Origin of the sequence: Variovorax sp. Root318D1 (assembly GCF_001424835.1) — a bacterium.
Classification (GTDB): Bacteria; Pseudomonadota; Gammaproteobacteria; order Burkholderiales; family Burkholderiaceae_C; genus Variovorax.
On the sequence record NZ_LMCQ01000025.1, the window covers coordinates 216,532 to 271,198 of the forward strand.

Consider the following 54,667-nt stretch of genomic DNA (forward strand, 5'->3'; position numbering starts at 1 on the left):
GCAGCGTGAAGGCGGCGAGATGAACTTCTTCTTCATGGAGATGAACACGCGCCTGCAGGTGGAGCATCCCGTGACCGAGGCCATCACCGGCCTCGATCTCGTCGAATGGCAACTTCGCGTGGCCTCGGGTGAGACGCTTCCGGCGAAGCAGCAAGAGCTGCAAATTCACGGCCACGCGATCGAAGCGCGAATCTGCGCCGAGAACCCCGACAACAACTTTTTACCGGCCACCGGCACCTTGCGCGTGTACCGGAAGCCGCAAGCCACGGCGTTCCAACGCAGCCGCGTGCGCATTGACGACGGCGTGCGCGAGGGCGGCGAGATCTCGCCGTTCTACGACTCGATGATCGCCAAGCTGATCGTGCACGGCTCCACGCGTGCCGAGGCACTGGCCCGGCTCGATGCCGCGCTGGCGCAGGTGCAGATCGTGGGCGTGTCGACCAACGTGCAATTCCTGCGCGGCATTCTCGCGACGGAGTCGTTCTCGAAGGCGAATCTCGATACGGCGCTGATCGAGCGCGAGCGCGACGTGCTGTTCGACCGCGAGGCGCTGGGCCTCCCGCTGGCTGCCGCCGCCGCCATCACGCGCACGCTGATCACCGAACGGCCGACCGGCGCACCCGACCCGTTCGAACGGCGCGACGGCTGGCGTTCGCATGGCGAATACCGGCGCCACTTCGACTTCGAGTTTCGCGGTGCCGAGCAGACCGCCTTGCTGACCTACAGGCGCGACGGCAGCCTGTGGCTCGAGGCGGGCGGCGTCCAAGGCCCGCTGGCGGTTGGCCAATTTCCGTCGGGCGAGTTCGAGGTCGAATTTGCCGGCACGCGTCAGACGCTGGACGTGCACCTCGATGGCGCCACGGCCCATGTGTTCGCTTCGAAAGGCGCCACGAAGATCATCGCCATCGATCGCCTGGCCCACGCGGGCGACACCCATGCCGAAGGCGGCCGGCTCACGGCGCCGATGCCCGGCAAGGTCGTGTCCTTTGCGGTCAAGGCCGGCGACAAGGTCAGCCGCGGCCAGCCCTTGGCGGTGATGGAGGCCATGAAAATGGAGCACACCATTGCAGCGCCGGCCGACGGCACGGTGGAAGAACTGATGTTCTCGCCCGGCGAGCAGGTGACCGAAGGTGACGAGCTGTTGCGGATGGCCGCGGCGGCTTGACCGTATTGCAGGTCAGCCCACCACCACTTCGCTGATCTGCATCACGGGTGCGATGTCGGTGTAGTTCTTGATGTCCCCCAGGATCTCCTTGGCATGCGGGCCGAACGCGGTTTGAAACGCCTCGGCCGAGTCGCAGAACACGTGGCACATGCCGACATAGGTCGGCGGGGTTCCGGGTGCGCCGCCCGCCAGCCCCTTGTCGATGGTGTACGACTTGCAAGCATCGCCCATGCGCGCCTTCAACAGCGGCATGTGCTTGTCGCGGTAGTAGGCGTGGTCGAACCTTGCGCCGTCGGTGTAGGGGTACATCACGCTGACTTTGATCATGCTTCGGTCTCCTGGTGTGTCCGGTCTTGGATGCTGGCGCACGAGCATAGAAGAAGGAACACAGGGCGACAAGCTGCGGACAGGCCAAGGCCCTAATAAGATTCGATTCATGAAAATCATCGTCTCTCTTACCGACAACCGCCCCGAACCCTGGATCGAAGGCCTCAGGGCCGAACTGCCCGATGCACAGGTCGAGGTTTGGCAGCCGGGCGCGGCCCAGGCCGACCATGCAGTCGTGTGGGTGCCGCCCCAGCAACTGCTCGACGAGCAGCCGGGCCTGCGCGGCCTGTTCAACATCGGTGCCGGCGTCGACGCGCTACTCAAGCTCAAGGTGCCGGCGCACACGCGCATCGTGAGGCTCGACGATGCGGGCATGTCGGTGCAAATGGCGGAGTACGTCTGCCACACGCTGATCCGCCACTTTCGCGAATTCGACGTCTACGAGGCCGATGCGCGCGAAGGCCGGTGGAGCTATCGCAAGCCGAAGCTCCGGCGCGACTTTCCGGTCGGCATCATGGGGCTGGGCGTGCTCGGCGAACGGGTCGCGAAAGCCGTGGCGCAGTTCGAGTTTCCGGTGCTGGGTTGGAGCCGCTCGCCCAAGGCGATCGACGGCGTGAAGGTGTTCAGCGGCGAGGCGCAGTTCGACGAATTCCTGTCGTCCACGCGCGTGCTCGTCAACCTGCTGCCGCTGACCGACGCCACGCGCGGCATCCTCAACCGCCACACGCTCGGCAAGCTCAAGCCGGGCGGTTACCTCATCAGCATCGCGCGTGGCGCGCACATGGTCGAAGACGACCTGATTCCGATGCTCGACGCAGGTCAGCTCGCTGGCGCCACACTCGACGTGTTCCAGGTCGAGCCGCTGCCGGCCGAACATCCGTTCTGGCGCCATCCAAAAATTGTCGTTACGCCGCACGCCTCGGCGCGCACGCTGCGGGAAGAATCCATCAGCCAAATCGCCGGAAAGATTCGCGCGATGGAGCAGGGCCTTCCCGTCAGCGGCGTGGTCGATCCGGTCCGGGGCTACTGAAGGCGCGCTTGAACCGCCCACCTCGTACCGATGTTGCCATTGCCATGAATCCATCCGCCGTCACCCGCCACCTCGTCGTCCGCGGCCTCGTGCAGGGCGTGGGCTATCGCTGGTCGATGGTGCAGGCCGCACGGCGCCTGGGCGTGCGCGGCTGGGTGCGCAATCGGCGCGACGGCAGCGTGGAGGCTTTGGCCTGCGGCCCGACTGCGGCGGTCGAGTCGCTGATGGCGTGGGCCCGCAGCGGTCCGGACGACGCGCAGGTGAGTGCACTGGAGGTGACTGAGGTCCCCGCGCCCGCCGAGCCGCCATCGGATTTCGTGCAGCGCGAAACGGCATGAACCGCGCTGCCGAGCACGCCGCGCGCAGACGGCCGACAATTGAAAGACGGCTTTTTTCTTTTCAGTGCAAACCCAGAGACATGCCATGAAGCTCCCCACCAAAGTCAAGATCGTCGACGTCGGCCCGCGCGACGGGCTGCAGAACGAAAAGCAGCCGGTTTCGGCTGAAGTGAAGATCGGCCTCGTGCACCGCCTGCAGGGCGCCGGCCTGAAGGAGATCGAGGTCACCAGCTTCGTGTCGCCCAAGTGGGTGCCGCAGATGGCCGACAACGCCGAGGTGATGCACGGCATTCAACGCAAGGCCGGCGTGCGCTACTCGGTGCTCACGCCCAACATGAAGGGCTTCGAGGCCGCCATTGCCGCGCCGCGCGAAGAGTGGCCCGACGAGATCGTGGTGTTCGGCGCCGCGAGCGAGGCTTTCAGCCAGAAGAACATCAACTGCTCGATCGCCGAGAGCATCGAGCGCTTCGCGCCCGTGGTGGCCGCGGCGCGCGAAAAAGGCATCGACGTGCGCGGCGCCATGTCGTGCACGGTGGGCTGTCCGTACGAAGGCGAGATCGCACCCGAACGTGTGGGCATGCTGGCGAAGCTGATGAAGGACATCGGCGTGCAGCGCGTTGACGTGGCCGACACCATCGGCGTGGGCTCGCCGCGCAAGGTTCAGGCCGCCATCGAGGCCACGCTGGCGCACTTCGGGGTGGACCACATTTCGGGCCACTTCCACGACACCTACGGCCAGGCGCTGGTCAACACGCTGGCCTCGCTGGAGCTGGGGGTCTGGAACTTCCAGTCGTCCTCCGCCGGCCTCGGCGGCTGCCCCTACGCCAAGGGCGCGACGGGCAATGTGGCGACCGAGGACGTGGTCTACATGCTGCACGGCATGGGCATCGAGACCGGCATCGACCTGGACAAGCTGATCGACGCGGGCGTGTACATCAGCGAGGCGCTGGGGCGCGAGCCGAATTCGCGGGCGTCGAAGGCGATCCGCACGAAGAGGGCCGGTTGATGGGCGCCCCGGAAACCATGGGACCCTGTGATGTGCGGCGCTGAACTTCATTCGCTGCCCGAAGGCGTGCAGCGTGTCTCCCGCATGCTGCAGGACGCGGGCCATCCCCATTTGCCGCGCATGCTCGACGACGCCTGCCGCACGGCCCAGCAGGCGGCGGATGCGCTCGGCATCCTGGTCGGGCAGATCGCCAAGAGCATCATCTTCCGGCGCAAGAGCGACGACGTGGCGGTGCTGGTCATCACCTCGGGCGACAAGCGGGTCGACGAGAAAAAGGTCGATGCGCTGGTTGGCAAGACCGGCCGCGCCGATGCCGAATTCGTGAAGGCGCGCACCGGCTTCACCATCGGCGGGGTGTCGCCGGTGGCGCATGCCACGCCGCCCGTGGTGCTGATCGACCGCGAGCTGTTCCGCTTCGAAGAGATCTGGGCGGCCGCGGGCCATCCGCACGCGGTGTTCCAGCTGCGCCCGCAAGACCTCGAAAAACTCACCGGCGCGCCGGTGGCGGACGTGGTGTGAATTTCGATGCCGCGCAAACGCTGGCCGAACGCGCCGTTGCAGTGCAGTGCTCGGGCGGCGAGGTGCCATCGCCCTGCACCTCGGTCTGCCGCATGGACCGCCTGAGCGGTTTCTGCGAAGGGTGCCTGCGCACCATTCCGGAGATCGCGGGCTGGAGCAAGATGGAAGACGCGGCGCGGCGCGGCGTGTGGCACGCGATAGAGTTGCGGGCACGCGCCGGCATCTGGCGCGTTACCGAGGAATCAGGAGACACGCACGCATGAAGCAGATCGACTTCTACCTGGACTTCATCTCGCCCTACGCGCACCTTGCCTTCGAGCATCTGCCCGAGGCGCTCGAAGGCCTGAGCTACAGCGTGGCCTACAAGCCGGTGTTGCTCGGCGCGATCCTCAAGCACCACGGGCAGCTCGGCCCGGCCGAGATTCCAGCCAAGCGCAGTTGGACCTACCGCCACGTGCTCTGGCTCGGCCATGCCAACGGCGTGCAGATCGAGATGCCTGCTTCGCACCCGTACAACCCGCTTCCGCACCTGCGGCTTGCGCTCTCGACTTCGGACGACGGCAGCATCAGCCGCCATGTCGCCGAGACCGTCTTCCGCCACGTGTGGCGCGGTGGTGAAGAAGCAGGCGACGCCGCCCGCCTGGCTGCATTGGCGGCGCAGCTGACGCCCAAGCGCGACATGAATGGCGACGAGAACAAGGCGCTGCTCAAGCGCAACACCGACGAAGCCCTGCAGCTGGGCGTGTTCGGCACCCCAACCTGCGTGGTCGACGGCCGGCTGTTCTGGGGCTTCGACGGGTTGGCGATGATGCGTGCCTACCTGCACGGCGACACGTGGTTCGATAGTCCGCAGTGGACCGGCGCCGACCAGCGGCCGTCCTTGCTGCGAAGCAGCAAAAACTGAGCAACCCGCCGATTTCTTACAAGCTGAAACGAGCCCCGCGGGTTTCACCTTAATTCGTAAGCGTCGGTTCAGTTTCGCGAAAGGCTCGGGTCAGTCGCGGCTCCAAGAATGCGTCACGGTCCCGAATGCCGGGGCCGAACCGAACGCATACACAGGAGACGACGCAAATGGCAGCAACACTGGATTCGAGGGGGATGCCGCATCCGGCCCCCCGGCCCATGTCCGCGGAGGAAAAGAAGGTCATCTTCGCTTCTTCGCTTGGCACGGTGTTCGAGTGGTACGACTTCTACCTTTACGGTTCGCTGGCCGCGATCATCGCGAAGCAGTTCTTCAGCGGCCTCGATGCGGGCGCGGCCTTCATCTTTGCACTGTTGGCGTTTGCCGCAGGCTTCCTGGTGCGGCCGTTCGGCGCCATCGTGTTCGGCCGGCTCGGCGACATGATCGGGCGCAAGTACACCTTCCTGGTCACGATCCTGATCATGGGCTTGTCGACATTCATCGTCGGCCTGTTGCCCAGCTACGCGACCATCGGCGTCGCGGCGCCCGTGATCCTGATCGCGCTGCGCATGCTGCAGGGCCTCGCGCTCGGCGGTGAGTACGGCGGTGCCGCCACGTATGTGGCCGAGCACTCGCCGCACGGCAAGCGCGGCGCCTACACCTCGTGGATCCAGACCACTGCCACGCTCGGCCTGTTCCTGAGCCTGCTGGTCATCCTGGGCGTGCGTACCTGGCTCGGCGAACAGGCGTTCGGCGAGTGGGGCTGGCGCATTCCCTTCCTGGTGTCGATCGCGCTGCTCGGCATTTCGGTGTGGATTCGCCTCTCACTGTCCGAATCTCCCGCCTTCCAGAAGATGAAGGCCGAGGGCAAGACCTCGAAGGCACCGCTGTCCGAATCCTTCGGCCAATGGAAGAACCTGAAGATCGTGATCCTGGCGCTGATCGGTCTCACCGCCGGCCAGGCTGTCGTCTGGTACACGGGCCAGTTCTACGCGCTGTTCTTCCTGACGCAGCAGCTCAAGGTCGATCCCACCACCGCCAACCTGATGATCGCCGCCTCGCTGTTGCTTGGCACGCCCTTCTTCGTGGTCTTCGGCACGCTGTCCGACAAGATCGGCCGCAAGCCAATCATCATGGCCGGCTGCCTCTTGGCCGTGGTGACGTACTTCCCGGTCTTCAAGATGATCACGGCCTACGCCAACCCCGACCTCGCCAAGGCGCAAGCCACGGCCGGCGTCACGGTGACGGCGGATCCCAAGTCGTGCTCGTTCCAGGGCAACCCGGTGGCGCGCGAGATCGATTTCCGCAGCTCGTGCGACATTGCCAAGCGCTATCTGGTGCAGAACTCGGTGAGCTATGACAACGTCGAAGGCGCGCCCGGCTCCAAGGCCATCGTCAAGATCGGCGAAAAGACCATCGTGGCGCCAGTGGGCAACGTGGTCAACCTGAAGTTCGACGAAGGCTCCGCCAAGGAGATCGCCGCCTTCAAGAAGACCGTGGCCGATGACCTGAAGGTGGCGGGCTACCCGGCCAAGGCCGACCCCGCGAAGATGAACAAGGTGATGGTCGTCGCGCTGCTGTTCTGGCTGGTGCTACTGGTGACCATGGTCTACGGCCCCATTGCGGCGATGCTGGTCGAGCTGTTCCCAACGCGCATCCGCTACACCTCGATGAGCCTGCCGTACCACATCGGCAATGGCTGGTTCGGGGGCCTGCTGCCGACCACGGCCTTCGCGATCGTGGCGACCACCGGCAACATGTACAACGGCCTCTGGTACCCGATCATCATCGCCGGCATCACGCTGGTCGTGGGCACGCTGTTCATCCGCGAAACCAAGAACGTCGACATCTACGCGAACGACTGATCGCGCGTCCAGCAGGAGGGCGGCGCGAGCCGGCCCTCCGTTCAACAAAGGGGCTTCATGCCGTCGGCATGAGGCCCTTTTCTTGAACCCTCACATCCTCATCATTCAGGAGACAAACCCCATGTGGAAACTCGTTGTCGGCTTCGTCGTGTTCGCTGCTGTCGCTCTGTTCGTGATCTCCAAGGGCGGAGACAAGATCGACATGTCGGGCGAAAAGCACGGGGGCGATGCGGTGCACGAGCCTGCACCTGCGCCGGCACCCGCGCCCGCGCCCGCCGCACCCAAGTAAGCAACAGCCCAAGGCGCGGCGGGGCGTCCAGCGACGCCGGCGGTCTTAGCGCTTGAACCGGCCGTCGCTGATGATCGCCAGGTCGGCGAAATCGATGCCCGAATGATCCTGCGGCGAATAGCTCACCTCAAGGCCGCCGAGGTCGTAGGCGCGAAGGCTTTCGAGCGCCGCGAGCACCTTGGCGCGCGTCGGTTTGGGCCCGGCGCGGCGCAGCGCCTCCACCAGCACCTTGGCCGCGGCAAAGCCTTCGAGCGTGGCCGGTGAGAGTTCCGTCTGGCCCTTGGCCTGCGCCAGCGCAAGGGCTTCCTTGACCATGGGATAGCTGATGGAGCGCTCGTTCGGGAACACCTGCGTCACGATCACGCCCTTGCTTGCATCGCCCAGCTGCTTGATGAACCCCGATGCGGCGTTGTTCGACAAGGTGACCACCTGCGCGGCGGACCCCGAGGCGCGCAGCGCCTTGATGCCTTCGACCACGGCTGCGCCCGAGCCGATCCAAAGCACGGCTTGCGCATTGGCCTCCTTGATGGTCGGCACGATGGTCTTGTAGTCGGGCTTTTCGCGGTCGGCCGGCACGGTCACCACGGGTTTGGCCTGCGCCTTGGCAAAGCCGGTCATCGCCCCTTCTAGAGCGTCCTGCCCGAAAGAGTCGGTCACGTGCACCACCGCAATGCGGGCGATGCCGGTAGTGAGCAGGTGCTGGATCGCCTTCTCGGCTTCGCGCTGGTAGGTGGCGCGCACGTTGAACACATGCTTTTGCACCGGCTTGTGCAGCGCCATGGCCCCGGTGGAAGGGCCCACCAGCGCCACGTCGTACTTGTCCAGCCACGGGATGATGGCCTGCGAATGCGGCGTGCCGCGGCTCATGAAGAGCGAGACCACCTTCTTCTCTTCGATCAGGATGCGGGCGTTTTCGCTTGCGCGCTTGACGTCGAAGCCGTCGTCCATGCGCAGCACCTCGATCTTTTCGCCGTGGATGCCGCCTTGGGCGTTCACGGCATCGATCACCAGCTGGGAGCCGGCGATGGTTTCATTCACCCCCGCGGCGACCGAGCCGGTCAGGCCCGCCGTCTGGCCGATCAGGATCTGGGCGGGAGCGGCCGTTGCGGACAGTGCCAGCAGGGCGGCGCAAAGCACTTGCAGCTTCTTCATGGGCATCTTCCAAAAAATGCAGTTAGAACGTAATCAAAATGTGCTATTTGTTACTTAAAGTGTCTTGAATTGAATCCGTACAAACCCCTGCGCGGCCGCAGACCATGTGACGGAGTGCACGAATACGTCACCAAGCTCTCCCTAGAATGTTTGCCCCACCCCCCAAGGCACTCATGACACAGGGCTCCATCCGGATTCGCGGCGCACGCCAGCACAACCTCCAGAACCTCGACCTCGACATCCGCACTGGTGAGATGACCGTGGTGACCGGGCCGAGCGGCTCGGGCAAATCGAGCCTCGTGTTCGACACCCTCTATGCCGAGGGTCAGCGGCGCTATGTGGAAACCTTCTCTGCCTATGCGCGCCAGTTCCTGGACCGCATGGACAAGCCGGCGGTGGACAAGGTGGAGGGCGTACCGCCCGCCATCGCCATCGACCAGACCAACCCCGTGCGCTCCTCGCGCTCCACGGTCGGCACGATGACCGAGCTGAACGACCACCTGAAGCTGCTCTACGCGCGCGCAGCCCAGCTGTTCGACCGCGACACCGCTCTGCTGGTGCGCCACGATTCGCCCGACAGCATCTATGCGGAGATTGCCGAGCGGGCGGCTGCGGCGGGCGATCCCCGATTGGTGGTCACGTTTCCAGTCGAGCTGCCGGCGGGCACCTCGGCGGAAGAGGTGACGCAGTGGCTTTCGGCGAGCGGCTTCACGCGCGTGCAGTTGGAGCGCGAGGTGGCCACGCCCACCGGGCCGCGCAAGGTGCTCGACGTGGTGGCCGACCGCTTCCGCATTTCGAGCGCCGAGCGTTCGCGTGTGGTCGAGGCGATCGAAGTGGCACTCAAGCGAGGCAGCGGGCGCGTTACGGTGCATGCGCTGGCGGCCGATGAGGCCGCGCCGGCCGAGGTGTGGAAATTCTCCACCGGCCTGCACTGCCCCGAAAGCGACATTCGCTACACCGACCCGATCCCCTCGATGTTCTCGTTCAATTCGGCCGTCGGCGCTTGCGACACCTGCCGCGGCTTCGGCCGCGTGATCGGGGTCGACCTGGGCCTCGTGATTCCGAACGACAAGCTCACCTTGCGCGCCGGCGCGATCAAGACCATCCAGACCCCCGCCTGGAAGGAGGCGCAGGACGACCTCATGCGCCACGCCGAGGCGGCCGGCATTCCGCGCGACACCCCCTGGAACAAGCTCACCGACGAGCAGAAGCACTGGGTGATCGAGGGCACGCCCAATTACAAGGAAGGCAACTGGAACAAGCAGTGGTACGGCGTGCGCCGCTTCTTCGGCTACCTGGAGAGCAAGGCCTACAAGATGCACATCCGCGTGCTCTTGTCCAAATACCGCAGCTACACGCCGTGCCCCGTCTGCAGCGGTGCGCGGCTCAAGCTGGACAGCCTGTTGTGGCGCATCGGAAGCAAGGAAGATGCGGATGCGGTGCTGGAGCCTGCCAAGCGATTCATGCCGACGGGGGCCAAATGGACGCGGGCGCAGCTCGAGGCGTTGCCGGGGCTTTGCCTGCATGATTTGATGCTGCTGCCGATTGAGCGGCTGCGGCGCTTTTTCGACCGGCAGCAGCCCTCACCCCAGCCCTCTCCCGCAAGCGGGAGAGGGGGCAAGACGGGGCCCGATCCACTCCCTCTCCCGCTTGCGGGAGAGGGCCGGGGTGAGGGCGAAATTCAGGCCCTCAAGCTCCTTTTCGAAGAAATCACCACCCGCCTGCGCTACCTGCATGACGTCGGCATCGGCTACCTCACGCTCGACCGCCAGAGCCGCACGCTCTCGGGCGGCGAGGTGCAGCGCATCAATCTCACGACGGCGCTGGGCACCTCGTTGGTCAACACGCTGTTCGTGCTCGACGAGCCCAGCATCGGCCTGCATCCGCGCGACATGAACCGCATCACCGAGGCCATGCTGCGCCTGCGCGACGCGGGCAACACGCTGGTGGTGGTCGAGCATGACCCGGCCGTGATGCTCGCCGCCGACCGCGTGATCGACATGGGTCCCGGCCCCGGCATCCGTGGCGGGCAGATCGTGTTCGACGGCACGACGGATCAATTGCGCGACGCCGACACGCTCACCGGCCAGTACCTGGGCGGGCGCAAGAAGATCGGCATGGGTTTCAAGCGGCTGGTGAGCGAGAACACGCACCGGCTCATCCTGGAGGGCGCGCGCGAGCACAACCTCAAGAGCATCACGGTCGACTTTCCGCTCGCGCGCCTGGTGTGCGTGACGGGCGTCAGCGGCTCGGGCAAGTCGACGCTGATCCAGGACGTGCTGGCGCCCGCGCTCATGCGGCACTTCGGCAAGGCCACGGAAACGCCGGGCGCGCACGACCGCATGCTGGGCGCCGATCACCTCGGCGACGTGGTCTTCGTCGACCAGTCGCCCATCGGCAAGACGGCGCGCTCCAATCCCGCAAGCTACGTGGGTGCGTGGGACGCCATTCGCGAGATCTTCGCCACCGCGGCGCTGTCGCGCCAGCGTGGCTATACCGCGAGCAAGTTCAGCTTCAACTCGGGCGATGGCCGCTGCCCGACCTGCGGCGGCTCGGGCTTCGAGCACGTGGAGATGCAGTTTCTGTCGGACGTGTACCTGCGCTGCCCCGATTGCGACGGCAAGCGCTACCGCCCCGAGATTCTCGAAGTGAAGGTCGAGCGCAAGGGGCGCGCCTACAACGTGGCCGACGTGCTCGATCTCACCGTGGCGGAGGCGGCCGCGGTTTTCGAGGCCGACCGCGACGTGCTGCGCGTGCTGCAGCCGATCTCCGACGTGGGGCTCGACTACGTGAAGCTCGGCCAGCCGGTGCCCACGCTGAGCGGCGGCGAGGCGCAGCGCCTCAAGCTCGCGGGCTTTCTGGCGGAGGCCGCGAAGAGCGCGACGGCGAGCAAGCAGTCGGTGGCGCGCAGGGGCACGCTGTTCCTGTTCGACGAGCCGACCACCGGGCTGCATTTCGACGACATCGCGCGCCTGATGCGCGCGCTGCGCAAGCTGCTCGACGCGGGCCATTCGCTGATCGTGATCGAGCACAACCTCGACGTGATCCGGGCCAGCGACTGGTGCATCGACCTCGGCCCCGAAGGAGGCGAGGGCGGCGGCATGGTGGTGGCCGAGGGCACGCCCGAGCAGCTGCGCGAGAACCGCGCCTCGCTCACCGGCGCGGCGCTGGCCGACTACGAGCTGGCCATCGGCCCCGAGGCCTACAAGGTGGCCGAGCGCGCGGCGCGGCGCTACATTGCCAACGCCAAGACAGCGCCCGGCAGCAACGCCATCGAGATCGTCAACGCGCGCGAGCACAACCTGAAAAACCTCAGCGTGGACATTCCGCGCGGCAAGTTCAGCGTGGTGACGGGCGTCAGCGGTTCGGGCAAATCGACGCTGGCCTTCGACATCCTGTTCAACGAAGGCCAGCGGCGGTACCTCGAATCGCTCAACGCCTATGCACGCAGCATCGTGCAGCCCGCGGGTCGGCCCGAGGTCGATGCGGTCTACGGCATTCCGCCCACGGTGGCCATCGAGCAACGCCTGTCGCGCGGTGGGCGCAAGAGCACGGTGGGCACCACCACCGAGGTCTGGCACTTCCTGCGGCTCCTGTACGTGAAGCTGGGCATCCAGCATTGCACGCACGACGGCGCGGCCGTCCAGCCGCAGACGCCCGATAGCATCGCGGCGCAGCTGATGCGCAACTTCAAGGGCCAGCACATCGGCTTGCTCGCGCCGCTCGTGAGCAACCGCAAGGGCGTGTACACCGAGCTGGCGGATTGGGCGCGGCCACGCGGATTTACCCACCTGCGTGTGGACGGCGAGTTCTTGCCGACCACGGGCTTCCCGCGCATCGACCGCTTCAAGGAACACAGCATCGAATTGCCGGTAGCCAGCCTCGACGTGCTGCCATCGAAGGAGAACGAGCTGCGGGAGGCGCTGACGAAGGCGCTCGAACACGGCAAGGGCGTGGTGCATGTGCTTAGCCAGCTCGACGGCCTGAAGGCCGCGATGATGGCCGGCGTGTCGGCGCACGGCATCGGCCGCGTGAACGTGTTCTCCACGCTGCGCGCCTGCCCGGTCTGCAGCACCAGCTATGCCGAGCTCGATCCACGCCTGTTCAGCTACAACAGCAAGCACGGCTGGTGCCCCGACTGCGTGGGCACGGGCGTCAAGCTCAGCAAGGACCAGCGCAAGGTCTTCGACGATTCCATCCGCGACGACGACAGCAAGGGCCGTGAACAGACCTTTGCCGAGCCCGAGGTGGAAGACCTGGCCGACGTGGCGTGCCCGACTTGCGAAGGCACGCGGCTCAATGCCACGGCTCGCGCGGTGAGCTTCGGCGCCTCGCTGGCGGACGGCATGGGCGGCATCGGCATTACCGAACTCGCACGCATGAGCGTGACCGAGGTGCGGCAGTGGTTCGAGGGGCTGGCGTTGACCGGACGCGAAGCGGAGATTGCGCGCGACCTGGTGCCCGAGATCAAGAGCCGCCTCGAATTTCTCGAAGAGGTGGGCCTGGGCTACCTCACGCTCGACCGCGGCGCGCCGACTTTGAGCGGCGGCGAGGCGCAGCGCATCCGCCTGGCGGCGCAGCTTGGCAGCAACCTGCAGGGCGTTTGCTACGTGCTCGACGAGCCGACCATCGGCCTGCACGCGCGCGACAACCAGATATTGCTCAACGCGCTGCATAAGCTGGGCGATAAGGGCAACACGCTGGTGGTGGTGGAGCACGACGAAGACACCATCCGCCGCGCCGACCACATCATCGACATCGGCCCCAGCGCCGGCAAGCGGGGCGGCCGCCTCGTGGCGGAGGGCTCGGTGGCCGACATCCAGGCGGCGGGCGACTCGCAAACCGGCCGCTACCTGCGCGATGCGATCAAGCATCCGCTGCAGGCGCGCCGGCTGATTCCCTCGCCGGACCCCAAGGCGGAAGACAGCGGCAACTGGCTCACGGTGCACGGCGCCGACCTGCACAACCTGCAGGACGTGACTGCCACGCTGCCGCTGCACCGCCTGGTGGTTGTCACTGGCGTGAGCGGCTCGGGCAAGTCCACGCTTGCGCGCGACGTGCTGCTGGCCAGCGTGCATGCCGTGGTGGTGCAGCGCATGACCAAGGCCGGCCGCGACGCCGACGCCGCGGGCAAGCGCCCCGCATGGTCTGGCTGCGATCGCGTGGAGGGCTACGAGACCATCGACCGCGTGCTCGAGGTCGACCAGACGCCCATCGGCAAGACCCCGCGCAGCTGCCCGGCCACCTACATCGGCTTCTGGGACACCGTCCGCAAGCTGTTTGCCGACACGCTGGAAGCGAAGGCGCGCGGCTACGGCCCTGCGCGCTTCAGCTTCAACACCGGCGAAGGCCGTTGTCCCGGCTGCGACGGTGCCGGTGTGCGCACCATCGAGATGAGCTTTCTGCCCGACGTGAAGGTGCCTTGCGAGGTGTGCCACGGCGCGCGTTTCAACCCCGAGACGCTGGCCGTGAGCTGGCGCGGCAAGAGCATCGGCGATGTGCTTCAGATGGAGGTGGACGAGGCGGTCGAGTTCTTTGCCGCCATGCCCAACATCAGCCATCCGCTGCAATTGCTGAAGGACGTGGGACTGGGCTACCTCACGCTGGGCCAGCCGTCGCCCACGCTGTCGGGGGGCGAGGCGCAGCGCATCAAGCTGGTGACCGAACTCAGCAAGGTGCGCGACGACGTCACGCGGCGCGGCCAGAAGGCGCCGCACACGCTCTACGTGCTCGACGAGCCGACCGTCGGTCTGCACATGGCCGACGTCGAGAAGCTGATCCACGTGCTGCACCGGCTGGTGAATGGCGGCCACAGCGTGGTGGTGATCGAGCACGACCTCGACCTGATCGCCGAAGCCGACTGGATCATCGACCTGGGGCCGGAAGGCGGCAACGCCGGCGGGCGCATCGTTGCGGCGGCGCCGCCCGAAGAGGTGGTGCGCCTTGGGACGCATACGGGCGTGGCCTTGGCCCAGGTGCTGGCACGTTGATGCAGGCAGGCGCACAATGGCATCGACCCTTGGCGCAGGCGCATCCTGAATCAGCCATGGTGGAGTGAATGAATCGATGGAGGGATGAGCGCCGTGCCGGGCTACGCAAGGAGCCATGTCATGACCCGCTTCATCGATGTTCACAGCCTGGTTCGCCTGGTGGACGAAACCGGCGTACCTGAATTTCTCGCGGCGCTGGCCGACGCGCTGCGCGACGACTTCATGCGCTGGCGCGAGTTCGACAAGAAGGCGCGCGTCGCCAGCCACTCTCACCTTGGCGTGATCGAGCTGATGCCGGTGGCCGACGATGGCGCCTACGCCTTCAAATACGTCAACGGGCATCCGCACAACACGGCGGTCGGGCTGCCCACGGTGATGGCCTTTGGCGTGCTGGCCGAGGTCGATACCGGCTATCCGGTGCTGCTGTCGGAACTCACGCTCACCACCGCGCTGCGCACCGCCGCCACTTCGGCCATGGCGGCACAGGTGCTGGCGCGGGCCGGCTCGCGCAGCCTGGCGCTGATCGGCAACGGATCGCAAAGCGAGTTCCAGGCCCTGGCTTTCCATGCGCTGCTGGGCATCGAGGAGGTGCGCGTTTTCGACGTCGATCCGCACGCTACCGACAAGCTGGTTCGCCATCTTTCCGCCTGCACGCCGCTCGAGGTGGTGCGCGCCCATTCGGTGGCCGAGGCCGTGCGCGGCGCGGACATCGTCACCACGGTTACGGCGCACCAAGGCCACGAGATCGTGCTTGCGCCCGAGATGATCGAGCCGGGCATGCACATCAACGCGGTGGGTGGCGACTCGCCCGGCAAGACCGAGCTGCATCCTGCCGTGCTGCGCATGGCGCGCGTCTTCGTCGAATATGAACCGCAGACCCGGGCCGAGGGCGAGATTCAGCAGCTGCCGGCCGACTTTCCGGTGCACGAACTCTGGGAGGTGCTGCTCGGCAAGGTGCCCGGACGCGAGAGCGCGGACCAGGTCACCGTGTTCGACTCGGTCGGCTTCGCGCTGGAGGACTACACCGCGCTGCGCTACATCCACCAGCTGGCCATCGAGCGCGGCATCGGCCAGCAGATTGCGCTGGTGCCCGAGCTTGATGACCCGAAGGATCTGTTCGGCATGACCGCTTCCGGCCGGCGCCGGGCGGTGCTGCGGCGTGCGGCATGATGGCGGCATGCTCACCATCTACAACGATCAGCACGCATTGCATCAGGGCAAAGTCGAAATGTTCCGCGGCGAACTGGTGCCGTGTTTCGAGGTGCCCGCGCGCGTCGACCATGTGAAGCATGAGCTGGAGCGCCGCAGCCTGGGCGCGCTGCAAAGGCCTGAAGCTTTCGACGAGGCGCTGCTTGCCAAGGTGCATGCGCCGCGCTACCTGGACTTCATCGCTCATGCCTGGGACGAGTGGGTGGCCCTCGATCCGTCGAACGTGTCGCGCGATGCATTGCCTTCTTACTGGCCCACGCGCGGCATGCGCACTGATGTGCTGCCCAAGAGCTTTCCCGCGCGCATGGGGCTGTTCGCGTTCGATGCGGGCACGCCGCTCATGGCCGGCAGCTGGGCCGCCGCGCGCCACGGCGCGGCCTGCGCGTGGACCGCGGCGCAGCGCGTCATCGGCGGCCAGCGCGCCGCCTTTGCGCTCACGCGGCCTCCGGGCCACCATGCGGGCGCCGATTTCTTTGGCGGCTACTGCTTCATCAACAACGCCGCGGTGGCCGCACAGGCGCTGCGCGACGCGGGCGTGGAGCGGGTGGCGGTGCTCGACGTGGACTATCACCACGGCAATGGCACGCAGGCCATCTTCTACGAGCGCAGCGACGTTCATTTTGCGAGCCTGCACGGCGACCCGATGACCGACTATCCGTATTACCTGGGCCATGCCGACGAGCGCGGCGCCGGTGGGGGGCTCGGCTTCAACCACAACCTGCCGCTGGCGCGCGGCACCGACTTTGCCACTTGGCGCGCGGCGCTGAAGACCGCGCTCGACGGCATCGCCGCGGTGCGTGCGGGCGCGCTGGTCGTGTCGCTCGGCGTTGATACTTTCGAGGGCGACCCGGTCGCGGGCTTTCGCCTCCAGAGCGACGACTACCTGCGCATGGGCGAAGACTTGGCGCGCGCCGGCTTGCCGACGGTCTTCGTTTTCGAGGGCGGTTATGCGGTGGCGGATGTAGGTGTCAACGCGGTCAACGTGCTGGAAGGTTTCGAGCAGGCGGCGGGCTGAACGGTACCGATGAGCCGCCTGCGCGACAGCGCTCGGGTGAGCACCGATTGCCGCAGCCGAAACGGCAGGGCCCAATGCGGCCTTTTCCCCCGTTTCAGGAGCCAGCCATGTCCCGCCGATCCCTTCTCTGTGCCGCAACGCTTGCCGCGTGCGGGCTCCTTTCGCCGCTGGCGGCATTCGCGCAGGCTTTTCCCGCCAAGCCGATCAAGCTGATCATTGCTTTTCCGGCGGGCGGCCCGACCGACATCACCATGCGCCAGCTTGCCGACAACGCAAGCAAGATCATCGGCCAGCCCGTCATCATCGACAACAAGCCCGGCGCCGGCGGCACCTTGCCCGCCCAGGCGCTGCAGACCTCGCAGCCCGACGGCTACACCCTCGCGCAGATTCCGCTCGGCGTGTTCCGCCTCGGCTACACCACCAAGATCAACTGGGACCCGCTCAAGGACATCAGCTACGTCATCAACGTGACGGGCTACGCCTTCGGCATCGTGGTGCCGGCCAGCAGCCCGTTCAAGACCTGGGGCGACTTCGTCGCTTATGCCAAGGCCAATCCCGGCAAGCTCACCTACGGTTCCACCGGCACGCTGACCAGCCCGCACCTGACGACCGAACGCATCGCGCAAACGGTCGGCATCCAGCTGCAGCACGTGCCTTACAAGGGCAGCGCCGATCTGCAGCAGGCGCTGCTCGGCGGTCACCTGATGGCGGGCGCCGACAGCACCGGTTTTGCGCCTCAAGTGGAGGCCGGCAAGCTGCGCGTGCTGAACACCTGGGGCGAGAAGAGGCTTGATAAGTTCCCCGACGTGCCGACCCTGAAGGAACTGGGCATCGACATCGTGCAGAACTCGCCCTTCGGCATCGGAGCCCCCAAGGGCACGCCGCCCGAGGTCGTGAAAAAACTGCACGACGCGTTCAAGCAGGCGATGGAAGAGCCGAGCTACGTCGCCGCGCTGGGCCGCTACGACATGCTGCCGAACTACATGAGCTCGGAAACCTATACCAAGTTTGCGCAGGACACCTTCATGCGCGAGAAGGCTTTGATCGAGAAGCTGGGGCTCGCGAAGCCGAACTGAGGAGTGGAGAGGTGGGCGGTTTCGCGCCGTCCATCAACCGCCGCGCAGCCTGTGGTCAGCGAGCAGTGCGGGCCGAGAGAATGGCGCGCGCCGCTTCGGCGAACCCCGCGCCGCGCTCGCCCTCGGTCACGTAGCGCGGCAGGTGCTCCAACTGCGGCACGAAGCGCGCCACGTTGGCCACGCCGATGCTGTGCGCGAAGGTGCGAAACATAAGCTGGTCGTTCGTGGAATCGCCAACATACGCCCAGCGGTCGATCTCGTCGTCGAGCGTGCGGCCCCAGAGTTCGCGCACGATCCAGCGCGCGCCTTCGAGCTTGTCGTTGTCGCCGTACCAGCCGTTGATGTGGATGCTGCTGACCGTGGCATGCATGCCTTCGCTGCGCATCAAGGCCACGACGTGTGCGATGGTCTCTTCGCTCAGCTGCATAAACTCGCTGTGGTCGATGGCGATGTCGGTCTCTCGGCCCAGCGAATCGGTGGCGCGGCCGGCGCCAGGAATCTCGCGCTCGATGCGCACCAGCACCTGCTGCATCCGATCGAAATTGGCGGCACGGGTTGCCGCATCCTGCTGGTAGCGCTTCTGCAGCTTGCCACCTGGCAGGGGCAGCAGGGCGACGGCGCCGTTCTCCGCCACGATGGAGTCGACGGGCCATGCGGAAACGAAGGGCATGCTCCAGCCGACGGGGCGGCCGGTGATGGCCACGACGTGAAGCCCGGCCGCCTTCAGATCGGCCAGCGCCTTCAGAGCGTCGGGTGTGATGGCGCCCTCGGTCGTGAGGGTGTCGTCAATGTCGGTGAACACGCCGATCAGATTGCTGCGCGCAGTCGCCGCCCACTGCGCCAGCGGCAGCAGATGATGGGGCGAGGAGGGCAGAGAGCTCGGCTGGCGCATGCCCGGCTCAGCCTGCACTCTGCAGCGCCAACCCCGCATGCTCCCGCAGCGGATGGAAATGGATCTTCGGAAAGCGCTCTTGCGCCAACCGCACGTCGTAGGGCGAGGTGCACAGGAAGGCCAGCGTGTCGGCCGCATCCTTTGCCATGCGCTGCGGATAGGCGTGGACGAACTCGCGCAGCTCGGCCGGCGAATCGGCCGTGATCCAGCGCGCGCCGGTGTACTGGCAGCCTTCGAGGCGCACGTCGGCGTCGTACTCGGCCTTCAGGCGGTGCTGCACCACTTCGAACTGCAGCTGCCCGACGGCACCCAGCAGCATTGGTCCGCCGATCTCGGGGCGGAACACCTGGATCGCGCCTTCTTCGCCGAGCTGGGCCAGGCCCTGCTGCAACTGCTTGGTGCGCAGCGGGTTCTTCAGGATCACCGTCATGAAGAGTTCGGGCGCGAAGAAGGGCAGACCGGTGAACTGCAGGCTCGCACCGTCGGTGATGGTGTCGCCGAGTTGAACGCCGCCATGCGTGGTGAAGCCGACGATGTCGCCCGCATAGGCCTCTTCGACCGCCTCGCGCCGCTGGCTCATGAATGTGACCACGCTGGTCGGTCGCAGCTCCTTGGAGGTGCGCTGCACCTTGAGCTTCATGCCCGGCGTGTACTTGCCCGACGCCATGCGCACGAAGGCGATGCGGTCGCGGTGGTTGGCGTCCATGTTGGCCTGCACCTTGAAGACCACGCCCGCGAAGTCCTTGTCCTCGGGCTGGATCTCCTTCACCACCGGCTGGCGGTTGACCATCGTGGTGCTGGTGCGCGACTGCGGCGAAGGCGCGAGGTCGACCAGCGCATCGAGCACTTCCATCACGCCGAAGTTGTTCACGCCGGAGCCGAAGAACACGGGCGTCTGCTTGCCGGCCAGGAAGGCTTCGCGGTCCCAGGTGGGCGAGGCGCCGGTGGCCAGTTCCATGCTGTCCATGGCGGATTCGAAGTCGGCGCCGAAGCGCTTGGTGAGCGTGTCGCGCTCCGAGAGCGGAATGGTCTCGAAGTCGTGCGGCAGCCGCTCGCTGCCCGACTCGAACACCGTCATCGCCTGCGTGCGCAGGTTCATGATGCCGCGGAACGACTTGCCCTGACCCACGGGCCACGTCATTGGCACGCAGGGCATGCCCAACTCGCGCTCCACCTCGTCGAGGATGTCGAGCGGCTCGCGCACCTCACGGTCCATCTTGTTGACGAAGGTGATGATGGGCGTATCGCGCTGGCGGCAAACCTCGATCAGCCGGCGCGTCTGCGATTCCACACCGTTGGCGGCGTCGATCACCATCAGCGCCGAGTCCACGGCCGTGAGCACGCGGTAGGTGTCTTCCGAAAAGTCCTTGTGGCCGGGCGTGTCGAGCAGGTTGATCACGTGGTCGCGGTACAGCATCTGCATGACCGACGAGGCCACCGAGATGCCGCGCTGCTTCTCGATTTCCATCCAGTCGGAGGTGGCATGGCGCGAGGCCTTGCGCGCCTTCACCGAGCCGGCAATCTGGATCGCGCCCGAGAAAAGCAGCAGCTTCTCAGTCAGCGTGGTCTTGCCGGCGTCAGGGTGGGAAATGATCGCAAAGGTGCGGCGGCGGCGGGTTTCGGCAAGAAAAGACAAGGTGGGCAATCTGCAGGGGAATGCCCGATTTTAGAAGGGCGGTCCCGAGCCGCCCGCCCGAGCCGCCGAAAACGCCTTACTTGCGCTTGAGCATCTTGGTCACTTCGTCCACATTCGCCTGAATCCGCTGGCGCACCAGCTCGAATGCATCCGCCTGCGACTTGGCTGCAAGGTTGGCCAGTTCCTTGATGTCGTCAATGGCTCGCTGGAACGATTGGCGGCCGAGCTCGTCGAGCTTGGCGAAATTGGCCTTGGGGTCTTTGCCAGGCATTTCCTTGGCGGCCGTCTGCCACTCGGTGATGGCGCTCTTGATCATCTCGGTCTGCCGCTGCACCACGGTCTGCAGGCCCTGGTAGGACTTTTCGTTGGCCTGCATCAGTGCCTGAAGGTCCTTCTGGCCGCTCTCGAGCAGCTTGCTCGCGCCGCCGGTCAGGTTGAGCTCCTGCAGCCGGTCGGTCATGGCCTTGAGATTCTTCATTGGGTTGAGCATGTCGGCGGCACTGGGGGCCTCCGCCTTGGTGCTGCTGCTGTCGTTGTTGTCGCTGCTGCCGGCAGTGGTTTTCTTCGCGGCGGCTTTCTTGGCAGTGGCCATGGTGCGGTATCTCCTGTGTCGAGTGGACGGGGAATGACGAGGACCGGCCGGACGGCAAAAGTCCCTCGCCACGATACGCCGCACCGGCACGGCCGCAATGCCCGCGGCGACAAATTCGCCTGCGGGATTTCCCTTGGGTTACATCGGCGGCGCGAAGCCGTTGCGCCCGGCGGTCACGCGCAGCGCCGTGGGCGTGCCGTCCCTTTCCTGCGCATTGACCAGCACCTTGGCGCCGGGCACCAGCAGGGACTCGGTGCCGGGGCGGAAGGTCACGACCGGCACATTGGGCGGCACGACCACGGTCTTCTCGCCGCCCTTGTAGGTCAGCCGAAGCTGTTGCCCGCCGCGCACCGACTTTGGCGCCGCGGCCAGGTCGGCGACGGTGGCGTTGGTCATGGTGCTCTGTGGCAGCAGGTCCCATGGACGGTGGCCTTCGCCGGTACCGCGCGCGGCCTCCGGGAACACCACCACCTCGAGCGCTTTCTGCGTGCCGTCGGCCTGCGGCATGGCGGCGGTTCCGATGAAGCTGCCCTGCTTGATGTCGGAAAGCTTGATCGGATAGACCTCCGACACCGTCATGTCGGCCGGCCGCGCAAGGCTGACGACCTCGCCGCCGCGGTCTTGCACGACAAGGGTTTTTGCATCGACGCGAACGATGGTGCCGCGAATGCGCACCGGGTCGGAGCCCGCCTGTGCGGAGGCGAGGACCGGCGCGCCGGCGGACAGAAGGGCGGCTGAGGCCAGCAGGGCGGGGGAGATTCTTCTGAAGCGCATGAATGTAACTTCCGTGGTTTGGGGGCAAATCAATGTACGCCTCGGTGCCGCAACGCGCTTTCCGGGATGCGGGATATCCGAGCGATTGGCTCGTTTTGTCTGCCCGTCTACAATCCGCGGTTCCGAGGAGCGTTGCAGCGCCGTCAGGCGTGAGGCTCGGACCACATCGCAACCACGCTCACCCGCTGTTCTCGCGGTGAGTCTTTTCCCCGAACGCAGTGGCACCTTTCAAACTAGCTTTGTTGGAGTTCTCATGAGCGCTGTTCTCAAGCCCACCCCCGTTTCCACCGCCGACCAGGCGATTGCCGACCTGTCGCTGGCCGCCTGGGGCCGCAAGGAAATCCGCATCGCGGAAACCGAGATGCCCGGCCTGATGGCCATCCGCGAAGAGTTCTCGAAGGCGCAGCCGCTCAAGGGCGCGCGCATCACGGGCTCGTTGCACATGACGATCCAGACGGCCGTGCTGATCGAGACGCTGCAAGCGCTCGGCGCCACGGTGCGCTGGGCTTCGTGCAACATCTTCTCGACGCAGGACCATGCCGCCGCTGCTATTGCGGCCGCCGGCACGCCGGTGTTCGCGATCAAGGGCGAGTCGCTGACGGACTACTGGGACTACACCCACGCCATCTTCGACTTCGGCCCCAAGGGTTCGAAGGGCGAAGGCCCGAACATGATTTTGGACGACGGCGGCGACGCCACGCTGCTGATGCACCTGGGCCAGCGCGCCGAAAAAGACCTGGGCGTGCTCGCCAACCCGACCAGCGAGGAAGAACGCATCCTCTACGCGGCCATCAAGGCCAAGCTGGCCGTCGATTCGACCTGGTACACCCGCAAGTCGTCCGAAATCATCGGCGTGACCGAGGAAACGACGACCGGCGTGCACCGCCTGAACGAGATGAGCGCCAAGGGCACGCTGCTGTTCCGCGCCATCAACGTGAACGACTCGGTCACCAAGAGCAAGTTCGACAACCTGTACGGCTGCCGCGAATCGCTGGTGGACGGCATCAAGCGCGCCACCGACGTGATGATTGCCGGCAAGGTGGCCTGCGTGGCCGGCTACGGCGACGTGGGCAAGGGCTCGGCCCAGGCGCTGCGCGCACTGAGCGCCCAGGTGTGGGTGACCGAGATTGACCCCATCAACGCACTGCAGGCCGCGATGGAAGGCTACAAGGTCGTCACGATGGAATATGCCGCCGACAAGGCCGACATCTTCGTGACCACCACCGGCAACAAGGACGTCATCACGCATGACACCATGGCCAAGATGAAGGACCAGGCCATCGTCTGCAACATCGGCCACTTCGACAACGAGATCGACGTGGCATCGATCGAGAAGTACGAGTGGGAAGAAATCAAGCCGCAGGTCGACCACATCAAGTTCCCCGACGGCAAGAAGATCATCCTCTTGGCCAAGGGCCGTCTCGTGAACCTGGGCTGTGGCACGGGCCATCCGAGCTTCGTGATGTCGTCGTCGTTCGCCAACCAGACCATTGCCCAGATCGAGCTCTTCACCAAGCCCGATGCCTACCAGGCCGGCAAGGTCTACGTGCTGCCCAAGCACCTGGACGAAAAGGTTGCGCGCCTGCACCTGAAGAAGGTCGGCGCCATGCTCACCGAGCTGACCGACGAGCAGGCCGCCTACATCGGCGTGAACAAGGCGGGTCCGTACAAGGCGGACACGTACCGGTACTGAATGCGCGCTGATCAATTGCTGGTCGAACGCGGCCTCGCCGCGTCGCGCTCTCAAGCTGTGCGGCTCATTGCCGGCGGCATGCGGTGGCGCGATGCGGGTACGGGCGATGCGTGGCGCTCGGTCGTGAAGAACCGCGACGAAGTGCCCGAGTCCGCCGAGCTCGAGCTCGACGATGCCGCGGAGGCGCGCTACGTGTCGCGCGGCGGGCTCAAGCTCGAAGGCGCGCTGACTGCAAGCAGCGTGGACCCGGCGGGCAAGCTGTGTCTCGACGTCGGCCAATCGACCGGCGGCTTCACCGATTGCCTGCTGCAGCGCGGCGCTGCGAAGGTGGTGGGCGTCGACGTGGGCCATGGGCAGCTGCATGCGCGGTTGCGCGAGGACGAGCGTGTCGTGGCCATCGAGGGCGTCAATGCGCGGGCCTTGTCGCCGGACGACCTTCAGGAAGAAGGCGAAGAGCCTTCCGAGCCGCGTTTCGACCTCATCGTCGGCGACCTGTCATTCATCTCGCAAACGCTGGTGCTGCCGGCCGTGGTGCCGTTCCTGGCTGACGACGGGCACCTGCTGGTGCTGGTCAAACCGCAGTTCGAACTGCAGCCGGGGCAGGTCGGCAAGGGCGGCATCGTGCGCGACGAGTCGATGTATGCGGTGGTCGAAAAGCGCTTGCGCGATGCCTGCGAGGCACTCGACCTGCGCGTGCTGCAGTGGTTCGACAGCCCCATTGCCGGCGGCGACGGCAACCGCGAGTTTTTCATTCACGCCGTGCGCGTTGCTTACGCAAACGGCTCTTAAGGAGACGCAGGTGCGCCTTCCTCTGAGTTTCGAATTCTTTCCGACCAAGACGCCCGAAGGCGCGGTCAAGCTGCGCGCGGTGCGCCAGCAGCTGTATGCGCGCAAGCCCGAGTTCTGCTCGGTCACCTACGGCGCGGGCGGGTCCACGCACCAGGGCACTTTCGGTGCGGTGCGCGAGATCCTGTCCGAAGGCGTGGATGCCGCGAGTCATTTCTCGTGCATCGGCGCCACGCGGGCCACCGTGCGCGAGCAACTGGCCGAGCTGAAGGCCATGGGCGTGAAGCGCCTCGTGGCGCTGCGCGGCGATCTGCCGAGCGGTTACGGCATCGGCGGCGAGTTCCTGTACGCCAGTGACCTCGTGGCCTTCATCCGCGAAGAAACGGGCCGCGACTTTCACATCGAGGTGGCTTGCTACCCCGAGGTGCATCCGCAGGCGCGCTCGCCCGAGGCCGACCTGCAGGCCTTTGCCGCCAAGGTAAAGGCCGGGGCTGATTCGGCGATCACGCAGTATTTCTTCAGCCCCGAGGCCTACTTTCGCTTTGTCGACGAGGCCCGCAAGCTGGGGCTCGACACGCCCATCGTGCCCGGCATCATGCCGATCACCAGCTCGACGCAGCTCATGCGCTTTTCAGACGCCTGCGGCGCCGAGATCCCGCGCTGGATCCGGCTGCGGCTGCAAGGCTTTGGCGACGACACGGCATCCATCAAGGCTTTCGGCCTCGACGTAGTGACGGAGCTCTGCGCGCGTCTGCGAGACGGCGGCGCACCGGCGCTGCATTTCTACACGATGAACCAGTCGACGGCGACGCTGGCTGTTTTGGAGCGCCTCGGTTGAGGGAGGCGCGCGCAGGAGCGGCAAATTCGCTGCGCGCGGCTTTTCGCGTCGCGCTCGTGGCGGCGACTTGCGCAATTGCCGGCTGTGCCATGCCTCCCGCCACCGAGGGCGGCCAGCCGGAGAAGGACGCCAAGCTGTTGCCGCTGCCGCGCCAGTTGGCTGTGCCGCCGGGCGCGCCGGCTCGATCGAGCGTGCCGTCGGTGCGCTACGACCTGGCCGTGTCGGGTAGCGGCGAGTTGGGGCCCGACGACGGCGTGCCTGGCGACGGGCCCCGTGAGATCTTCGAGCGTGGCGGGGCGTCCTGGTATGGCATTCCGTTCCACCAGCGCAAGACCGCGAGCGGCGAGCGCTTCGACATGATGGCCATGACGGCGGCCCACAAGACCTTGCCGTTCAACACCCGCGTCTGCGTGCGCAGCCTGGTCACCGGCAGCGAAGTGCTGGTGCGTATCACCGACCGGGGGCCCTATGCGCAGGGCCGCATCATCGATCTGAGCCGTGCCGCGGCCGAACGCATCGGCATGATCGGGCTCGGCATCAAGCAGGTGGCGCTGACGATCGTCGACCGCGAGGGCATGCGTTGCGGGGGTGCCGAGGTCGAGGTCGCCGACGCGCAGGCTCAAACGGCCTCCCCCGCACCTGTACGCCGCAAGGTGAAAGTGCCGCCGCGCGGCCGCCGATAAGCCCTGAAGAAAAGACCCGCAGGGGGAGAGGCTAGCCCCCTGCGTCGAGCGAAAAGGCGGCGTGCCGGTCTTGGGCCAGCCGCTCCACCAACTGGGGCAGGGCGGCGGCCAGCAGCGGCTTCAGCGTGTAGGGCGGATTGATCAGGAACATGCCGCTGGCTGGCAGCCCTGGGCGCTGGGTTTCGCCCGTTTCCTTGGTGATCAGCTTGCTCGACTTGACCGTGAGCGTGGCGTGCAGCCAGGGCTTGCCGGCCTTGGTGGCCAGGGTCTTGAGCCGCCGCGGCAAGTCGTGCGCCTCGGGCCGCGGAATGATCGGGTACCAGATGGCGTAGGTGCCGGTTGCAAAGCGCTTGAGCGCCTCGGCCGCGAAGTCGAGCACGCGGCCGTAGTCGCTTTTGATCTCGTAGCTCGGGTCCATCAGCACCAGCGCACGGCGCGAAGGCGGCGGCAGGAACTTGGTGGCGCTGCCGAAACCGTCTTCGCGCAGCACCGCGATCTGCCGGCCCGCCTCGAGCTGGGCGATGTTGGCGTCCAGTGTGCGGGCATCGGTCGGGTGCAACTCGAACAGCTTGAGCTTGTCGTGGTCGCGCAGCAGGTGCTGCACGATGAAAGGCGAGCCGGGATAGATGCGCGCGCCGCCCTTGGGATTGAAGTCGTGGATCACGCTCAGGTAGCGCGCAATCGCGTCAGCCAGGGGAGCGTCGGCTTCAGGTGCCGATGCCTTTTTGGCAGCTGACTTTGCAGCCGGAGCAGGCGCGGCAGGCGCTTTCTTCTCGGAAAGCAGGCGCAATATGCCTTCGGCCGCTTCGCCGCTCGTGCCTGCGTAGTCGCCGTCGAGCCGGTACAGGCCGGCGCCGGCGTGGGTGTCGACAACGGTCAGGGCTGCTTCTTTTTCAAGCAGGTGATCGAGCGTGGCAATCAGCACCGTGTGCTTGAGCACGTCGGCGTGGTTGCCGGCATGGAAGGCGTGGCGGTAACTGAACATAGGGTGAGGATGGTAACGTCTCGGGCTCCCCGGCAGGCTTCAATTTGCTTCGATGGCCCGATTCTTCGTATAATCGCGGGCTTCGCAGCGTTTTTGTAGCCCCGCGGCGAAGGCACTCCCCGTCATGCGGGGCGTGAAACCCACCTAAGAGATTCCCGTCAGAGGAACGCCGACCGTGGAAAAGGGCTCGCCAAACCCTCTTTTCAAGAGAAAACTCATGACCAAAACGTTCAGCGCCAAGCCCGCTGACGTGACGCACGAGTGGTTTGTGATTGACGCGACCGACAAGGTCCTCGGACGAGTAGCCAGCGAAGTTGCTCTCCGTTTGCGCGGCAAACACAAGGCCATTTACACGCCTCACGTCGATACCGGTGACTTCATCGTCATCATCAACGCCGCGCAACTGCGCGTCACCGGCGCCAAGTCGATCGACAAGGTGTACTACCGTCACTCGGGCTATCCCGGCGGTATCACGGCGACCAACTTCCGCGACATGCAATCCAAGCACCCGGGCCGCGCCCTGGAAAAGGCTGTCAAGGGCATGCTGCCCAAGGGCCCGCTTGGCTACGCGATGATCAAGAAACTCAAGGTGTACGGTGGCGCTGAGCACCCGCATACCGCCCAACAGCCCAAAGTGCTGGAACTGTAAGGAGCCTTGAGAATGATTGGTGAATGGAACAATGGCACCGGCCGTCGCAAATCGAGCGTCGCCCGTGTGTTTCTGAAAAAGGGCTCGGGCAAGATCACGGTCAACGGCAAGGACATTCAAGAGTTCTTCGGCCGCGAAACCTCGATCATGATCGCGAAGCAACCCCTGGTGCTGACCAACAACACCGAAACGTTCGACGTCATGGTCAACGTGAACGGCGGCGGCGAATCGGGCCAGGCCGGCGCAACGCGCCACGGCATCACCCGTGCGCTGATCGACTACGACGCAAGCCTGAAGCCGGTGCTGAGCCAGGCTGGCTTCGTGACCCGCGATGCGCGTGAAGTCGAACGTAAGAAGGTCGGCTTGCACTCTGCACGCCGCCGCAAGCAGTTCAGCAAGCGCTGATACTGTTCGCTACGGACAAAGCCGCCCTCGGGCGGCTTTTTCATTGCGGCACCTTGGCGCAGGCGTGTTCGACCCCACTTATGTTGGGTGCTCGTCGCCGCCGACCTGCCAGGAATGCCGCATTGCAGTAGCATTGGTTCATTGGCCGCATGTCCGGCCCTCAAGGAGTTATCCCACATGAGCGCTGTTGCCGAAAATATTCAGACCCAGATGCCCGAACCGATTGTCTTCACCGACAGCGCGGCTGCCAAGGTGGCCGACCTGATCGCCGAAGAAGGCAATCCCGACCTCAAGCTGCGCGTATTCGTGCAGGGTGGCGGGTGCTCGGGCTTCCAGTACGGTTTCACCTTCGATGAAATCACGAACGAAGACGACACGACCATGACCAAGAACGGCGTGTCGCTGCTGATCGATGCCATGAGCTACCAGTACCTCGTCGGCGCCGAAATTGACTACAAGGAAGACCTGCAGGGCGCCCAGTTCGTGATCAAGAACCCGAACGCCACCAGCACCTGCGGCTGCGGATCGAGCTTCTCGGCCTGAGCCTCTTCGTCGCGTTCTTTGACAAAGCCGCCTTCGGGCGGCTTTTTGTTGGGACACAGGGGTCCCCGCTCAGCTCAGGCTGGATAGACCGCGCCGAGCACGCGGGCGCCACGGGCTCCGGTGACACTGGCAAGGTTGCCGGCCTCGCGCCGTACCGTGCTGCGCGCCAGCCAGGCAAACGCCGCGGCCTCGACCTGCTGAGGCGGCAGGCCGTGCTTGGTGGAGGCGGCCACCTCGACGCCCGGCAGCAGCGCGCGCAAGCGGGCGAGCAGGTGGTCGTTCAAGGCGCCGCCGCCGCACACAATCAGTAGTTTGCTATCGTTTCCGTAGCGCAGAACATCGTCCGCGCAGACACTGGCAGTGAATTCGGCCAGGGTTGCCTGCACATCGGCGGGCGCGGCGGCCGTGGCTGTGCCGAGGCATGCAGAAAGCCAGGCGGGGTTGAACAGGTCCCGCCCTGTGCTTTTGGGAGGCTGCTTCGCAAAATAGGCCTCAGCCCGCAGGCGCGTGAGCAACTCGGGCAGCGCCTGGCCGCTGGCCGCCCATTGGCCGGCGCGGTCGAAGGGCTGGCCGGTATGCAGCTGGCACCAGTGATCCATCAAGGCATTGCCAGGCCCGCAATCGAAGCCAAGCACCGCCGGATCTCCAGGCGCATCGGCAGCGGGAAGCAGGCTCAAGTTGGAAATGCCGCCGATGTTCAGCACCGCCACGGATTCGCCAACCCGCGCGAAGAGTGCGCGGTGAAAGGCCGGCACCAGCGGGGCGCCTTGGCCGCCTGCCGCCAGGTCGCGGCTGCGGAAGTCCGCCACCACCTCGATGCCGGTCAATTCCGCCAGCAGCGAGGGATTGTTGAGTTGCAGCGTGTAGCCGACGCCGTCGAACTCGGTGGGCCGGTGGCGCACTGTCTGGCCGTGGGCGCCGAGAGCGGTCACCTCGACGGCGAGGGTGCCGCTGCCCGCCAGGAGCTGAGCGACCACGTCCGCATAGGCCCGGGCCAAGCCGTTGCCCGCCAGGGCGGCACGATGCAGTTCGTTGTCGCCGGGCGTGTTCAGCGCCAGCAGTTCAGCGCGCAGCGCTTCGGGGAATGGGGCCGAGGCATAGGCCCGCACGGCGATGCGGCCGTCCGAAAAATCGGCCAGGACGCCGTCGACCCCGTCGAGCGACGTGCCGGACATCAGGCCGATGAAGAGTTCGGCGGCGGCCATCGCTGAATGGGAGGGCGAGTGGGCTGCGCTGTGCCGGCTGCCGCTGCGCCGCCCGGGACTCAGTCCGCGCTGGCCTGGATGACCGAGAAGGCGGCAGCCAGTTCGGTGCGGGCACCCACGGCGATGCGCTCGAAGGCGGGCCGCAAGGCCGCGGTGATGGGGGCGCCGCCCTCTTGGGCGATGGAGGCTGGGTCCTGGTATTCGCCGTTCACGCGGAACTCGAAATGCAGGTGAGGGCCCGTCGCCCAGCCGGTGGAGCCCACCGCGCCGATCGTCTGGCCCTGGCTGATGCTTTCGCCGGCCTTGACGTCGACCCGGCTCAGGTGGGCGTAGGCCGTCTGCTGGTTGTTGCGGTGCTTGATGACGACGATGTTGCCGTAGCCGTTCTGTGTACCGGCGAAATCGACCGTGCCGTCGCCGACGCTGCGCACCGCGGTGCCCGTGGGCGCCGCGAAATCGATGCCGTTGTGCTGGCGCCAGCTGTTGAGAATCGGGTGCATGCGCATCGCGAAGCCGCTAGATACGCGCGAGAACTCGACCGGCGAGCTCAGGTAAGCCTTGCGCAGGCTGTCGCCGTTCGGGCGGTAGTAGCTGCCCTTCTGGCCCGGAGGCTGGAACCACACGGCTTGGTGCAACTTGCCGCCGCTCTCGAACTCGGCCGAGAGCACGCGGCCGCTGCGCAGCGCCTGGCCGTCGGCTTCGAAGGTTTCGTAGACCACGGCAAAGCGGTCGCCCTTGCGCAGCGAGCGCACGTCGACGTCGCCGGCGAAGATGTCTGCCAACTGGCTGGCGACGGCATCGGGAATGCGCGCGTCGTCGGTGGCCGCGAACAGCGAGGTGCGGATGCTGCCGCTGGCCAGGCGCGAGCCCGGCGTCAGGGTGTCGCGTTCGGTGAGCGCGGCAAAGCCCGTTGGCGTGCGCTCGATGACGAAGCGCTTGAAGCCGCCGTCACCGTCGGGAATCCAGCGGGCGCTCAGCTTCTTGAGCTGGTTTTCCTGCGTGGCTTCGGCCGTGATGGTGCGTCCGGCGCGCGCAAACAGCGCATTGCGAGCTTCGCTGCTTCCGCGCACGAACGCGGTGGCGGCAGGGTCGGAAATGCCCAGGCGCTTCAGCAGGGCCTCAGCTGTGTCGCTGGAGCGTGTGATGTCGGTGCGAAACAGCGTGAAGCTGAAGTTCTCGAGCGATTGGCTCTGTTCTGCGAAAGACAGCGGAGCGGTCGCTTCGAGGACCTGTTGGACCGGGAGGTCGGATGCATCGGGGCCCAGGGAGGCCACCGCCAGGGTTCCGGCGCTCAGCAGGGCCGCCGCAATGACCGCGGTGATCTGCTTGGGATAGGTCCGAAATGTATAGGCCACGCGAGAAGCCAGTAGCTCCTCGGCGGCGAGAATGCCGTTGATCAAACTTTGAATTCCAGCTCAGGTTCTGCAAATCCGTGCTGCAAAGCCCAGGGCGGACGGGGCGGCAGGACGGTGCGGAAAAAAGCGCCGCTTAGAATCCGGCGCTTGAAAGGTCGGGCTGAGTATAACTTCGGCAACCTGAAAATCAGCCAAAAAGCCTATGAACGCCGAATCTGTTACATCCGCTAGTCTGTCAAATGGTGTAAGACGAGCGCTCGAAATATCCCTCCGGGGCACCGACGAACTGCTGCCCCAGGACGAGTGGGTGCGCAAGCTTCAGCGCTCGGAAGCCACCGGAACGCCGCTGCGCATCAAATTGGGGCTCGACCCGACCGCCCCGGATATCCACATCGGCCATACGGTTGTTCTCAACAAGATGCGGCAGCTGCAGGATCTCGGGCACCGGGTCATCTTCCTGATTGGCGACTTCACGACCACCATCGGCGACCCGTCGGGCCGCAACAGCACCCGCCCGCCGCTGACCCGGGAGCAAATCGAGGCCAATGCCCAGACCTACTACCGGCAGGCCAGCCTGGTGCTGGACCCCGAAAAGACCGAGATTCGCTACAACTCCGAGTGGAGCGACCCGCTGGGAGCCCGCGGGATGATCCAGCTGGCCGCCAAGTACACGGTGGCGCGGATGATGGAGCGTGACGACTTCAACAAGCGTTTCAAGGCCGGCCAATCGATCTCGGTGCACGAATTCCTCTACCCGCTCATGCAAGGCTACGACTCCGTGGCGTTGAAGAGCGACCTCGAACTTGGTGGAACCGACCAGAAGTTCAACCTGCTCGTTGGCCGGCATCTCCAGCAGGAGTACGGCCAAGAGCCGCAGTGCATACTCACTATGCCACTGCTGGAGGGGCTCGACGGCATCGAGAAGATGTCCAAGAGCAAGAACAACTACATCGGCATCAGCGAAGACGCCAACACCATGTTCGCCAAGGTGCTGTCGATTTCCGACGAACTGATGTGGCGCTGGTACATGCTGCTGAGCTTCCAGTCGCTGGCGCAGATCGAGGCGCTCAAGGCGGAGATTGCGGGCGGCCGCAATCCGAAGGACGCGAAGGTGGCCCTGGCCAAGGAAATCACCGCACGCTTCCACAGCGCGGCGGCGGCCGATTCGGCCGAGCAGGATTTCATCAACCGGAGCAAGGGTGGCGTGCCCGAGGACATCCCAGAGGTGTCGCTGCAAGGCGCGCCGCTGGGCATCGCGCAACTGCTCAAGCAAGCGGGACTGGCTCCTTCGACCTCGGAAGGCAATCGGCTGATCGATGGTGGCGGCGTGCGCGTCGATTCCGTGGTGATCAGCGACAAGGCGCTCAAGCTGGCCGCGGGCCGCTATGTGGTGCAGGTCGGCAAGCGCAAGTTTGCGCGCGTGACCGTCAGCTGAAGAGCGGGGGACCGCGCGGCAGCGCCGCGAAACCTCACCGGACTTCGATGGTGACGCGACGGTTGCGCGGTTCGTCCACCTCGTCGGCGGTGGGAACGGCGAGCTCGCGTTCGCCGCGGCCTACAGCCTCGATCCGCTTGGCAGGGAACTGCCGCTCCACGAAGATCTGCGCCACTTCTTGTGCGCGGCGCTGCGAGAGCATGTCGTTTTGCTCGAGAGCGCCCTTGGTGTCGGTATGTCCGGTCACCACGATGTCGCTGCCGCTGCGGGTCTGCGCTGCAATCAATGCTTCGTTCACGATTTGCTGTGACGTAGGCGTTAGCCGGGTGCCGCCCACGTCGAAATACACGGTGTAGCGCTGGGGCGGGGGTGGCTGCATGTCGAACAAGAATTTGTTCTCGGTATGCACCTTGGCGGGGTCGGCCTGGTCGACCACCGGAGCGCCCGAAGCGCCGACTGCGGCCGTGGCGCGTTGGTAGGGCCTGGAAAGGATTTCTTCGCCATCCTTGGCGCGCACCACGACCGCAGAAGGCTTGCCGTCCGCCTGCGGAAGCAGCACCACACGGGTACCCGGCGTCGAACAGGCGGCAAGCAACGCCGCGCTCAGCACGGCAAGGAAGGGGAGGGCTCGGGTCGTCAACCGACTCATGGTTGGCCGTCGGCCTGCACGATGAAATCGGTGCCCCGGATGCCGATCGTGGCGGTCTGCGTTTCCACGCGAATCGCGTCGGGGTTCGTCTTGCCGATAAGTCCGGTGATCATGCGCATCGAGCCGCGCAACAGCGAGACGAGCACGCCACCTTCATGCGTCGTGGAATTGAAATGGAACTCCTTCAAGTCCAATCGCGACGACGGCCCAACCATCAGGGTGGTGTCGTCGCGCAGGACCACGGAGGCAGATGAATCGGGACCTGTCACGATACGATCGACGGCGGCGAGCGCATCGCCCGCGCTGGCCGTGCGGCTTGTGCCGGCGGCGCTGAGCAGTTGCACGTTGCCGCGTACCGATTTGACGAAGCCCGCCTGGGGCTCGGCGATCGGCTTGGTAATGGGCGCGTTCGAAGAACTCTGTGCTAGTGCGAGTGCCGCTGCGCCATACAAGGCGAGCCCTCCCAGGACGCTCAACAACTTTTTCATCACATCACACCTCTCTGCGAATGTCTCGCGGTGAGACAAATATTAAAACGCGCCCGTACATATAGAGCCTACCCCAGATAATCCAACGGCTAGATGTGGCCTTTTGCCTCATTTTTACTGTCTTTATCGATGGACGATTTTCGCCGCGCATGATTCTTACGCCAAAGACGCTGCTTCGCGTTTCCGTTGCCGTCGCTCTTGTCACGATTCTGCTCAAGGGATTGGCGGGCTACGTGACCAACTCGATGGGGTTGATCTCGGATGCCATGGAGTCGTTCGTCAATCTTGCCAGCGCCATGTTCGCGTTGGCCATGGTGACCATTGCCGCTCGGCCGGCCGACGAAGACCATCCCTACGGCCACCACAAGGCCGAATACTTCTCCTCGGGATTCGAAGGCATCCTGATCGTGGGCGCTGCCGCTGCCATTCTCTGGGTCTCGGTGCAACGGCTGCTGGCCCCCGAGCCGCTCGAGCAGCTGGGATGGGGGCTGAGTCTTTCAATCGTCAGTTCGGGCTTCAATGCGGCACTTGCCTTCGCGCTGTTCCGCGCGGCGAAAACGCACCGGTCGATTGCACTGGAAGCCGATGCGCGGCATCTCATGACCGACGTATGGACATCCGCCGGGGTGGTGATCGGCATCGTCGCCGTGCACTTCAGCGGCTGGCTCTGGCTCGACCCGCTGCTGGCCATTGGCGTGGCGCTCAACATCGTGCGCGAAGGCGTCAAGCTGGTGTGGCGCTCCTCGCAAGGGTTGATGGACGAAGCCCTCGACCCCGAGACCATTGCCACGCTGCGCGCCACGCTCGACCAGTTTGCCGCCCGCCTGCCCGAAGACGCGCGCGTGCGCTTCGACGACATGGTCACGCGGCGCGCAGGCCAGCGCCGCTTTGCCGACCTGCACATGCACGTGCCCGGCGATTGGACGCTGCAGCACGCCGCGGCCCTGCGCGACGAACTCGAGCAGACGCTGATGGATGCCGTGCCCGGATTGCGCGTCACCATCCAGTTGCTGCCGCTGGGCATGGAAGCCCGCGCCACCCAGATGGAAGAACAGTCATGAAGGCCGTGGTCCAGCGCGTGGCCAGCGCGCATGTCGACATAGACGGCCAGACCGTGGGTGCCATCGATGCCGGCCTGCTGGTCCTGCTATGTGCCGAGCGCGGCGATGTGGATGCGCTGGCCGATCGCATGCTCGCAAAGCTGCTGAAGCTGCGCATCTTTTCCGACGATGCCGGCAAGATGAACCGCAGCGTGCAAGACATCGGCGGCGGCCTGCTCGTGGTGAGCCAGTTCACGCTGGCGGCGGACGTGAGCGGCGGCAACCGACCCAGCTTCACGCAGGCAGCGGCGCCCGACGAAGGGCGACGGCTTTACGAGTACTTCGTGACCAAGGCCCGCGCCGCGCACCCGGTGGTGGCCACGGGCGAGTTCGGCGCCGACATGCAGGTGCACCTGGTCAACGACGGACCCGTGACCATTCCGCTGCAAATGCTGGCGTAGCGCCGCCTTCAGTTGCGCTCGAGCACGGCTTCCCAGAGCACCTTCGGCTGCTCGTAGCGATGCACCGTGAGTTCCTCCAGGTGCGACATGCGCCAGCCGTCGGCAAAGAGCCGTTCAACCGCGGCACGGTCGAAGAATCGCTTGGGCACGCCATCCACCGGGTAGAAGGAGTCTTTTCCCTCCGGCGGCGGGCCGCTGGCGCCGTGGTGGAAGTCGTTCACTGAATTCAACCGGCACAGCAGCACGCCGCGTGGGCGAAGCACGTCGTGGATTCGTCTTGCCAGGGCGAGTGTCTGGTCCCAGGCGAAGTAGTGCAGCGAGAGGCTCGCAATCACCACGCCCACGCTTCCATTCGCGTCGCCCTCGGGCAGCGGAAAGGGCGCATCACGGAAATCGCCGCAGTGAAACTCCGCGCCATGCGGCACGCGTATCCGCGCGGCCGCCACGGATTCGGCCGACAACTCGATGCCGACCACGTGCAGGCCCGCGCCGGCCAGCACGGCGCTGTCAGGGCCGGTGCCGCAACCCAGTTCGAGCACCGGGTCCGTTCCCGCACGCTCGACGATCAGCGCAAGCCAGCGCTCAAGCCACGGATCGGTGCTCATGCCGGGTGCCGCGGCCGAAGTCATTTACCGGCCGTACGGATTGCGGATGCCAAGCCCCGCCAGGATTTCGATTTCGCGCGCTTCCATTTCCTCGGCGTCGGCTTCACCGGTCTCGTGGTCCCAGCCCTGCGCATGCAGCGTGCCGTGAATCAGCAGGTGCGCGTAATGCGCGGCCAGGGTCTTGCGCTGTTCTTTCGCCTCGCTGGCGACCACCGGCGCGCACAGCACCAGGTCGGCCATCACCATCGGGCTTTGCGCATAGTCGAAAGTCAGCACGTTGGTGGCGTAGTCCTTGCCGCGGAATTCGCGATTCAGGCGCTGGCCTTCTTCGGCATCGACGATGCGCACCGTGATCTCGCCGTCCACCTCGAGCGCATGGCGGATCCAGCGTGCCACGCTGTGGCGCGGCAGCGCGGCGCGGTGCCGTTCGATGCCCTTGAAGCGCGGCGAGAACTGCAGCGAGAGCGAAAGTTGGGCCAGTGCCATGTCAGTGCGCTCCCGCGCGTTTGCGCTGGCCGTCGTAGGCGTCGACGATCTTGGCGACGAGCGGATGCCGCACCACGTCGGCACTGGTGAAGTGCGTGATCGCAATCCCGCTCACACGCCGCAGCACGCGCTCGGCGTCGATCAGCCCGCTCAGCTGCTGCTTGGGCAGGTCGATCTGGCTCACGTCGCCCGTCACCACCGCCTTGGCGCCGAAGCCGATGCGCGTGAGGAACATCTTCATCTGCTCGACCGTGGTGTTCTGCGCCTCGTCCAGGATGACGAAGGCGTTGTTCAGCGTGCGTCCGCGCATGAAGGCCAGTGGTGCAATTTCGAGCGCGTTGCGTTCGAAGGCCTTCTGCACTTTGTCGTAGCCCATGAGGTCGTAGAGCGCGTCGTACAGCGGGCGCAGGTAGGGGTCGACCTTCTGCGTCAGGTCGCCCGGCAGAAAGCCGAGCCGCTCGCCGGCTTCCACCGCCGGCCGCGTGAGCACGATGCGCTGCACCGAGGCGCGCTCCAGCGCGTCCACGGCGCAGGCCACGGCGAGATAGGTCTTGCCGGTGCCGGCCGGACCGATGCCGAAGGTAATGTCGTGCTTGGCGATGTTGTCGAGATACAAAGCCTGCGTGGGCGTGCGCGCGCGCAGGTCGGCGCGGCGCGTGACGAGCATCGCCGCATCCTCGTCGCCATCGATCATCGTGCCGTCGCCTGCGAGCGTGAGCTGCACCACGGCGGGGTCGATCGAGCGCTGGGCAATTTCGTACAGTGCCTGCAGCACGTCCATTGCGCGCTGCGCTGGGGCCTTGGGCCCCTCGACCTTGAACTGCTCGTGGCGGTGCGCAATCTTCACGCCCAGCGCTTCCTCGATGCGGCGCAGGTGCGCGTCCAGAGGTCCGCACAGGTGGCCGAGGCGCGAATTGTTCAGAGGGGTAAAGGTGTGTCGCAGAATCACGCCGGACATTTCAAGGAAAAAGGGCACCCATGATAGGCAAACTCACCGGCGTATTGGCCGAACGCAACCCGCCGCAGGTGGTGGTGGACTGCAACGGCGTCGGCTACGAGGTCGATGTCCCGATGAGCACGTTCTACAACCTGCCCGGCACCGGAGAGCGCGTTTCGCTGCTCACGCACTTCGTGGTGCGCGAGGACGCGCAGATTCTCTACGGTTTTGGCACCGCCGAGGAGCGTGCGGCTTTTCGCCAGCTCATCAAGATCACCGGCGTGGGCCCGCGCACCGCGCTCGGCCTGCTCTCGGGCATGAGCGTGGGCGAGCTGTCGCAAGCGATCACGACGCAGGAGCTCGGCCGGCTGGTGAAGATCCCGGGCATCGGCAAGAAGACCGCCGAGCGGCTGCTGCTCGAACTCAAGGGCAAGCTGGGCGCCGACATCGGCCTGCCCGCGCATGCGGCTTCCGATGCGCAGGCCGACATCCTGCAGGCGCTGATCGCGCTGGGCTACAGCGACAAGGAAGCCGCGCTTGCGCTCAAGGCGCTGCCGAAAGATGCGACCGTGAGCGAAGGCATCAAGCTGGCGCTGAAGGCGCTGGCGAAGTAGCCGGCTTCCGACTCTCAGGGGTGGAGCTTCTCGCCCTTGGCGAGCATTTCGACGAACCGTGCGATGCGCAACGCGCGCGTCTCGGGTTTCTTTGCGCCTTGTATCCTGAAGAGCACTGCATAGCGGTTGTGCGAATCCAGCTTGGCAAAGAAGGCCTTCGCCTTGCCATTCGCATCGAGCGCGGCCTGCAGGTCGGGCGGCACGATGGCGACGCTCTGGGCATCGTAGGCGGCCTCCCAGCGGCCGTCGGCACGTGCGCGTTCGACCTCGGCCAGGCCGGCGGGCTGCATGAGGCCTTCTTCGATCAGCTTCAGCGCCTTGTCGCGGTTGATTTTCGACCAGATGCTGCGCGCGGTGCGCGGCGTGAAGCGCTGCAGAAAGTGCTCGCCGTCCTCGGCCTTGATCTGGCCGTCGATCCAGCCGTAACACAGTGCGACTTCAAGCGCCTCCGCGTGGGTGACCGATTCAATTCCGCTGTCCTTCTTCGCCATGCGAATCCATACGCTGGCCGCGGCAGCATGGTGGCGCTTGAGCCATCGCTCCCATGCGGCGGCGGTGCTGCATTCAACGGGCGTGTGGTGCGCCACGCGCTGGGCAGCCTTGTCGGCCTTGGCGCGCGTGCTCATGGCACCCACCAGTAGCGTAGCGCGTGAAAGTAGATCGGCGCCGCGAAGATCACCGAATCGAGCCGGTCGAGCATGCCGCCGTGGCCTTCGATCATCGAGCCCCAGTCTTTCACGCCGCGGTCGCGTTTGATGGCCGACATCACGAGCCCGCCGAAGAAGCCCATGAGGCAGATGGTGAGCGCCATCAGCGCGGCCTGCCAGGGGTTGAACGGCGTCGCCCAATAGAGCGCGGCGCCCAGCGCGGTGGCGCTGGCCACGCCGCCGACCAGGCCTTCCCAGGTCTTGGAGGGCGAGAGTTCGGGCGCCACCTTGCGCTTGCCGAAGAGCTTGCCCCACACGTACTGCAGCACGTCGCTGCCCTGCACCACGATCACGAGGAACGCGATCAGAAGCAGGTTGCGGCCTTCGAAGCCCGGGATCTGCAAGGTGAGCAGTGCGGGCACGTGGCTGATGCAGAAGACGCAGATCATCAGGCCCCACTGAATCTTCGAGGTGCGTTCCAGAAAGCGCTGCGTGTCGCCGCCAACGGCCGCAAGAATCGGCAGCACAAGAAAGGCGTAAACCGGAATGAAGATCGAATAGAGCCCGTACCAATCGATCCACACCAGGAAATATTGAACCGGCAGCCCGATGTAGAAGGCCGCCGCAATCGCATGATGGTCGCCGCGTCGCGTGTAGGCAAGGCTGATGAACTCGCGCAGCGCATAGAACGAGATCAGATAGAACAGCACGATCACGCCGCCCTTGCCGAAAGCGAAGGCAATGCCGATCACCGCCACCATCAGCCACCACGCGTTCACTCGCGCGTTGAGGTTGTCGATGACCGAGTTGGGCTGGCCCTGCGCCACGCGCCACTTGAGCAGTGCGCCGATGGCCGAGGCAAGGATCAGCACGCCGGCAACGCCGCCGAACAGTTGCAGCGTGGTCTGGGTCGAGGGCGAAATGTTCATGGCGTCGTGGTGGCTGCTTTTTCTTGTTCCGGCACGCGGTCGTATTCGGGGCGCAGGTCGAGCATGGCGGCGCGTGCGCCCGCGATGAAGCTGGCCTTGTCTTCGCCTTCGGCCAGCCGGATGGGCGCGCCGAAGCGAACCGTGCAGGCGAGCGGGATCGGCACCAGCGTGCCCTTGGGCAGCACGCGCTTCAGGTTCTCGATCCACACCGGCACCAGCCGCACGCTGGGGCAGGCGCGCGCCAGGTGAAAGAGGCCGCTCTTGAGCGGCAGCAGGATTTCGTCGCCGGTGTTGCGCGTGCCCTCGGGAAACATGATGAGCGAGTCGCCGCCCTCCAGTGCCTCTTTCATCTGGTCCACCGGGTTGCCGCCCTGGCCCGAGCCGTCGCGCCGGATCATGAGCGCGTTGAACACGTCGGCGCCGATGAACTGGCGCACCTTGGAGGCCATCCAGTAGTCCTGCCCGGCCACCGGCCGCGTCAGCGCACGCAGGTCGGGCGGCAGCGTGGCCCACAACAGCACGAAGTCGCCGTGGCTCGTGTGGTTGGCGAAGTAGAGCGTCTGCTCGGCCTTGGGCGTGGTGCCGCTCCAGATGGCGCGCACGCCGGTCAGCAGGCCGGCCGCGCCGATGATCAGCTTGCCTGCGACGATGGCGAGCGCGCGGCGCAGCACCGTGCTTTCCGGTTTGTCGCCGTTCTGGTTGTTGCTTTCTTCGGTCAAGAGAGGTCCTGTGTCATCAAGGCGAGGAGAAACATGGCGCTCTGGCAGGCGACCACGATGGCGTGGCGCTGCATGAGCTGGCGGGTGCCCTGCACGCGTTCGTCGAGCGATCGGGTGGGTTGTTGCCTTGACTGCGTCTCGCGCAATCCAAGGGATGAAAGCGCATGGTCGAGCGTGTCCAGCGATGCGATGGCGCGGCGTCCGAGATCGGCGAACAACGCCTCGTCCAGCCGCAGCCGGAAGGCGAAATATCGTTCGAGCAGGCCGAGGACCACGACCGCACCGAAGCCCATGGCAGCCGTGACCGAGAGCGAGCGCAGTGTCAGGGCGAGCACCAGTGCCGAGACGCACATGAGCGCAAAGCCCCAGATGGCAAGCACCATGAAGGCACGCAGCAGTCCGGCCAGCGCCGCACAGGTGGCGCGTTCGTTGTCAGTCATGGGGCGGTACCTCCGGCGCCGCGCTCAGGGGTTCCAACGATGTCATCCATTCGCGTCGCAGCACGATCTGCGGACGCGCGTGGCGCACCGCGCTTTCGGCCTGCACCAGACCGCCCGCCGATCCGTAGCGACCCAGCCATGCGATCGTTGCAGCCGCACTCCGCGAAAAACCCAGTGCGCAACAAACCCATACTGGCGCGCCGTCGGCCTTGAGGCGCTGGCCTTCGATGACTGCCGCAGCGCGTTGCAGCCGCACCGTCGGCGGCACGGTCAGGTCCAGTATCGGCACGCAGCGCGCATGCGGCACACCTGCGGGTATCTGTAGCTCGGCGCACAGGCTCACGAGCCGGGGCTTGCCGGCGGCAATCCATTCCGCCTTCGTCGGCAAGCGTCCCAGACGCAGGCCCGGCACCACCTCGACCGAAGCCGGCAGCTTGCGCGTCCAGAGCCATGCGTTGACTGCCGCGCCGAGCCGATAGGGCGCAAGGAGCCAGCGCGCCGCCCAGCCCATGCGGCCGCGGCCGTTCATCTGGAAACCGCGGGCGCCGAAGCCGGCGTAGTTGAGCGCCACCAGAGCCAGCGAGGCCGCCGGCCACGCCAGCCACAGCAGCACACCGCCGCCGTAGAGCGCGACGGCAAGGAACAGGGCCGCACCGACGGAATAGAAGCCCGCGAGTTTCCAGCGCTGCGCGTCGCGCGTGCATTGCCAGGCGCGCGGCATCGAAACCGTACGCGCGAGCGGCCACAGCCAGACACAGAACAGGCCGAGCAGCGCACCAGTTGGAATGTCGATGAAGTGGTGCTGCCAGGTCGTGAGCACCGACGCGCAGATGGCAAACGCCCACACATGCAGCACCACCCTTGCCCATGTGGCGCGCAGGAATTGGCGGTACCAGTCCCACAGAATGACCGCCAGCGCAATGTGCAGCGAAGGCGCCTGGTTGTAGGGTTGGTCGAAGCCGCGCAGCGCATTGAAGAGGAACGCCGGCGCGCCTTCGACCGCCGGCTGCCCGAAGCTGAAATGCAGCGGCCAAATGACGAAGCAGGTGCAGGCGATGAGCGTCGCGCTCACCAGCCGCAGTGCATGCCGGTCGAGCGTGTGCTTGCTGTGCGCAAGGAAGAGCGAGAGCGCGTAGAAGACGTTGATGGTCCAGTACGGAAAGATGGTCCAGGCCCAGAAGGGCAGCTGCCGCTCCCATTCGAAGTCCATCGATGGCACTTGAGCGCGCGTGGTTGCCCACCAGTTGGCAAGGCCGTATGTTGCATAGAAGAGCGGCCCCAGGAACACCAGCCACGCGGCAGCCCGCTTCCAGGGGCGCTGCGTCAGCCACTGCTTCATTTCGCGCCAAGCCCCGAGGTCATGCCACCCGCACCGCGAGCGAGACGGTGAAGATGCCCCACTCGTCGACGCGCTGGTCGATCTTGCGGAAGCCCGCTTCCTCCACCAGCTGGTCCATCTCGGCCTGCGTGCGGCGGCGCATCACCCAGGCTTCGCCCTGGCGGTGGCTGGTGAGCGCGCGCGCAATCATCTCGAGTTGCGGGTGCCAGGGCTGGCCGGTGTAGACCAGGTAACCGCGGTCTTCCACCGCGTCGCCCACGCCCGCGAGCGAACGCCGCACCATTTCGTTGTCGGGGAACAGCTCGTAGAGGCCCGACACCACGGCCAGCGTGGGGCGCGGCGTCACGGTGGCCAGGCTGATGCGGTCGAAGGCGTCGGCCTGCACGAATTGCGCCACGTCTTCCAGGCCCTTTTCGACAATGAGCGCGCGGCCGTCGCGCACGTTGATGTCGCTGTAGTCGCGCAGCAGGATCGAGCTGGCCTTCACGGGGCTCGCAGCCACTGCGTCGAGCACGTAGCGGCCATGGCCGGCCGCGATGTCCATCACGCGCACCTCGCGGTGCATCTCGGCCAGCCGCTCCATCGCAATGCGGATCAGCTCCTCGACGTGGACCTTGCGCTGCCGGATGCCGCGCCAGCCGATCGAGTTCAGGTAGGTGTTGTCGATGGAGCGTCCCAGCGGCCCCTTGCCCTGCGGGTGGTTGCGGTAGACATAGTCGAGCGTGCTGCCCGAGTCGAAGCCGGTGGCGTGGCCCAGCGCGACGCCGCTCGACAGCTTGCCGCCGATGCGCAGGCCCGTGCGCGTCATGGCCCAGTAGGCGCCGCGCGCCGAGAGGGGCGCCAGCGGCTCCGCCAGCGCGCGAGACTCGTCGGCGGTGTTGCCGGTGAGGTGCGCCGCACGCAGGTCGACCGGCGCGGGCGGCTGGTCGAACAGCTGAAGAATGAACTCGCGGATCGCTTGCACCGCCGGTGCGCGGTCCTTCTCGCCCAGCGTGTCGTGGAAGAAGCCCGGCAGCTCCATCTTGGTCTTGATGGCGCTGCCCAGCCGCTCGAAGAACTGGTGCTGCGGCTTATGGTGCACCACCCAGTCTGCACCCGAGATCAGCAGCTGCACCGGCAAGGTGATGGCATTGGCATCGGCCACCACGCGGTCGGCGGCTTCGTAGAGACCGAGCAAGATGTTGACGGCGATGGGGCGCGAGATCAGCGGATCGCTCTCGTAGCTCGCAATGCGCTCCGGGTCGTGCGTGAGGAACTTCGCTTTCACATAGCTATTGACGAAGAACAGGCCGCGCAGCTTGTGCATCAGGCCAAGCCCGGCGCGCGCGAAAGGCACGTAGAGCTTGACCTTGAAGGCGGGCGAGGCCAGCGTGAGCCCGCGCACCTTGGGCGCGTAGTCGTGCGCCCAGGTGGAGACCAGCACCGCTCCCACGCTTTGCGCAATCACGTGGATGTCGTGCTCCGCCACGCCATGCGCGCTGCCGATGTGCTGGACGAAGGTCTGCACGTCGCGCACGGAGGTCGCAAAGCTCGGGCTGTAGCCGCGCTGGCCCGGCGAGCGGCCGTGGCCGCGCGCGTCCCAGGCGAAGAAGTCGAAGTCGGGCAAATCGAGCTCGTCGACCAGGTGCGCCATGCGCGCACCGTGCTCGTGGCCGCGGTGGAAGAGCACGATCGCGCCGCGGCGCGCTTCGCCCGTGGCCGGCCAATGCCGGTAGAAGAGCGATTCGCCGTCGTGCGTACGGAACTGACGCTCTTGCGGAATGCGTGGGTTGGTTTTTGTATCGGTCATCGGATCCCTGTCGCTATTGTTTTGTTCGTTGTCTAGGTTTATGCGGCTTCGGCCAGCGCGCGCCGGATGCGGTTGACCACCGTCCACGCCACGAGCACGGCAAGAAGGGGCACCAGCCACGCCGACCAGCCCGGCAGCGGCCAGCCCAGCGCCACATACAGGCCGAGCGCGCCGAAAACGAAGGCGCGGTCGCTCTTGCCAAGGGGACCGTCGTACCGGCGCGAGGCGCCCACCGTAGGACCCAGCGCACCGGCAAATTCGCTCAGGCCTGCGAGCACGATCACCGTGCCGACCCAGAACGGGCTGAACGGCTGCACCAGCGCGAACGGCAGGTACAGCGCGGCGTCGGAGACAACGTCGGTCAGTTCGTTGAGGAAAGCGCCGAGCTTGCTTTGTTGCCCGTGCTCGCGCGCCAGCATGCCGTCGATGGCATTGAAAGCCATGCGCACGAACATCCAGGCCGGTATGAGCCCGAAGGCCGCCAGCGAGGGAGCGGCGAAAAAGAGCCAGAGCCCGAGCGCGACGGACACCACGCACGCGGCCAGGGTCACTTGGTTGGCGGTGATGCCCATTGCATGCAGGCGGCCCACGAGTGGCCTCAGCAACCCCTGGAAGCGAGGCTTCAGTTCGTAGATCGACACCCTTGACTTCCCCTCGTTTGTTATATGGCCGAAGCATTCTGCCAGTGAGCAGGTACTAAACTCACAGACGCAAAACCCTCTCCCATGACCATTCAGACTGACGACTTCGCACCCGCTCCCCCACGCGTGGTGTCCGCGGCCCCCGCTTCGCCCCAGGAAGAGGCCATCGAGCGGGCATTGCGCCCCAAGCTGCTCGATGAATACGTCGGGCAGGCCAAGGTGCGCGAGCAACTCGAGATATTCATCGGCGCGGCGCGCAAGCGCAAGGAAGCGCTCGACCATGTGCTGCTCTTTGGGCCGCCCGGCCTCGGCAAGACCACGCTGTCGCACATCATCGCGGCCGAGCTGGGCGTGAACCTGCGCCAGACCTCCGGGCCGGTGCTCGAGAAGCCCAAGGACCTGGCGGCGCTTTTGACCAACCTCGAGCCGAACGACGTGCTCTTCATCGACGAGATCCACCGCCTGAGCCCGGTGGTCGAGGAAATCCTCTATCCCGCGCTGGAGGACTACCAGATCGACATCATGATCGGGGAAGGTCCCGCGGCGCGCAGCATCAAGCTCGATTTGCAGCCATTCACGCTTGTGGGCGCCACCACCCGCGCCGGCATGCTCACGAACCCGCTGCGCGACCGCTTCGGCATCGTGGCGCGGCTGGAGTTCTACACGCCTGAAGAACTCGCGCTCATCGTGCGGCGCAGCGCCGGCTTGCTCAAGGTGGAAACCGACACTGCCGGCGGCTTCGAGATCGCGCGCCGTTCGCGCGGCACGCCCCGCATCGCCAACCGCCTGCTGCGCCGCGTGCGCGACTACGCCGAGGTGAAGGGCAACGGCCGCATCACCGAAGAGATCGCCCACAAGGCGCTTGCCATGCTCGACGTCGATCCGCAGGGCTTCGACCTGATGGACCGCAAGCTGCTGGAGGCCGTGATCCACCGCTTCGACGGCGGCCCCGTGGGGCTGGACAACGTGGCGGCCAGCATCGGCGAGGAGCCGGGCACCATCGAGGACGTGATCGAGCCCTACCTGATCCAGCAGGGCTACCTGCAGCGCACTCCGCGCGGACGCATCGCGACCCTGGCGGCCTACCGCCACCTCGGCGTGACGCCGCCTTCGAGCCGCTCGGACGGGCAAGACCTTTTTGGAGCTTGAAACCATGCACACGCATGATCTGAGTGCCTGGCAGCACGACCACCACTTTGGCGCAGGCAACGAATCGGCCGAGCGCAGCACCCGACTCGTGATGTGGATCACCGTCGCCGCGATGGTGATCGAGATCGGCGCCGGCTGGTGGTTCAACTCGATGGCGCTGCTGGCCGACGGCTGGCACATGAGTTCGCACGCGCTGGCCATCGGCCTGAGCGCTTTTGCCTATTCGGCGGCAAGGCGCTACGCGCGCGATCCGCGGTTCGCGTTCGGCACCTGGAAGATCGAGGTGCTGGCCGGCTTTGCGAGCGCGCTGATGCTGCTCGGCGTTGCGGCGTTGATGGTGGTGGGCTCTATCGAGCGGCTTCTCTCGCCCTCGGCGATCCACTACCGCGAAGCCGTGGCTGTGGCCGTGCTCGGGTTGATCGTCAACCTGGTCTGCGCGCGGCTGCTGGGGTCGGCGCACCGTCACGGGCATGCGCACCATCACGGCGATCACGGCCATGCGCACGGCCACGACCTGAACCTTCGCTCCGCCTATCTGCACGTGGTGGCCGATGCCGCCACCTCGGTGCTCGCCATCGCGGCGCTTCTCGGCGGCTGGTTCTTCGGCTGGGCCTGGCTCGACCCGGCCATGGGCATCGTCGGCGCGGTGCTGGTGTCGGTGTGGGCCAAGGGGCTGCTGAAGGAAACTGGCAAGGTGCTGCTCGACCGCGAGATGGACCATCCCGTTACAGCCGAAATCCGCGAAGGCGTGGAGACCACGCTGGCCGATTCGGAAACGCGCGTGGTCGACCTGCATGTGTGGCGCGTGGGCCGAGAGGCCTATGCCTGTGCGCTCACCGTGGTGACGCATTCCCCCACGCTTTCGGCCGACGAGGTGCGTGCCTGCTTCTCGATGCACGAGGAAATCCGCCACTCGACGGTGGAAATTCAACGTTGTTGAGGACGCCCCCCGAAGCGCCTTCGGCGCCTCCCCCCACTGGGGGGCGCACCCAGCGGCCCGGCAAAGCCGGTTCCGCGGGTGCGCTGGCATGGCCTGCTCCGCGGCCTTCTGCGTCACCGGAGTGTCACGGGAACGCCATCGCGCCGTCACGCGTTGGTGGGAGCCTACCCGTCCATGCAACGCGACGATGCTTTCCTCCGCGCATGGCGCGACACCGCGATCCGGGCTCCCGAGCCTGAGGACGACGATCTTGCGCGGCCGCCGCTGCGCTTTCGCACCCTCTGGATCTCCGACTTGCACCTGGGCACGCCCGGCTGCCAGGCCCGCGCGCTGCTCGACTTTCTGAAGCACACCGAGTGCGAGACCCTGTTCCTGGTTGGCGACATCATCGACGGCTGGCAGCTCAAGCGCCACTGGTATTGGCCGCAGGCGCACAACGACGTGATCCAGAAGCTGCTGCGCAAGGCGCGCAAGGGCACCCGCGTGATCTTCATCCCGGGCAACCACGATGAGTTTGCGCGCAAGTACCTGCATCACAACTTCGGCGGCATCGACGTGGCCGAGGAATGGATCCACGAGACCGCCGACGGCCGCAAGTTCTGGATCATTCACGGCGACCTGTTCGACGGCGTGATCCAGTGCGCCAAGTGGCTCGCGCACGTGGGCGATTCGCTCTACGAATTCACGCTCAAGCTCAACCGCCATCTCAACTCGCTGCGCGCGCGCATGGGGTTGCCGTACTGGTCGCTTTCCAAGTACCTCAAGGGCAAGGTCAAGCGCGCCGTGAGCTACGTGGGCGATTTCGAGAACGCCGTCGCGCGCGAAGCCCGCAAGCGCGGCGTGCAGGGCGTGGTCTGCGGCCATATCCACCATGCCGAAATGCGCGACATCGACGGCATCCTCTATTGCAACGACGGCGACTGGGTCGAAAGCCTCACGGCGCTGGCCGAGCATGCCGACGGCACACTGGAGATCATCGACTGGGCGCAGCACATGCCGGTGCCGGCGAAGACGGGTGCGCCGCGCGAACCCGTCGCCGCCTGAGCGGACGAGGCGCTGCGGCGCCAAGGCGCCTGGGCCATGAAACGCGCCGGACTTCCCCTGTCGCAATTTCGCGGTGGTGATCCGCCGATCACCGACGTGTCGTGTCGAGCAAGGTCACGGGTGGGCTGTCGTTGCCCCATGAGCCGCGAATGAAGGTGAGCACCGCGGCTACGTCGGCCGCGTCGAGCGCCTGCCCGAAGGGCGGCATGCCGTAGGGGCGCGGATTGCCTTGGGTGGAGGGCAGGTACCCGCCGTGCGCAATCACCTGGGTCAGGTTCGCGGTCTGCGCCATGTTCACGGCGCGGTTGCCCGCCAGTGGAGGAAAGGCGCCCGGCTCGCCCTGGCCCTGGTCCCCGTGGCAATAGGCGCAGCGCTGGTCGTAGATCTTCTGGCCGCGGGCCATGGTGCCGGCATCGCGGCGCGCTGCCGGAGTGGCTGTGCGTGCCGCGGGTTGCGCCGGCACGCCGGGCAGATCTTTCAGATAGCTGGCCATTGCGGCCAGGTCGGCATCGTTCAGGTACTGCGTGCTGCGAAACACGACTTCGGCCATAGGCCCCATGACCGAGCCGCGCGGCGCGACGCCGGTCTTGAGCAGTGCGACCACTTCCGCGGTGGGCCAGTTGGACACGCCGGCCTCGTGCGGATCGGCGAGCGATGGCGCGTACCAGTTCTGCACCGCGATCAGCCCGCCCGAGAGGCCCAGGTTAGCCTGCGTGGCGCCCAGTGAATCGCGGCTGCCGTGGCAGGCGATGCAGTGGCCCAGTCCGCCGACCAGGTAGGCGCCGCGATTCCATTCGGCCGGCTTGCCCGCATTGGCCACGAAAGCCTCGGGCTTGAAAGAAAGGGCCCGCCACACCGCCAGCGCGGCCTGCGTGTCGTAGGGAAAACGCAGCCGGTGCGCGAGGTTGGGCACCGGCGCAGCCGGCACGCTGCGCAAGTAGGCGTAGATGGCATCGGAGTCTTCGCGCGTCACCTGCGTGAAATTCGGATACGGGAACGCGGGGTAGAGCAGGCGGCCATCCTTGCTGCGGCCGTTGTGCATTGCGCGCCAGAAATGCGCACTGCTCCAGCTGCCGATGCCGGCTTTGGCATCTGGCGTGAGGTTGCTCGAATAGACGGTGCCGAAGGGCGTCTCGATCGGCAATCCTCCCGCATAGGGCTGGCCGCCGCGCGTGGTGTGGCAGCCGGCGCAATTGCCGGCCAGCGCGAGGTAGCGCCCGCGTTCGACCAACTGGGGCTTGGCGTCGAAGGCTTCGGCCTGCGCCGGCAGCGGGTCTTCGCCGCGCAGGTTGAGCGCGACGATCCCCGCCACCGCAGCGCTGAGCAAAAGGACCAATGCAAGCAGCGTCCAGCCGAGGTATCGCATCTTCCTCATCGTCGTCTCACTTCGGCATGCCGCCGCACGACATCGGCAGCGGTGCGGGCAGGGACGCGGCGGGCTTCGGGTCGGCCGGCATGGGCTGCACCGCGAGCCAGCTGGCCACGGCATTGATGTCGGCCGTGGTCATGCGGCGCCCGATGTCTGCCATGCAGTCGGGGGCGAGTGCATGCCGCTCGCTGGTGAGCCAGGCGCCGAGTTGCGAAGACACGTAGAGCCGGGGCAGGCCGAGCAGGCCCGGAATCGCCGGCTGCACACCGGTGAGCGCGGCGCCGTGGCATTGCACGCAGGCCGGAATGCGTCGCGTGGCATCGCCTTCGAGCGCCAGCTGGCGGCCGCGCGCCAGCTGCGCGGGCGGTGCGTCGCTCACGGGCGAGACGGGCGGATAGGGCAGGTCCAGGCCCGCGAAGTACTCGGCCATTTCCATCAGGTAGGCATCGGAGAGGTGCTGCACCATGTAGGTCATGTCGGCATTGAAGCGCCGTCCGTCGCGAAAGCTCCGCAGCTGGTTGAACAGGTAGCCCGCGGGCTTGCCGGACAGGCGCGGAAAGTAGCCCGCATTGGTGGTCGCGCCTTCGCGCCCGTGGCAGGCGATGCAGGCGGCCACGCGCCGTTCGATGTCGTTGCCGGAGGGCGGGGCAGGCGAAGGTGGCGTCGCCGCGATGGCAGCGATCCCGTGGCCGAGCAGCAGGAGCAGCGCGATGCCTGCGATTCGGTGGACGGCCTTCCTCATGTGCCGGCCGCGAAATGCGCGAGTGCCAGCAGCCCCGCAATGAGCAGCAGCACCACGGCCAGCGCGACGCCCATCAGCGGCAGCACGCCGACTTGTTCGGTGCGCCGGTCGGCATCCGCGCGGCGGCCGCCAAGCCCGATGAAACTCCAGAGAACAGCCCGCAGTGCGCGCAAGAAATTGGACATGTACCGACTGTGCCGCAACCGGCCTGGAAAAAACAGATGCAGATCCGAGCCGAATCATCGGAGCAGATAAAGTCTCCCCCGAATGAGGTACGTCCTGAAATGAAGCGCTACGAAGCCTTGGCCGCCGACATCGAGGCGTCGATCCGCCACGGTACGCTGAAGCCGGGCGACCGCTTGCCGTCAGTGCGGCATACCGGCGAGACCCGGGGCGTGAGTCCATCCACGGTGTTCCAGGCCTACTACCTGCTGGAAGCCCGTGGCCTGGTGCGCGCGCGGGACCGCTCGGGCTACTACGTCACGGGCGGCGCGCTGCGCGATGCGCCGCCCGAGGCCAACATCGTCTCGCGCCCGGCGGAGGGGCCCAAGTCTCTCGACGTGAGCGACCACGTGTTCGGCATCCTCGAGGCCAGCATGTCGCGCAAGGTGGTGCCCTTCGGCTCGGCCTTTCCGAGCCCGCTGCTGTTTCCGCTTGCGCGGCTGGGCCAGTTCATGGCCGCTAGCGCCAAGTCGCTCGACCCGTGGAGCACCGTGGACGACCTCACGCCCGGCAGCGCGGCACTGCGCCGGCAGATCGCGCTGCGCTACCTGGGCGACGGCATGCAGGTGCCGGCCGATGAAATCGTCATCACCAACGGCGCGATGGAGGCGCTCAACCTGTGCCTCGCGGCGGTCACGCGCCCGGGTGATTCGGTGATCGTCGAGTCGCCCACCTTCTACGCGGCCTTGCAGGCGCTGGAGCGCATGGGCCTGCGCGCGATCGAGGTGCCGACGCATCCCGGCGAAGGCATCGACCTGGGGGCGCTGGAACTCGCCATCGCCGCCCATCGGCCCAAGGCCTGCTGGCTGATGACCACCTTCCAGAACCCGCTTGGCAGCCTCATGCCCGACGCGAAGAAGAAGGCGCTGGTGGAACTGCTGGCGCGCCATTCGCTGCCGCTGATCGAGGACGACGTGTACGCCGAGCTCTACTTCGGCGATCGGCGCCCGCCGCCCGCCAAGGCCTTCGACACGCAGGGGCTTGTGCTGCATTGCTCCTCGTTCTCGAAGTGCCTGGCGCCCGGCTACCGCATCGGATGGGCATCGGCCGGGCGCTTCACGCGCGCCGTGGCGCGGCTGAAGCTGACCACCACGCTCAGCACCTCGGTGCCCGCGCAACTGGCACTGGCGGGCTACCTGGAGAAGGGCGGCCTCGACAAGCACCTGCGCAAGCTGCGCCAGGCGCTGGCGGTGCAGCAGGCGAACTTCGCGCAGGCGGTGGGGCACTACTTTCCGGCGGGCACGCGCGCCACGCGGCCGTTGGGCGGGTATTTCTTGTGGGTCGAGTTGCCGGCGCATGTGAATGCGCTCGAAATCCACGCCCAGGCACTGCAACTCGGCATCAGCGTGGCGCCGGGACCGATCTTTTCGGCCACGCGGGGCTTTGGGCATTGCCTGCGCCTGAACTACGGCCATGCCTGGGACGGGCATGCCGAAAAGGCGATGCAGACGTTGGGGCGACTGGTGGCCGCGGCGGCCGCCGATGGCCCGGCGCGCGAGAAAATCGTTGCGTGACGCTCGATCTTTTTTCCGATGCCGAACTGCCGCGGGGTAACGAAGCGATCGGCCCTGGTGCATTCGTGCTGCGTGGCTTTGCGCTGCCCTTCGTGGACGATCTTCTGCCCGCGTTGCATGAGGTCGAACAGCGCGCCGCCTTCCGGCACCTCGTGACCCCGGGCGGCCTCACCATGTCGGTGGCGATGACCAACTGTGGCCGCCTGGGCTGGATCTCGGACCGGCGCGGCTATCGCTACGGCCAGCTCGATCCCGAAACGGGTCGGCCGTGGCCTCCGATGCCCGCGGTGTTCGAATGTCTGGCACAAGCTTCTGCTGCCGAAGCGGGGTTCGAGGGGTTCGAGCCCGATGCATGCCTGGTCAACCGCTACGAGCCCGGCACGCGCCTGTCGCTGCATCAGGACAAGGACGAGCGCGACTACGGCGCGCCCATCGTCTCGGTATCGCTCGGCATGCCGGCCACCTTTCTTTTCGGTGGGCTCGCGCGCAGAGACAAGGCCGCGCGCATTCCGCTGGTGCACGGCGATGTCGTGGTGTGGGGCGGCCCAGACAGGCTGCGTTATCACGGCGTGTTGCCGCTCGCGGACAGGCGGCATGCGCTGCTGGGCCGGCGACGCATCAACCTTACCTTTCGCAAGGCAGGTTGAGTCGAGCGGCCTACATTTCGCTCACGTCAAGCGGATGACTTGTCCCGTTTTTCTGTGCACAACTCTGTGGGTTGTCTGAGGACCCGGGTCGCCAAAGCGAGCAACGGCGCGGGTTCGCACCACATTGCCTGCTGAACGGGCACCGGCCTTTTTGGCGCAAAAAATCGGGCGGCAGAGACTGGAAAACCGGGCGCCGAAAAAACAAAAAAGCCTTGCAAGTCATTGACTCGCAAGGCTTTTTGATGATGTTGGTGGCTCTTCACGGACTCGAACCGCGGACCTGTGGATTATGATTCCATCGCTCTAACCGACTGAGCTAAAGAGCCGTTCGGGCAGTACTGCACCGAGCCCAAGATTATAGCGCAGGCTGCGGGCCCCCAATCAAGCCCGACACCTCCCATGCGGTGTCTTTTTGCCACGCTCAACCCCGAAGCGACCCGCCAACCGTACAAGCACGGGTGAAAATCCGCCGATGTCCGCGCTGCCCCGCGCCCCTTCACCCAAAGCCGCCACCGAGCGTGACGCCATGCCCGACGACCAGCTGATGCTGGCCTACGCGCAGGGCGACGGCGCGGCGTTCGACGTGCTTTACGCGCGCCATGAGGGCGGGCTGTTCCGCTTCGTCAAGCGGCTGCTGGGGGCCAGGCTGGCCGCGCAGGCCGACGAGGTGTTCCAGGACACCTGGCTGCGCATCATTTCCGCGCGCGACAGCTTCTCGCCCCAGGGCGCCGCGTGGCGTACCTGGGCCTTCACCATCGCGCACAACCTGGCCATGGACCGGCTGCGAGTCAGCGGGCGCGAAGTGGCGCTCGACGCGCATCCCGACGAGGGCGACGACGCGGTGCCCACGCTCGACCGCGGCGTGCGCGGCGCGGCCCTCGACGCCGCGGCGCATCCTTCGGCCGAAGAGCTTGCGTTCTGGCGCGCCGCCGGCCGGCGCCTGCTGGCATGCCTCGACGAATTGCCAGCCGAGCAGCGCGCCGCCTTCCTGCTGCACCATGAAGACGGGCTGACCGTCGAGGCGCTTGCGGCCAGCCTGGGGATCGGCTTCGAGACCGTACGCAGTCGGCTGCGCTACGGGCTGCAGAAGCTGCGCGGCTGCATGGAACGCTACCTGTCGGTTCTGGAGCAGCGCGCATGAGCAACGGCGGCGGCAAGAACAACCCCCCGGAATTCGACGGCGACGACGGCGCGCTGCGCGACCCCATGTTGCGCCGCGCGCTGGATCATGCGCCGGACCACGATGCGCTGCCCGACCCGCGTACCCGTGACGCGATCCGGAAGATGGCGCACAACCTCGCGACCGTGCCCGCGACCCCGCCCGTGGCGCCCGCGCCTTGGTGGCGACGGCTGTTCGGTGGCGGCGAAACGCATGCCCGCATGCCGTGGAATGCCGCCTTTGCCACCGTGCTCGTGGCCACTTTCGTTGCCGTGCTCTGGCATCGCGAGCCGGTGCCCGATGCGCGGCTGGACGGAGAAGCCGGGGTTGCTTCCGCGCCTTCTGCCGCGACCGCTCCGGCGCCGGCCTCTGTTCCTCCTGCGCCAGAGCCGGCTCCGTCTCCAACTCCGGCGCAGCCTGCGACCGAAGCGGCGCGAGACGCGGCGAGCGGAGGGTCGCCCCAGCGAAGAGAGGAGTCGGTGCGCCGAACGTCGCCGGCACCAGTGCCCTCCGACAAGCCGGCCGCGCCTGCACCGGTCATTGCGGCTGCGCCTCCGCTTCCGTCGGCTCCCTCGGTAGTGCAGCCATCGCCATCACCGATGGCAGAGCAATCCGCACCCGCGCCGCGCGCGTTTCCACGCACCGAGGAGCGACGCGAAGAAAGCGAATCGGAAAACCGCCAGCGAAGCCCCGTTGCCGCAGGCGCGCCGCCGGCTGCGGCCATGGCGCCAGCCGCTCCCCCGTTGCCCCGCGAGTCGGCCGACAGCAGCGCTTCTCCGGCCCTGTCAGCCGCTCAGCGCAGTGCCAGCGCCAACGCCAGTACCGAGGCTTCCGGCGCCTTGCGCCAGGCTCCCGCTGCCCGCGCGCCTGCACCCGCGTCCGCCGCGGCCAAGGCCAGCGCGGACGACGCATCGGCGTTTTTCACGCTGGACCGGTGGACTTCCTTGAATCTGATGCGCGCAGGGCAGGGCGTGCGCCAGGCACGGGGCGATACAGAGGGATTGGCCGCGCTGGTGAACACGGTCGCGCGTTCGGCCACGGCGCCGGGCGCCGAACTGGCCGCGCCGGTTGAGGTGCGGCTGGAGCTTTACCGCGGCGCCACGCTGCTCGCGGTGCTCGAGATCGCCGGCGACCAGGTGCGCTGGACACCACAAGCGGGAGCGGGTGGCGGTGCATCGGTCGGCACGCCGCCGGCGTCGACCCTCGCCGCGTTGCGGGCGGTGCTCGCGCGCCAGTAGCGCCCGGCCAGGCGCGCTGCGCCCGCTCTCAGTTGATGAGGATCAGGCGTTCTTGAAATCCGGCGGGCGCTTGGCCAGGAAAGCGTCCATGCCTTCCTTCTGATCGGCAGTGGCAAACAGCGCATGGAATAGCCGGCGCTCGAACATCACGCCGTCGCTCAAACCGCTTTCGAAAGCGCGGTTCACCGACTCCTTGGCCGCCATCACGGCGATCTGCGAGTAGCCGGCAATGATCAACGCCGCGCCGAGCGCTTCGTCGGCCAGCTTTTCGAAGGGCACCACGCGGCTCACGAGGCCCGCGCGCTCGGCCTCGGCCGCATCCATCATGCGGGCGGTGAGCGCCATGTCCATGGCCTTGCTCTTGCCCACTGCGCGCGGCAGGCGCTGCGTGCCACCGGCGCCGGGGATCACGCCGATCTTGATCTCGGGCTGGCCGAACTTGGCGTTGTCGGCCGCGATGATGAAGTCGCACATCATCGCGAGCTCGCAGCCGCCGCCCAGCGCAA

At 66.4% G+C, this 54,667-nt stretch carries 56 protein-coding genes, 1 tRNA gene and 1 riboswitch (2 of these 58 running past the window's edge); of the genes, 31 read left to right on the plus strand and 26 right to left on the minus strand.

Translation table 11 applies throughout. The features are described from left to right. A protein-coding gene (locus ASC78_RS26115) for an acetyl-CoA carboxylase biotin carboxylase subunit (protein ID WP_055808253.1) crosses the window boundary here: on the plus strand, positions 1–1,165 show its 3' portion. 836 nt of this gene lie to the left of the window's left edge; 1,165 of the gene's 2,001 nt are visible here — the last part of the coding sequence; the start codon falls outside the window, past its left edge; its stop codon occupies positions 1,163–1,165. Positions 1,166–1,177: 12 nt separating this feature from the next. Here ASC78_RS26115 and ASC78_RS26120 read toward each other — a convergent pair whose 3' ends face one another. Further along, positions 1,178–1,492, minus strand: coding sequence for an EthD family reductase (locus ASC78_RS26120; protein WP_055808255.1), 315 nt, complete (start codon positions 1,490–1,492; stop codon positions 1,178–1,180). A gap of 109 nt (positions 1,493–1,601) precedes the next feature. Between ASC78_RS26120 and ASC78_RS26125 the strand changes: the two genes are divergently transcribed. The 8 genes from ASC78_RS26125 (at position 1,602) to ASC78_RS27815 (ending at position 7,440) form a co-directional block, all read left to right on the plus strand. Continuing rightward, positions 1,602–2,522 carry a 2-hydroxyacid dehydrogenase gene (locus ASC78_RS26125; RefSeq protein WP_055808257.1) on the plus strand — a complete coding sequence of 307 codons (921 nt, stop codon included), beginning with the start codon at positions 1,602–1,604 and terminating at the stop codon, positions 2,520–2,522. Between the two features lie 44 nt (positions 2,523–2,566). Beyond that, positions 2,567–2,860 (plus strand): acylphosphatase, encoded by a 294-nt coding sequence (locus ASC78_RS26130; RefSeq protein WP_055808259.1) that lies wholly within the window; start codon positions 2,567–2,569, stop codon positions 2,858–2,860. 85 nt (positions 2,861–2,945) lie between these two features. Beyond that, the gene (locus ASC78_RS26135) at positions 2,946–3,866 is read left to right on the plus strand and encodes a hydroxymethylglutaryl-CoA lyase (RefSeq protein WP_055808260.1); all 921 of its coding nucleotides are present in this window, start codon (positions 2,946–2,948) and stop codon (positions 3,864–3,866) included. Positions 3,867–3,896: 30 nt separating this feature from the next. After that, positions 3,897–4,385 (plus strand): YbaK/EbsC family protein, encoded by a 489-nt coding sequence (locus ASC78_RS26140; protein ID WP_055808262.1) that lies wholly within the window; start codon positions 3,897–3,899, stop codon positions 4,383–4,385. Next, the gene (locus tag ASC78_RS26145) at positions 4,382–4,648 is read left to right on the plus strand and encodes a DUF1289 domain-containing protein (protein ID WP_055808264.1); all 267 of its coding nucleotides are present in this window, start codon (positions 4,382–4,384) and stop codon (positions 4,646–4,648) included. Before ASC78_RS26140 ends, ASC78_RS26145 begins: the two co-directional genes overlap by 4 nt. Further along, on the plus strand, positions 4,645–5,289 hold the full coding sequence (locus ASC78_RS26150) for a 2-hydroxychromene-2-carboxylate isomerase (protein WP_055808266.1): 645 nt from the start codon (positions 4,645–4,647) through the stop codon (positions 5,287–5,289). The genes ASC78_RS26145 and ASC78_RS26150 overlap by 4 nt, the downstream gene beginning before the upstream one ends. 167 nt (positions 5,290–5,456) lie before the next feature. Then, the gene (locus ASC78_RS26155; RefSeq protein ID WP_055808268.1) at positions 5,457–7,151 is read left to right on the plus strand and encodes an MFS transporter; all 1,695 of its coding nucleotides are present in this window, start codon (positions 5,457–5,459) and stop codon (positions 7,149–7,151) included. Between the two features lie 121 nt (positions 7,152–7,272). Beyond that, positions 7,273–7,440: a hypothetical protein gene (locus ASC78_RS27815; protein ID WP_200934369.1), complete on the plus strand. Its 168-nt coding sequence runs from the start codon at positions 7,273–7,275 to the stop codon at positions 7,438–7,440. A gap of 45 nt (positions 7,441–7,485) precedes the next feature. Here ASC78_RS27815 and ASC78_RS26160 read toward each other — a convergent pair whose 3' ends face one another. Continuing rightward, positions 7,486–8,592: an ABC transporter substrate-binding protein gene (locus ASC78_RS26160; RefSeq protein ID WP_055808471.1), complete on the minus strand. Its 1,107-nt coding sequence runs from the start codon at positions 8,590–8,592 to the stop codon at positions 7,486–7,488. Positions 8,593–8,765: 173 nt separating this feature from the next. Between ASC78_RS26160 and uvrA the strand changes: the two genes are divergently transcribed. From uvrA to ASC78_RS26180, 4 genes are all read left to right on the plus strand, one after another. Continuing rightward, on the plus strand, positions 8,766–14,582 hold the full coding sequence (uvrA, locus tag ASC78_RS26165; protein ID WP_055808270.1) for an excinuclease ABC subunit UvrA: 5,817 nt from the start codon (positions 8,766–8,768) through the stop codon (positions 14,580–14,582). A 120-nt stretch (positions 14,583–14,702) separates the two neighbouring features. Next, the gene (locus ASC78_RS26170) at positions 14,703–15,752 is read left to right on the plus strand and encodes an ornithine cyclodeaminase (RefSeq protein ID WP_055808473.1); all 1,050 of its coding nucleotides are present in this window, start codon (positions 14,703–14,705) and stop codon (positions 15,750–15,752) included. Between the two features lie 7 nt (positions 15,753–15,759). Then, entirely contained in the window at positions 15,760–16,806 is a 1,047-nt protein-coding gene (locus tag ASC78_RS26175; protein ID WP_055808475.1) for a histone deacetylase family protein, read from the plus strand. A 107-nt stretch (positions 16,807–16,913) separates the two neighbouring features. Then, positions 16,914–17,882: a Bug family tripartite tricarboxylate transporter substrate binding protein gene (locus ASC78_RS26180; RefSeq protein WP_055808272.1), complete on the plus strand. Its 969-nt coding sequence runs from the start codon at positions 16,914–16,916 to the stop codon at positions 17,880–17,882. Positions 17,883–17,937: 55 nt separating this feature from the next. Here ASC78_RS26180 and ASC78_RS26185 read toward each other — a convergent pair whose 3' ends face one another. From ASC78_RS26185 to ASC78_RS26200, 4 genes are all read right to left on the minus strand, one after another. Next, complete coding sequence (locus ASC78_RS26185) at positions 17,938–18,774, minus strand: HAD family hydrolase (protein ID WP_055808476.1); 837 nt, start codon at positions 18,772–18,774, stop codon at positions 17,938–17,940. Between the two features lie 7 nt (positions 18,775–18,781). Beyond that, positions 18,782–20,410, minus strand: coding sequence for a peptide chain release factor 3 (locus tag ASC78_RS26190; RefSeq protein ID WP_055808275.1), 1,629 nt, complete (start codon positions 20,408–20,410; stop codon positions 18,782–18,784). 76 nt (positions 20,411–20,486) lie between these two features. Further along, entirely contained in the window at positions 20,487–21,002 is a 516-nt protein-coding gene (phaP, locus tag ASC78_RS26195) for a TIGR01841 family phasin (protein WP_055808277.1), read from the minus strand. Positions 21,003–21,140: 138 nt separating this feature from the next. After that, a complete protein-coding gene (locus ASC78_RS26200) occupies positions 21,141–21,776 on the minus strand; it encodes a hypothetical protein (protein ID WP_055808278.1) in 636 nt (211 codons plus the stop codon). A gap of 118 nt (positions 21,777–21,894) precedes the next feature. Beyond that, positions 21,895–21,963, plus strand: a riboswitch (S-adenosyl-L-homocysteine riboswitch). 66 nt (positions 21,964–22,029) lie between these two features. On the opposite strand from ASC78_RS26200, the gene ahcY reads away from it, so the two are divergent. The 4 genes from ahcY (at position 22,030) to ASC78_RS26220 (ending at position 25,776) form a co-directional block, all read left to right on the plus strand. Next, the gene (gene ahcY / locus ASC78_RS26205) at positions 22,030–23,469 is read left to right on the plus strand and encodes an adenosylhomocysteinase (RefSeq protein WP_055808280.1); all 1,440 of its coding nucleotides are present in this window, start codon (positions 22,030–22,032) and stop codon (positions 23,467–23,469) included. Then, complete coding sequence (locus tag ASC78_RS26210) at positions 23,470–24,258, plus strand: TlyA family RNA methyltransferase (RefSeq protein WP_055808282.1); 789 nt, start codon at positions 23,470–23,472, stop codon at positions 24,256–24,258. Positions 24,259–24,268: 10 nt separating this feature from the next. Then, the gene (metF, locus tag ASC78_RS26215) at positions 24,269–25,093 is read left to right on the plus strand and encodes a methylenetetrahydrofolate reductase [NAD(P)H] (protein ID WP_055808284.1); all 825 of its coding nucleotides are present in this window, start codon (positions 24,269–24,271) and stop codon (positions 25,091–25,093) included. An 89-nt stretch (positions 25,094–25,182) separates the two neighbouring features. Then, positions 25,183–25,776, plus strand: coding sequence for a septal ring lytic transglycosylase RlpA family protein (locus tag ASC78_RS26220; RefSeq protein ID WP_055808478.1), 594 nt, complete (start codon positions 25,183–25,185; stop codon positions 25,774–25,776). Positions 25,777–25,807: 31 nt separating this feature from the next. Here the strand turns inward: ASC78_RS26220 and ASC78_RS26225 are convergent, their stop codons facing one another. Next, complete coding sequence (locus ASC78_RS26225) at positions 25,808–26,761, minus strand: 23S rRNA (adenine(2030)-N(6))-methyltransferase RlmJ (protein WP_055808286.1); 954 nt, start codon at positions 26,759–26,761, stop codon at positions 25,808–25,810. Between the two features lie 217 nt (positions 26,762–26,978). Between ASC78_RS26225 and rplM the strand changes: the two genes are divergently transcribed. From rplM to erpA, 3 genes are all read left to right on the plus strand, one after another. After that, positions 26,979–27,410, plus strand: a complete 432-nt coding sequence (gene rplM / locus ASC78_RS26230) for a 50S ribosomal protein L13 (RefSeq protein ID WP_028259766.1) — start codon at positions 26,979–26,981, stop codon at positions 27,408–27,410. 12 nt (positions 27,411–27,422) lie between these two features. Then, positions 27,423–27,815 (plus strand): 30S ribosomal protein S9, encoded by a 393-nt coding sequence (gene rpsI / locus ASC78_RS26235; protein WP_055808288.1) that lies wholly within the window; start codon positions 27,423–27,425, stop codon positions 27,813–27,815. 177 nt (positions 27,816–27,992) lie between these two features. Next, positions 27,993–28,358, plus strand: coding sequence for an iron-sulfur cluster insertion protein ErpA (gene erpA, locus ASC78_RS26240; protein WP_007827949.1), 366 nt, complete (start codon positions 27,993–27,995; stop codon positions 28,356–28,358). Between the two features lie 74 nt (positions 28,359–28,432). Here the strand turns inward: erpA and ASC78_RS26245 are convergent, their stop codons facing one another. Both ASC78_RS26245 and ASC78_RS26250 read right to left on the minus strand, forming a co-directional pair. Beyond that, positions 28,433–29,563 carry an anhydro-N-acetylmuramic acid kinase gene (locus ASC78_RS26245; protein ID WP_055808290.1) on the minus strand — a complete coding sequence of 377 codons (1,131 nt, stop codon included), beginning with the start codon at positions 29,561–29,563 and terminating at the stop codon, positions 28,433–28,435. Positions 29,564–29,622: 59 nt separating this feature from the next. Then, positions 29,623–30,963 carry a peptidoglycan DD-metalloendopeptidase family protein gene (locus ASC78_RS26250; RefSeq protein WP_055808291.1) on the minus strand — a complete coding sequence of 447 codons (1,341 nt, stop codon included), beginning with the start codon at positions 30,961–30,963 and terminating at the stop codon, positions 29,623–29,625. A 157-nt stretch (positions 30,964–31,120) separates the two neighbouring features. On the opposite strand from ASC78_RS26250, the gene tyrS reads away from it, so the two are divergent. After that, complete coding sequence (gene tyrS, locus ASC78_RS26255) at positions 31,121–32,353, plus strand: tyrosine--tRNA ligase (protein ID WP_055808293.1); 1,233 nt, start codon at positions 31,121–31,123, stop codon at positions 32,351–32,353. Positions 32,354–32,387: 34 nt separating this feature from the next. On the opposite strand, the gene ASC78_RS26260 is transcribed toward tyrS, so the two are convergent. Together ASC78_RS26260 and ASC78_RS26265 are read right to left on the minus strand one after the other, a co-directional pair. Beyond that, a complete protein-coding gene (locus ASC78_RS26260) occupies positions 32,388–33,002 on the minus strand; it encodes an OmpA family protein (RefSeq protein ID WP_055808295.1) in 615 nt (204 codons plus the stop codon). Next, entirely contained in the window at positions 32,999–33,493 is a 495-nt protein-coding gene (locus tag ASC78_RS26265) for a FecR family protein (protein WP_055808297.1), read from the minus strand. Before ASC78_RS26265 ends, ASC78_RS26260 begins: the two co-directional genes overlap by 4 nt. 146 nt (positions 33,494–33,639) lie before the next feature. Here ASC78_RS26265 and ASC78_RS26270 point away from each other — a divergent pair, with 146 nt between their 5' ends. Together ASC78_RS26270 and dtd are read left to right on the plus strand one after the other, a co-directional pair. Further along, positions 33,640–34,551 carry a cation diffusion facilitator family transporter gene (locus ASC78_RS26270; RefSeq protein WP_055808298.1) on the plus strand — a complete coding sequence of 304 codons (912 nt, stop codon included), beginning with the start codon at positions 33,640–33,642 and terminating at the stop codon, positions 34,549–34,551. Next, positions 34,548–34,991, plus strand: coding sequence for a D-aminoacyl-tRNA deacylase (dtd, locus tag ASC78_RS26275; protein ID WP_055808300.1), 444 nt, complete (start codon positions 34,548–34,550; stop codon positions 34,989–34,991). Before ASC78_RS26270 ends, dtd begins: the two co-directional genes overlap by 4 nt. Positions 34,992–34,999: 8 nt before the next feature. Here dtd and ASC78_RS26280 read toward each other — a convergent pair whose 3' ends face one another. The 3 genes from ASC78_RS26280 to ASC78_RS26290 are packed head-to-tail and all read right to left on the minus strand — an operon-like array spanning position 35,000 to position 37,040. Next, positions 35,000–35,620, minus strand: a complete 621-nt coding sequence (locus ASC78_RS26280) for a class I SAM-dependent methyltransferase (RefSeq protein WP_235505221.1) — start codon at positions 35,618–35,620, stop codon at positions 35,000–35,002. After that, positions 35,621–36,082 (minus strand): rRNA maturation RNase YbeY, encoded by a 462-nt coding sequence (gene ybeY / locus ASC78_RS26285; protein ID WP_055808302.1) that lies wholly within the window; start codon positions 36,080–36,082, stop codon positions 35,621–35,623. Between the two features lies 1 nt (position 36,083). Continuing rightward, positions 36,084–37,040 carry a PhoH family protein gene (locus tag ASC78_RS26290; RefSeq protein WP_200934370.1) on the minus strand — a complete coding sequence of 319 codons (957 nt, stop codon included), beginning with the start codon at positions 37,038–37,040 and terminating at the stop codon, positions 36,084–36,086. A gap of 20 nt (positions 37,041–37,060) precedes the next feature. On the opposite strand from ASC78_RS26290, the gene ruvA reads away from it, so the two are divergent. After that, complete coding sequence (gene ruvA / locus ASC78_RS26295) at positions 37,061–37,633, plus strand: Holliday junction branch migration protein RuvA (RefSeq protein ID WP_055808304.1); 573 nt, start codon at positions 37,061–37,063, stop codon at positions 37,631–37,633. Positions 37,634–37,647: 14 nt separating this feature from the next. On the opposite strand, the gene ASC78_RS26300 is transcribed toward ruvA, so the two are convergent. Genes ASC78_RS26300 through ASC78_RS26330 form a run of 7 tightly spaced genes read right to left on the minus strand, consistent with a single transcriptional unit; the run spans position 37,648 to position 44,137 of the window. Next, positions 37,648–38,259 (minus strand): YdeI/OmpD-associated family protein, encoded by a 612-nt coding sequence (locus ASC78_RS26300; RefSeq protein ID WP_082517663.1) that lies wholly within the window; start codon positions 38,257–38,259, stop codon positions 37,648–37,650. Then, on the minus strand, positions 38,256–39,209 hold the full coding sequence (locus tag ASC78_RS26305; RefSeq protein ID WP_055808307.1) for a phosphatidate cytidylyltransferase: 954 nt from the start codon (positions 39,207–39,209) through the stop codon (positions 38,256–38,258). The genes ASC78_RS26300 and ASC78_RS26305 overlap by 4 nt, the downstream gene beginning before the upstream one ends. Further along, positions 39,206–39,880, minus strand: a complete 675-nt coding sequence (locus ASC78_RS26310) for a lysophospholipid acyltransferase family protein (protein WP_055808485.1) — start codon at positions 39,878–39,880, stop codon at positions 39,206–39,208. The genes ASC78_RS26305 and ASC78_RS26310 overlap by 4 nt, the downstream gene beginning before the upstream one ends. A 44-nt stretch (positions 39,881–39,924) precedes the next feature. Further along, the gene (locus ASC78_RS26315) at positions 39,925–40,368 is read right to left on the minus strand and encodes a hypothetical protein (RefSeq protein WP_055808309.1); all 444 of its coding nucleotides are present in this window, start codon (positions 40,366–40,368) and stop codon (positions 39,925–39,927) included. Then, positions 40,361–41,707, minus strand: coding sequence for a phosphatase PAP2/dual specificity phosphatase family protein (locus ASC78_RS26320; protein ID WP_055808311.1), 1,347 nt, complete (start codon positions 41,705–41,707; stop codon positions 40,361–40,363). The genes ASC78_RS26315 and ASC78_RS26320 overlap by 8 nt, the downstream gene beginning before the upstream one ends. A 19-nt stretch (positions 41,708–41,726) precedes the next feature. Beyond that, entirely contained in the window at positions 41,727–43,496 is a 1,770-nt protein-coding gene (locus tag ASC78_RS26325) for a bifunctional alpha/beta hydrolase/class I SAM-dependent methyltransferase (RefSeq protein ID WP_055808312.1), read from the minus strand. Positions 43,497–43,534: 38 nt separating this feature from the next. Continuing rightward, entirely contained in the window at positions 43,535–44,137 is a 603-nt protein-coding gene (locus tag ASC78_RS26330; protein ID WP_055808314.1) for a CDP-alcohol phosphatidyltransferase family protein, read from the minus strand. Positions 44,138–44,221: 84 nt separating this feature from the next. Between ASC78_RS26330 and ruvB the strand changes: the two genes are divergently transcribed. From ruvB to ASC78_RS26345, 3 genes are all read left to right on the plus strand, one after another. Next, positions 44,222–45,286, plus strand: a complete 1,065-nt coding sequence (gene ruvB / locus ASC78_RS26335) for a Holliday junction branch migration DNA helicase RuvB (RefSeq protein ID WP_055808316.1) — start codon at positions 44,222–44,224, stop codon at positions 45,284–45,286. A gap of 4 nt (positions 45,287–45,290) precedes the next feature. Then, positions 45,291–46,226 (plus strand): CDF family Co(II)/Ni(II) efflux transporter DmeF, encoded by a 936-nt coding sequence (gene dmeF, locus ASC78_RS26340; RefSeq protein ID WP_055808487.1) that lies wholly within the window; start codon positions 45,291–45,293, stop codon positions 46,224–46,226. Positions 46,227–46,400: 174 nt separating this feature from the next. Further along, on the plus strand, positions 46,401–47,270 hold the full coding sequence (locus tag ASC78_RS26345) for a UDP-2,3-diacylglucosamine diphosphatase (protein ID WP_055808318.1): 870 nt from the start codon (positions 46,401–46,403) through the stop codon (positions 47,268–47,270). Between the two features lie 88 nt (positions 47,271–47,358). Here ASC78_RS26345 and ASC78_RS26350 read toward each other — a convergent pair whose 3' ends face one another. Genes ASC78_RS26350 through ASC78_RS26360 form a run of 3 tightly spaced genes read right to left on the minus strand, consistent with a single transcriptional unit; the run spans position 47,359 to position 49,566 of the window. Further along, positions 47,359–48,636 (minus strand): cytochrome c, encoded by a 1,278-nt coding sequence (locus tag ASC78_RS26350; RefSeq protein ID WP_055808320.1) that lies wholly within the window; start codon positions 48,634–48,636, stop codon positions 47,359–47,361. Positions 48,637–48,652: 16 nt separating this feature from the next. Further along, positions 48,653–49,381 (minus strand): c-type cytochrome, encoded by a 729-nt coding sequence (locus ASC78_RS26355; RefSeq protein WP_055808322.1) that lies wholly within the window; start codon positions 49,379–49,381, stop codon positions 48,653–48,655. Then, entirely contained in the window at positions 49,378–49,566 is a 189-nt protein-coding gene (locus tag ASC78_RS26360; protein WP_055808324.1) for a DUF2970 domain-containing protein, read from the minus strand. Before ASC78_RS26360 ends, ASC78_RS26355 begins: the two co-directional genes overlap by 4 nt. 99 nt (positions 49,567–49,665) lie before the next feature. Here ASC78_RS26360 and ASC78_RS26365 point away from each other — a divergent pair, with 99 nt between their 5' ends. Then, complete coding sequence (locus tag ASC78_RS26365) at positions 49,666–51,117, plus strand: aminotransferase-like domain-containing protein (RefSeq protein ID WP_055808326.1); 1,452 nt, start codon at positions 49,666–49,668, stop codon at positions 51,115–51,117. After that, entirely contained in the window at positions 51,114–51,764 is a 651-nt protein-coding gene (gene alkB / locus ASC78_RS26370) for a DNA oxidative demethylase AlkB (protein WP_055808328.1), read from the plus strand. Before ASC78_RS26365 ends, alkB begins: the two co-directional genes overlap by 4 nt. A gap of 249 nt (positions 51,765–52,013) precedes the next feature. Here the strand turns inward: alkB and ASC78_RS26375 are convergent. Further along, positions 52,014–52,090 (minus strand) — tRNA-Met (locus ASC78_RS26375). Positions 52,091–52,236: 146 nt separating this feature from the next. On the opposite strand from ASC78_RS26375, the gene ASC78_RS26380 reads away from it, so the two are divergent. Together ASC78_RS26380 and ASC78_RS28205 are read left to right on the plus strand one after the other, a co-directional pair. Further along, entirely contained in the window at positions 52,237–52,905 is a 669-nt protein-coding gene (locus tag ASC78_RS26380; protein ID WP_055808330.1) for a sigma-70 family RNA polymerase sigma factor, read from the plus strand. Further along, positions 52,902–54,161, plus strand: coding sequence for a hypothetical protein (locus ASC78_RS28205; protein ID WP_235505223.1), 1,260 nt, complete (start codon positions 52,902–52,904; stop codon positions 54,159–54,161). The genes ASC78_RS26380 and ASC78_RS28205 overlap by 4 nt, the downstream gene beginning before the upstream one ends. A gap of 42 nt (positions 54,162–54,203) precedes the next feature. Here the strand turns inward: ASC78_RS28205 and ASC78_RS26390 are convergent, their stop codons facing one another. Beyond that, positions 54,204–54,667, minus strand: partial view of an enoyl-CoA hydratase gene (locus ASC78_RS26390; protein WP_055808332.1) — the 3' portion only. 316 nt of this gene lie beyond the right edge of the window; 464 of the gene's 780 nt are visible here — the last part of the coding sequence; its start codon lies beyond the right edge, outside the window — the gene reads right to left on this strand; its stop codon occupies positions 54,204–54,206.

What these genes read in the sequence shown, in the direction of transcription:
- ASC78_RS26360 (WP_055808324.1), bottom strand. Translation starts at nt 49,566, where the DNA reads ATGTCCAATTTCTTGCGCGCACTGCGGGCTGTTCTCTGGAGTTTCATC.
- ASC78_RS26180 (WP_055808272.1), top strand. Translation starts at nt 16,914, where the DNA reads ATGTCCCGCCGATCCCTTCTCTGTGCCGCAACGCTTGCCGCGTGCGGG.
- uvrA (WP_055808270.1), top strand. Translation starts at nt 8,766, where the DNA reads ATGACACAGGGCTCCATCCGGATTCGCGGCGCACGCCAGCACAACCTC.
- rplM (WP_028259766.1), top strand. Translation starts at nt 26,979, where the DNA reads ATGACCAAAACGTTCAGCGCCAAGCCCGCTGACGTGACGCACGAGTGG.
- ASC78_RS26220 (WP_055808478.1), top strand. Translation starts at nt 25,183, where the DNA reads ATGCCTCCCGCCACCGAGGGCGGCCAGCCGGAGAAGGACGCCAAGCTG.
- erpA (WP_007827949.1), top strand. Translation starts at nt 27,993, where the DNA reads ATGAGCGCTGTTGCCGAAAATATTCAGACCCAGATGCCCGAACCGATT.
- ASC78_RS26270 (WP_055808298.1), top strand. Translation starts at nt 33,640, where the DNA reads ATGATTCTTACGCCAAAGACGCTGCTTCGCGTTTCCGTTGCCGTCGCT.
- ybeY (WP_055808302.1), bottom strand. Translation starts at nt 36,082, where the DNA reads ATGGCACTGGCCCAACTTTCGCTCTCGCTGCAGTTCTCGCCGCGCTTC.
- tyrS (WP_055808293.1), top strand. Translation starts at nt 31,121, where the DNA reads ATGAACGCCGAATCTGTTACATCCGCTAGTCTGTCAAATGGTGTAAGA.
- ASC78_RS26350 (WP_055808320.1), bottom strand. Translation starts at nt 48,636, where the DNA reads ATGCGATACCTCGGCTGGACGCTGCTTGCATTGGTCCTTTTGCTCAGC.
- ASC78_RS26170 (WP_055808473.1), top strand. Translation starts at nt 14,703, where the DNA reads ATGACCCGCTTCATCGATGTTCACAGCCTGGTTCGCCTGGTGGACGAA.
- ASC78_RS26135 (WP_055808260.1), top strand. Translation starts at nt 2,946, where the DNA reads ATGAAGCTCCCCACCAAAGTCAAGATCGTCGACGTCGGCCCGCGCGAC.
- ruvB (WP_055808316.1), top strand. Translation starts at nt 44,222, where the DNA reads ATGACCATTCAGACTGACGACTTCGCACCCGCTCCCCCACGCGTGGTG.
- rpsI (WP_055808288.1), top strand. Translation starts at nt 27,423, where the DNA reads ATGATTGGTGAATGGAACAATGGCACCGGCCGTCGCAAATCGAGCGTC.
- ASC78_RS26130 (WP_055808259.1), top strand. Translation starts at nt 2,567, where the DNA reads ATGAATCCATCCGCCGTCACCCGCCACCTCGTCGTCCGCGGCCTCGTG.
- ASC78_RS26320 (WP_055808311.1), bottom strand. Translation starts at nt 41,707, where the DNA reads ATGAAGCAGTGGCTGACGCAGCGCCCCTGGAAGCGGGCTGCCGCGTGG.
- ASC78_RS26225 (WP_055808286.1), bottom strand. Translation starts at nt 26,761, where the DNA reads ATGTTCAGTTACCGCCACGCCTTCCATGCCGGCAACCACGCCGACGTG.
- ASC78_RS26245 (WP_055808290.1), bottom strand. Translation starts at nt 29,563, where the DNA reads ATGGCCGCCGCCGAACTCTTCATCGGCCTGATGTCCGGCACGTCGCTC.
- ASC78_RS26125 (WP_055808257.1), top strand. Translation starts at nt 1,602, where the DNA reads ATGAAAATCATCGTCTCTCTTACCGACAACCGCCCCGAACCCTGGATC.
- ASC78_RS27815 (WP_200934369.1), top strand. Translation starts at nt 7,273, where the DNA reads ATGTGGAAACTCGTTGTCGGCTTCGTCGTGTTCGCTGCTGTCGCTCTG.
- ASC78_RS26325 (WP_055808312.1), bottom strand. Translation starts at nt 43,496, where the DNA reads ATGACCGATACAAAAACCAACCCACGCATTCCGCAAGAGCGTCAGTTC.
- ASC78_RS26120 (WP_055808255.1), bottom strand. Translation starts at nt 1,492, where the DNA reads ATGATCAAAGTCAGCGTGATGTACCCCTACACCGACGGCGCAAGGTTC.
- ASC78_RS26160 (WP_055808471.1), bottom strand. Translation starts at nt 8,592, where the DNA reads ATGAAGAAGCTGCAAGTGCTTTGCGCCGCCCTGCTGGCACTGTCCGCA.
- ASC78_RS26290 (WP_200934370.1), bottom strand. Translation starts at nt 37,040, where the DNA reads ATGTCCGGCGTGATTCTGCGACACACCTTTACCCCTCTGAACAATTCG.
- ASC78_RS26380 (WP_055808330.1), top strand. Translation starts at nt 52,237, where the DNA reads ATGTCCGCGCTGCCCCGCGCCCCTTCACCCAAAGCCGCCACCGAGCGT.
- ahcY (WP_055808280.1), top strand. Translation starts at nt 22,030, where the DNA reads ATGAGCGCTGTTCTCAAGCCCACCCCCGTTTCCACCGCCGACCAGGCG.
- ASC78_RS26185 (WP_055808476.1), bottom strand. Translation starts at nt 18,774, where the DNA reads ATGCGCCAGCCGAGCTCTCTGCCCTCCTCGCCCCATCATCTGCTGCCG.
- ASC78_RS26300 (WP_082517663.1), bottom strand. Translation starts at nt 38,259, where the DNA reads ATGAGCACGCGCGCCAAGGCCGACAAGGCTGCCCAGCGCGTGGCGCAC.
- ASC78_RS26200 (WP_055808278.1), bottom strand. Translation starts at nt 21,776, where the DNA reads ATGCGCTTCAGAAGAATCTCCCCCGCCCTGCTGGCCTCAGCCGCCCTT.
- ASC78_RS26210 (WP_055808282.1), top strand. Translation starts at nt 23,470, where the DNA reads ATGCGCGCTGATCAATTGCTGGTCGAACGCGGCCTCGCCGCGTCGCGC.
- ASC78_RS28205 (WP_235505223.1), top strand. Translation starts at nt 52,902, where the DNA reads ATGAGCAACGGCGGCGGCAAGAACAACCCCCCGGAATTCGACGGCGAC.
- ruvA (WP_055808304.1), top strand. Translation starts at nt 37,061, where the DNA reads ATGATAGGCAAACTCACCGGCGTATTGGCCGAACGCAACCCGCCGCAG.
- dtd (WP_055808300.1), top strand. Translation starts at nt 34,548, where the DNA reads ATGAAGGCCGTGGTCCAGCGCGTGGCCAGCGCGCATGTCGACATAGAC.
- ASC78_RS26355 (WP_055808322.1), bottom strand. Translation starts at nt 49,381, where the DNA reads ATGAGGAAGGCCGTCCACCGAATCGCAGGCATCGCGCTGCTCCTGCTG.
- ASC78_RS26260 (WP_055808295.1), bottom strand. Translation starts at nt 33,002, where the DNA reads ATGAGTCGGTTGACGACCCGAGCCCTCCCCTTCCTTGCCGTGCTGAGC.
- ASC78_RS26150 (WP_055808266.1), top strand. Translation starts at nt 4,645, where the DNA reads ATGAAGCAGATCGACTTCTACCTGGACTTCATCTCGCCCTACGCGCAC.
- ASC78_RS26315 (WP_055808309.1), bottom strand. Translation starts at nt 40,368, where the DNA reads ATGACTGACAACGAACGCGCCACCTGTGCGGCGCTGGCCGGACTGCTG.
- phaP (WP_055808277.1), bottom strand. Translation starts at nt 21,002, where the DNA reads ATGGCCACTGCCAAGAAAGCCGCCGCGAAGAAAACCACTGCCGGCAGC.
- ASC78_RS26140 (WP_055808262.1), top strand. Translation starts at nt 3,897, where the DNA reads ATGTGCGGCGCTGAACTTCATTCGCTGCCCGAAGGCGTGCAGCGTGTC.
- ASC78_RS26365 (WP_055808326.1), top strand. Translation starts at nt 49,666, where the DNA reads ATGAAGCGCTACGAAGCCTTGGCCGCCGACATCGAGGCGTCGATCCGC.
- ASC78_RS26280 (WP_235505221.1), bottom strand. Translation starts at nt 35,620, where the DNA reads ATGACTTCGGCCGCGGCACCCGGCATGAGCACCGATCCGTGGCTTGAG.
- ASC78_RS26175 (WP_055808475.1), top strand. Translation starts at nt 15,760, where the DNA reads ATGCTCACCATCTACAACGATCAGCACGCATTGCATCAGGGCAAAGTC.
- ASC78_RS26345 (WP_055808318.1), top strand. Translation starts at nt 46,401, where the DNA reads ATGCAACGCGACGATGCTTTCCTCCGCGCATGGCGCGACACCGCGATC.
- ASC78_RS26305 (WP_055808307.1), bottom strand. Translation starts at nt 39,209, where the DNA reads ATGAACATTTCGCCCTCGACCCAGACCACGCTGCAACTGTTCGGCGGC.
- dmeF (WP_055808487.1), top strand. Translation starts at nt 45,291, where the DNA reads ATGCACACGCATGATCTGAGTGCCTGGCAGCACGACCACCACTTTGGC.
- ASC78_RS26155 (WP_055808268.1), top strand. Translation starts at nt 5,457, where the DNA reads ATGGCAGCAACACTGGATTCGAGGGGGATGCCGCATCCGGCCCCCCGG.